Source organism: Roseateles aquae, assembly GCF_032337115.1.
Lineage (GTDB): Bacteria > Pseudomonadota > Gammaproteobacteria > Burkholderiales > Burkholderiaceae_C > Roseateles_C > Roseateles_C aquae.
The window spans coordinates 382855-439127 of the sequence record NZ_JAVXZY010000002.1; the positions used below are offsets into that span (position 1 = coordinate 382855).

The 56273-nt window shown below is 65.4% G+C and carries 51 protein-coding genes, 3 tRNA genes and 2 pseudogenes (1 of these 56 running past the window's edge); 30 read left to right on the top strand and 26 right to left on the bottom strand.

Annotated elements, in window-relative coordinates:
- From RQP53_RS07000 to RQP53_RS07015, 4 genes and pseudogenes are all read right to left on the bottom strand, one after another.
- A pseudogene (locus RQP53_RS07000) lies at positions 1-576 on the bottom strand (hypothetical protein); the annotation flags it as partial.
- 39 nt (positions 577-615) lie between these two features.
- Positions 616-2853, bottom strand: a complete 2238-nt coding sequence (locus RQP53_RS07005; RefSeq protein WP_315649505.1) for a S9 family peptidase — start codon at positions 2851-2853, stop codon at positions 616-618.
- 123 nt (positions 2854-2976) lie between these two features.
- Positions 2977-3558: a DUF3501 family protein gene (locus RQP53_RS07010; RefSeq protein ID WP_315649506.1), complete on the bottom strand. Its 582-nt coding sequence runs from the start codon at positions 3556-3558 to the stop codon at positions 2977-2979.
- A 54-nt stretch (positions 3559-3612) separates the two neighbouring features.
- Positions 3613-4482, bottom strand: a complete 870-nt coding sequence (locus tag RQP53_RS07015; RefSeq protein ID WP_315649507.1) for an alpha/beta hydrolase — start codon at positions 4480-4482, stop codon at positions 3613-3615.
- Positions 4483-4680: 198 nt separating this feature from the next.
- On the opposite strand from RQP53_RS07015, the gene RQP53_RS07020 reads away from it, so the two are divergent.
- From RQP53_RS07020 to RQP53_RS07075, 12 genes are all read left to right on the top strand, one after another.
- Positions 4681-4756: transfer RNA gene (locus RQP53_RS07020), tRNA-Ala, on the top strand.
- Positions 4757-4913: 157 nt separating this feature from the next.
- Positions 4914-5600 (top strand): lectin, encoded by a 687-nt coding sequence (locus tag RQP53_RS07025; protein WP_315649508.1) that lies wholly within the window; start codon positions 4914-4916, stop codon positions 5598-5600.
- 10 nt (positions 5601-5610) lie between these two features.
- On the top strand, positions 5611-6060 hold the full coding sequence (locus RQP53_RS07030; protein ID WP_315649509.1) for an EF-hand domain-containing protein: 450 nt from the start codon (positions 5611-5613) through the stop codon (positions 6058-6060).
- 139 nt (positions 6061-6199) lie between these two features.
- Entirely contained in the window at positions 6200-6625 is a 426-nt protein-coding gene (locus RQP53_RS07035; protein WP_315649510.1) for an MbcA/ParS/Xre antitoxin family protein, read from the top strand.
- Positions 6625-7332: an RES family NAD+ phosphorylase gene (locus RQP53_RS07040; RefSeq protein ID WP_315649511.1), complete on the top strand. Its 708-nt coding sequence runs from the start codon at positions 6625-6627 to the stop codon at positions 7330-7332. Before RQP53_RS07035 ends, RQP53_RS07040 begins: the two co-directional genes overlap by 1 nt.
- Before the next feature lie 279 nt (positions 7333-7611).
- Entirely contained in the window at positions 7612-8418 is an 807-nt protein-coding gene (locus RQP53_RS07045; RefSeq protein WP_315649512.1) for a PEP-CTERM sorting domain-containing protein, read from the top strand.
- Positions 8419-8437: 19 nt separating this feature from the next.
- Positions 8438-10204, top strand: coding sequence for a metallophosphoesterase (locus RQP53_RS07050; protein ID WP_315649513.1), 1767 nt, complete (start codon positions 8438-8440; stop codon positions 10202-10204).
- Positions 10205-10229: 25 nt separating this feature from the next.
- Positions 10230-10808 carry a cohesin domain-containing protein gene (locus RQP53_RS07055; RefSeq protein ID WP_315649514.1) on the top strand — a complete coding sequence of 193 codons (579 nt, stop codon included), beginning with the start codon at positions 10230-10232 and terminating at the stop codon, positions 10806-10808.
- A gap of 4 nt (positions 10809-10812) precedes the next feature.
- The gene (locus RQP53_RS07060; RefSeq protein ID WP_315649515.1) at positions 10813-11904 is read left to right on the top strand and encodes a Kelch repeat-containing protein; all 1092 of its coding nucleotides are present in this window, start codon (positions 10813-10815) and stop codon (positions 11902-11904) included.
- A 119-nt stretch (positions 11905-12023) separates the two neighbouring features.
- Positions 12024-12350 carry a DnaJ family domain-containing protein gene (locus tag RQP53_RS07065; protein WP_315649516.1) on the top strand — a complete coding sequence of 109 codons (327 nt, stop codon included), beginning with the start codon at positions 12024-12026 and terminating at the stop codon, positions 12348-12350.
- 115 nt (positions 12351-12465) lie between these two features.
- The gene (locus RQP53_RS07070; protein ID WP_315649517.1) at positions 12466-12756 is read left to right on the top strand and encodes a hypothetical protein; all 291 of its coding nucleotides are present in this window, start codon (positions 12466-12468) and stop codon (positions 12754-12756) included.
- A 191-nt stretch (positions 12757-12947) separates the two neighbouring features.
- Positions 12948-14561: a methyl-accepting chemotaxis protein gene (locus tag RQP53_RS07075; protein WP_315649518.1), complete on the top strand. Its 1614-nt coding sequence runs from the start codon at positions 12948-12950 to the stop codon at positions 14559-14561.
- A 33-nt stretch (positions 14562-14594) separates the two neighbouring features.
- Here the strand turns inward: RQP53_RS07075 and RQP53_RS07080 are convergent, their stop codons facing one another.
- Both RQP53_RS07080 and RQP53_RS07085 read right to left on the bottom strand, forming a co-directional pair.
- Complete coding sequence (locus tag RQP53_RS07080; protein WP_315649519.1) at positions 14595-15593, bottom strand: Gfo/Idh/MocA family protein; 999 nt, start codon at positions 15591-15593, stop codon at positions 14595-14597.
- A gap of 27 nt (positions 15594-15620) precedes the next feature.
- On the bottom strand, positions 15621-16823 hold the full coding sequence (locus tag RQP53_RS07085; protein ID WP_315649520.1) for an esterase/lipase family protein: 1203 nt from the start codon (positions 16821-16823) through the stop codon (positions 15621-15623).
- Between the two features lie 161 nt (positions 16824-16984).
- Between RQP53_RS07085 and RQP53_RS07090 the strand changes: the two genes are divergently transcribed.
- Entirely contained in the window at positions 16985-17458 is a 474-nt protein-coding gene (locus tag RQP53_RS07090) for a thioesterase family protein (RefSeq protein WP_315649521.1), read from the top strand.
- Here RQP53_RS07090 and RQP53_RS07095 read toward each other — a convergent pair.
- The 3 genes from RQP53_RS07095 to RQP53_RS07105 all read right to left on the bottom strand — a co-directional run bounded on the left by RQP53_RS07095 (position 17443) and on the right by RQP53_RS07105 (position 21089).
- Positions 17443-18978, bottom strand: a complete 1536-nt coding sequence (locus RQP53_RS07095; RefSeq protein ID WP_315649522.1) for a sensor domain-containing diguanylate cyclase — start codon at positions 18976-18978, stop codon at positions 17443-17445. The two genes, RQP53_RS07090 and RQP53_RS07095, sit on opposite strands and share 16 nt — an antisense overlap.
- Before the next feature lie 231 nt (positions 18979-19209).
- A complete protein-coding gene (locus tag RQP53_RS07100) occupies positions 19210-19836 on the bottom strand; it encodes a helix-turn-helix transcriptional regulator (protein ID WP_315649523.1) in 627 nt (208 codons plus the stop codon).
- Positions 19833-21089: an MFS transporter gene (locus RQP53_RS07105; protein ID WP_315649524.1), complete on the bottom strand. Its 1257-nt coding sequence runs from the start codon at positions 21087-21089 to the stop codon at positions 19833-19835. The genes RQP53_RS07100 and RQP53_RS07105 overlap by 4 nt, the downstream gene beginning before the upstream one ends.
- 206 nt (positions 21090-21295) lie before the next feature.
- Here RQP53_RS07105 and RQP53_RS07110 point away from each other — a divergent pair, with 206 nt between their 5' ends.
- From RQP53_RS07110 to RQP53_RS07120, 3 genes are all read left to right on the top strand, one after another.
- A complete protein-coding gene (locus RQP53_RS07110; protein WP_315649525.1) occupies positions 21296-21772 on the top strand; it encodes a protein-tyrosine phosphatase family protein in 477 nt (158 codons plus the stop codon).
- A gap of 310 nt (positions 21773-22082) precedes the next feature.
- Positions 22083-24128 (top strand): hypothetical protein, encoded by a 2046-nt coding sequence (locus tag RQP53_RS07115; RefSeq protein ID WP_315649526.1) that lies wholly within the window; start codon positions 22083-22085, stop codon positions 24126-24128.
- Positions 24129-24194: 66 nt separating this feature from the next.
- Complete coding sequence (locus RQP53_RS07120; protein WP_315649527.1) at positions 24195-24866, top strand: RluA family pseudouridine synthase; 672 nt, start codon at positions 24195-24197, stop codon at positions 24864-24866.
- Here the strand turns inward: RQP53_RS07120 and RQP53_RS07125 are convergent.
- The gene (locus tag RQP53_RS07125) at positions 24845-25543 is read right to left on the bottom strand and encodes a hypothetical protein (protein ID WP_315649528.1); all 699 of its coding nucleotides are present in this window, start codon (positions 25541-25543) and stop codon (positions 24845-24847) included. The genes RQP53_RS07120 and RQP53_RS07125 overlap by 22 nt on opposite strands.
- Before the next feature lie 75 nt (positions 25544-25618).
- Here RQP53_RS07125 and RQP53_RS07130 point away from each other — a divergent pair, with 75 nt between their 5' ends.
- The 5 genes from RQP53_RS07130 (at position 25619) to RQP53_RS07150 (ending at position 31734) form a co-directional block, all read left to right on the top strand.
- Entirely contained in the window at positions 25619-26407 is a 789-nt protein-coding gene (locus RQP53_RS07130) for an SDR family NAD(P)-dependent oxidoreductase (RefSeq protein ID WP_315649529.1), read from the top strand.
- Positions 26408-26468: 61 nt separating this feature from the next.
- Positions 26469-27323, top strand: coding sequence for a Tim44 domain-containing protein (locus RQP53_RS07135; protein WP_315649530.1), 855 nt, complete (start codon positions 26469-26471; stop codon positions 27321-27323).
- A 145-nt stretch (positions 27324-27468) separates the two neighbouring features.
- Positions 27469-29487 (top strand): S9 family peptidase, encoded by a 2019-nt coding sequence (locus RQP53_RS07140; RefSeq protein ID WP_315649531.1) that lies wholly within the window; start codon positions 27469-27471, stop codon positions 29485-29487.
- 199 nt (positions 29488-29686) lie between these two features.
- The gene (locus RQP53_RS07145) at positions 29687-30595 is read left to right on the top strand and encodes a TIGR02466 family protein (RefSeq protein ID WP_315649532.1); all 909 of its coding nucleotides are present in this window, start codon (positions 29687-29689) and stop codon (positions 30593-30595) included.
- A gap of 32 nt (positions 30596-30627) precedes the next feature.
- On the top strand, positions 30628-31734 hold the full coding sequence (locus RQP53_RS07150; RefSeq protein WP_315649533.1) for an acyltransferase family protein: 1107 nt from the start codon (positions 30628-30630) through the stop codon (positions 31732-31734).
- A gap of 9 nt (positions 31735-31743) precedes the next feature.
- Here RQP53_RS07150 and RQP53_RS07155 read toward each other — a convergent pair whose 3' ends face one another.
- From RQP53_RS07155 to rpsP, 6 genes are all read right to left on the bottom strand, one after another.
- The gene (locus tag RQP53_RS07155; RefSeq protein ID WP_315649534.1) at positions 31744-32733 is read right to left on the bottom strand and encodes a CobD/CbiB family protein; all 990 of its coding nucleotides are present in this window, start codon (positions 32731-32733) and stop codon (positions 31744-31746) included.
- Positions 32734-32772: 39 nt separating this feature from the next.
- Positions 32773-33474, bottom strand: a complete 702-nt coding sequence (locus RQP53_RS07160; protein ID WP_315649535.1) for a CoA pyrophosphatase — start codon at positions 33472-33474, stop codon at positions 32773-32775.
- A gap of 154 nt (positions 33475-33628) precedes the next feature.
- A complete protein-coding gene (gene rplS, locus RQP53_RS07165) occupies positions 33629-33982 on the bottom strand; it encodes a 50S ribosomal protein L19 (RefSeq protein ID WP_089417256.1) in 354 nt (117 codons plus the stop codon).
- Positions 33983-34164: 182 nt separating this feature from the next.
- On the bottom strand, positions 34165-34956 hold the full coding sequence (trmD, locus tag RQP53_RS07170; RefSeq protein ID WP_315649536.1) for a tRNA (guanosine(37)-N1)-methyltransferase TrmD: 792 nt from the start codon (positions 34954-34956) through the stop codon (positions 34165-34167).
- Positions 34957-34998: 42 nt separating this feature from the next.
- Complete coding sequence (rimM, locus tag RQP53_RS07175; RefSeq protein ID WP_315649537.1) at positions 34999-35601, bottom strand: ribosome maturation factor RimM; 603 nt, start codon at positions 35599-35601, stop codon at positions 34999-35001.
- Positions 35602-35624: 23 nt separating this feature from the next.
- Positions 35625-35876, bottom strand: a complete 252-nt coding sequence (gene rpsP / locus RQP53_RS07180) for a 30S ribosomal protein S16 (RefSeq protein ID WP_315649538.1) — start codon at positions 35874-35876, stop codon at positions 35625-35627.
- A 223-nt stretch (positions 35877-36099) separates the two neighbouring features.
- On the opposite strand from rpsP, the gene RQP53_RS07185 reads away from it, so the two are divergent.
- The 3 genes from RQP53_RS07185 (at position 36100) to RQP53_RS07195 (ending at position 39746) form a co-directional block, all read left to right on the top strand.
- Entirely contained in the window at positions 36100-36654 is a 555-nt protein-coding gene (locus RQP53_RS07185; RefSeq protein WP_315649539.1) for a GNAT family N-acetyltransferase, read from the top strand.
- Between the two features lie 9 nt (positions 36655-36663).
- Positions 36664-37113 carry a hypothetical protein gene (locus RQP53_RS07190; RefSeq protein WP_315649540.1) on the top strand — a complete coding sequence of 150 codons (450 nt, stop codon included), beginning with the start codon at positions 36664-36666 and terminating at the stop codon, positions 37111-37113.
- A 161-nt stretch (positions 37114-37274) separates the two neighbouring features.
- A complete protein-coding gene (locus RQP53_RS07195; RefSeq protein ID WP_315649541.1) occupies positions 37275-39746 on the top strand; it encodes a tetratricopeptide repeat protein in 2472 nt (823 codons plus the stop codon).
- A gap of 279 nt (positions 39747-40025) precedes the next feature.
- On the opposite strand, the gene RQP53_RS07200 is transcribed toward RQP53_RS07195, so the two are convergent.
- The 7 genes and pseudogenes from RQP53_RS07200 to RQP53_RS07230 all read right to left on the bottom strand — a co-directional run.
- A tRNA-Val gene (locus tag RQP53_RS07200) sits at positions 40026-40100 on the bottom strand.
- An 80-nt stretch (positions 40101-40180) separates the two neighbouring features.
- Positions 40181-40255, bottom strand: a tRNA-Val gene (locus tag RQP53_RS07205).
- A gap of 109 nt (positions 40256-40364) precedes the next feature.
- A complete protein-coding gene (gene dnaQ, locus RQP53_RS07210) occupies positions 40365-41087 on the bottom strand; it encodes a DNA polymerase III subunit epsilon (RefSeq protein WP_315649542.1) in 723 nt (240 codons plus the stop codon).
- 12 nt (positions 41088-41099) lie between these two features.
- Positions 41100-41903, bottom strand: a complete 804-nt coding sequence (gene lgt / locus RQP53_RS07215) for a prolipoprotein diacylglyceryl transferase (RefSeq protein WP_315649543.1) — start codon at positions 41901-41903, stop codon at positions 41100-41102.
- Between the two features lie 30 nt (positions 41904-41933).
- The gene (locus tag RQP53_RS07220; protein WP_315649544.1) at positions 41934-42935 is read right to left on the bottom strand and encodes a tetratricopeptide repeat protein; all 1002 of its coding nucleotides are present in this window, start codon (positions 42933-42935) and stop codon (positions 41934-41936) included.
- A 50-nt stretch (positions 42936-42985) separates the two neighbouring features.
- A complete protein-coding gene (locus RQP53_RS07225) occupies positions 42986-43981 on the bottom strand; it encodes a tetratricopeptide repeat protein (protein WP_315649545.1) in 996 nt (331 codons plus the stop codon).
- 233 nt (positions 43982-44214) lie between these two features.
- Positions 44215-45138, bottom strand: a pseudogene (locus tag RQP53_RS07230) (LysR family transcriptional regulator); the annotation flags it as partial.
- Positions 45139-45246: 108 nt separating this feature from the next.
- On the opposite strand from RQP53_RS07230, the gene ilvD reads away from it, so the two are divergent.
- Together ilvD and RQP53_RS07240 are read left to right on the top strand one after the other, a co-directional pair.
- On the top strand, positions 45247-46926 hold the full coding sequence (gene ilvD / locus RQP53_RS07235; protein WP_315649547.1) for a dihydroxy-acid dehydratase: 1680 nt from the start codon (positions 45247-45249) through the stop codon (positions 46924-46926).
- A gap of 150 nt (positions 46927-47076) precedes the next feature.
- Positions 47077-47442: a hypothetical protein gene (locus RQP53_RS07240; protein WP_315649548.1), complete on the top strand. Its 366-nt coding sequence runs from the start codon at positions 47077-47079 to the stop codon at positions 47440-47442.
- 46 nt (positions 47443-47488) lie between these two features.
- Here the strand turns inward: RQP53_RS07240 and RQP53_RS07245 are convergent, their stop codons facing one another.
- Positions 47489-47734, bottom strand: a complete 246-nt coding sequence (locus RQP53_RS07245) for a TIGR04438 family Trp-rich protein (protein ID WP_315649549.1) — start codon at positions 47732-47734, stop codon at positions 47489-47491.
- A 170-nt stretch (positions 47735-47904) separates the two neighbouring features.
- Between RQP53_RS07245 and RQP53_RS07250 the strand changes: the two genes are divergently transcribed.
- Positions 47905-48213 (top strand): c-type cytochrome, encoded by a 309-nt coding sequence (locus RQP53_RS07250; RefSeq protein WP_315649550.1) that lies wholly within the window; start codon positions 47905-47907, stop codon positions 48211-48213.
- 453 nt (positions 48214-48666) lie between these two features.
- Here RQP53_RS07250 and acs read toward each other — a convergent pair whose 3' ends face one another.
- Positions 48667-50637 (bottom strand): acetate--CoA ligase, encoded by a 1971-nt coding sequence (gene acs / locus RQP53_RS07255; protein WP_315649551.1) that lies wholly within the window; start codon positions 50635-50637, stop codon positions 48667-48669.
- Positions 50638-50912: 275 nt separating this feature from the next.
- Between acs and RQP53_RS07260 the strand changes: the two genes are divergently transcribed.
- The 3 genes from RQP53_RS07260 (at position 50913) to RQP53_RS07270 (ending at position 54943) form a co-directional block, all read left to right on the top strand.
- The gene (locus RQP53_RS07260) at positions 50913-51548 is read left to right on the top strand and encodes a TIGR00645 family protein (protein WP_315649552.1); all 636 of its coding nucleotides are present in this window, start codon (positions 50913-50915) and stop codon (positions 51546-51548) included.
- A 354-nt stretch (positions 51549-51902) separates the two neighbouring features.
- Positions 51903-53444, top strand: coding sequence for a fumarate hydratase (locus RQP53_RS07265; protein ID WP_315649553.1), 1542 nt, complete (start codon positions 51903-51905; stop codon positions 53442-53444).
- Positions 53445-53809: 365 nt separating this feature from the next.
- Positions 53810-54943: a branched-chain amino acid ABC transporter substrate-binding protein gene (locus RQP53_RS07270; RefSeq protein ID WP_315649554.1), complete on the top strand. Its 1134-nt coding sequence runs from the start codon at positions 53810-53812 to the stop codon at positions 54941-54943.
- Between the two features lie 6 nt (positions 54944-54949).
- Here the strand turns inward: RQP53_RS07270 and RQP53_RS07275 are convergent, their stop codons facing one another.
- A protein-coding gene (locus RQP53_RS07275) for a 2-oxoglutarate dehydrogenase E1 component (protein WP_315649555.1) crosses the window boundary here: on the bottom strand, positions 54950-56273 show its 3' end. It continues 1352 nt past the right edge of the window; 1324 of the gene's 2676 nt are visible here — the last part of the coding sequence; the start codon falls outside the window, past its right edge; the stop codon is at positions 54950-54952.

Consider the following 56273-nt stretch of genomic DNA (forward strand, 5'->3'; position numbering starts at 1 on the left):
GCGATGGACATCGGACTGAAGTCGGGCTGCGGCGGCGCGTTCCTGAGCCAACGCAGCGGCCTTCAGCTCGGCGCGCAGCTGCGCCGTTTGGCGTTTCAGCCGCTGCTGTTCAAGGCGGCGCGCATCGGCGGCCTGGCGTGCGGCCAGTCGTTCGGCGCGAGCGGCCTCACGACGCTGTTGCGCGGCCAGCGACTTGGCCTGTTGGGCGGCCAGCTCTGCCCTGCGACGCGCCGCCTGCTGCGCTTGCAGCCAGTCCGAGGCCGGCGCCTTGGTGGTCGGCGGCACCGCTGCAGTGCTTGGCTGGGGCTCGGCGATTGATTCGCCCGGCGCATGCACACCGCTGACCACGGTCGCTCGCGGCCGGTCGCTGATGTCTTCGACGTCGGTGACATCGTCCATATTCCAGCGCCGCGCCGCACGCTCGCGGTCAGCAACACGGGCCGGCCGGGGCGCCGCCCGGGCTTGCAGCGCGGACAGCGAGATCGTCAGGTCTGGCGGCTGATCCAGCTCGCGCAGCCGCTCGCTGAAGCTTTGCAGCACTGCATTCGGATCGAAGTCGTCACCCGGCTCGCTCATGGCGACATTGTGCCGCCATGGCGACCGCCCCGACACTTGCTACTGCTGCGCCTGGGCGCGCGGCAGCCCCCACTGATTGAGCATGAAGGCGTAGACCTTGGCACGCTCCCTCAACGCATCGAAGCGTCCCGAGGCGCCACCATGGCCGGCATCCATATTGATGTCGAACAGCAACGGCGTCTCGTTGGTTTTCAGTGTGCGCAACTTGGCCACGTATTTGGCGGGTTCCCAGTACGGCACCTGGCTGTCGTTCAGGCCGGTGCGTACCAGGATCGCCGGGTAGGCGCCGCGCTTGAGATTGTCATACGGGCTGTAGGTCCGCATCCAGCGGTATTGCTCGATGATCTTGGGATTTCCCCACTCGATGAACTCTTCGGTGGTCAACGGCAGGCTCTCATCGAGCATCGTATTGATCACGTCGACAAAGGGCACATCAGCCACCACAGCCTTGAACAGATCGGGGCGCATATTCGTCACCGCCCCCATCAGCAGGCCGCCCGCACTGCCGCCGTTGATGATGAGCTGCTCCGGCAGGGTGTAGCCCTTGGCAATGAGGGTCTCGGCCGCCGCGATGAAGTCGGTGAACGTGTTCATCTTCTTGGCCAGCTTGCCCTCTGTGTACCAGCGCCGGCCCAGGTCACCACCGCCGCGCACATGAGCGATGGCAACGATGACACCACGATCCAGCAGCGAGATGTCGCTGGCAGAGAAGCGCGGGTCCGAGGGAATGCCGTAGCTGCCATAGCCGCGCAGCAGAAGTGGCTGCGGCCCAAGCAGTCTGAGCCCGCGGTCGTAAACGAGGCTGACGGGAATCTCGGTGCCGTCAGCAGCTGTGGCCATGATTCGCTTGCTCACGTAGCGTGCCGAGTCAAATCCCCCCAGCACCGGCTGGCGCTTTTTCAAGGTCAATCGGCCCGCCTCCATGTCGAAGTCATAAACCGTCAAGGGTGTCGTCATCGACTGATAGTTGATCCTCAATTGAGCGGTGTCATATTCCCGGTTCTGCAGGCGTCCGCCACTCGTCGCGATATATGCCTGTTCCGAGAATTCGACCTCCTGAGCGCTGAAGTCCTGATGCCGATAAACGCGAAGCTTCACCGAGCCGCCCTGCCTGTACTGCAGCGCCAGATGGCTTCTGAACATCGTCACCGACTCGATCTGTGCCTCTTCGCTTTGCGCCAGCAGTTCCTTCGCCTGCAGAAGGTCTGCCTCCATCAGGGGCAGTCGTCTCAAGGGCAGGCTGACGAGACGGAAATTTGGACCGGTATCGTTGATCGTCAGATAGAGATTGCCTTGGTGATGCTCAACCTGATACTCCAATCCGCGCCGTCGAGGAATAACTGTCTGCCAATCTGCCAAGGGCTTGCTTGAATCAAGCAGGCGCTGCTCGCGGCTGTCCTTGGCTTCGCTGCTCAAAACGAGGAAGCGACCATCGGCGGTCGAACCCAGACTCAGGTTAAATAATTCGTCTTTCTCCTCGAACACCAAGGCATCGGCCGCCTCTGAGTCAAGGCTGTGTCGCCATAACTGGTTGCTGCGCTTGGCCTTATTCGTGCGAACGTAGAAGATTGATCGGCCATCAGCCGACCAAGCGATCGAGCTCACGCCGGTTGCGCGCCACTCCAAATCGGTGGCTGTGCTGATGCGTCGAATTCGCAACTCGAAGTCACGCGCACCACTGAAATCAACCGTGTATGCAAACAAGGCTGCGTCCGGGCTTACGCTCATCGTTCCGAGAGAAAGGTACTTCTTCCCCTTCGAAAGCAAGTTCAAGTCCAGCACAAACTCCTGTGCAGCCAAAGGATCGTAGCGTCGGTCAGGTCCATCGGCCTTGCGTCGAACCAGCAGCGGATACTGTGCGCCCTTCTCGGTCCGATTCAGGTACCAGTACTCGCCTTCACGGACTGGTGCACTCTCATCATCTTGCTGAATACGGCCGACCATCTCCGCGTAGAGCTCGTTGCTCAACGCTTGCAGTGGACGAAACCACTCGCTGGTGTAGTGCGCCTCAGCGCGCAGGTAGGCGAGTCCAGAGTCGCTTTCCCGCTCACGCAGCCAAGCAAAATCGTCGATGCGCCGGTCACCGTGAATGCTCACATCCTTGGGCTTTCGCGTTGCAGTTGGCGCAGCGCGAATTATCGAACCATCTGCTGCGAGCGAATGCGAGGCAGTAGTGTTGGCAGCCACGGCAGACGTAGCGATGCTCGCCATGCCTATCAACAAGAACCCTTGATAAAACAACGAACGCAGCGACCAAATGGGCGTATTGCAGCTCATGCCGTAAATCTCCGAGAGGTAGGTTCAAAGGCTTCGCCCACTAGCCCGGCATCCGCTCGGGATTGGCGAAGCTCAAAAAATGCGCGCAAATTCTGCCGCAGGCCTGCGATATAGCGACTCGAATCAGAACTTCAAGTCCGCAATCAAAGACTCGAGCAGCGCCGCTGAAACCGGCACCGCATGGACTGCGCCTTGAAAGTCGCAGCCGAGCCGCAGTGTAGCCTCCGTACGTAAGACCCCGCGAAACTCAGACGGCAGTTCGAAACGCAAGAAATGCACTGCCGAGCCTTTCATCGAGCTGCCGCGGGACAGATCCTCATCGGCTATCGCGTAAATGCGTTGACTTCCGTCAATCTCGACAAAGACTCTGTCTTCAATGCCCAGCAGCCGTTCGAGCCCACAGCGGCGCTCAGCCGGGTCGGCGTACTCCAGCATCAAGGTCGCCTTCCAGTTGCTGCCATCGGGCACCAGCGGGGCAAAAGCGTCAAGCTCGCTGTTGATGCCGTCCTCCTCGAAGATGCGTTGCAGGCGCAGCATCTCCTGGATCTGATAACGCACCGTTTCCTCGTCCTCGAACTGCAGGCTCAGGTGCTCGCCCAGTTGCACCCGGCGCAGCTGGCGGTGCGCCAGCAACTCTTCCTGATGCAGTTTGCGGTACTTGGCATAGGCCTCCAGCGTCATCAGGCTGTCACGGGTGATCGTCATTGCCACAACTCCTCAAAGACTGATTCGCAAGAAGCCTGCGTCCGCATCAAGCCTTCATAGCAGAGCGCTGTACCAACGCAGGTCCAGCAGCTTGCGCGCCAGGGCATGTACACGCCCCTGCGGGTCGACCAGTTCGTGCAGGATATCGAAATGGTTGTGGCCGGCCAGTTCCTCGCAGATCGGCACGCTGCGCGCGCCCCAGGCCTGACGGATCAGCCGGTTCTGGCGCCGGAACTCCTCGCTCTCGGCACCACCCACCAATGCGTAGACCGGGGCCTCCGGCGCCGGAAACAGCGCCGGGCTGAGCCGCCGCACCGATTCGGCGCTCAGCTGCAAATCGCCCTGCAGAAACGGCGTGCGCCGCAGCGGCGCCAGGTCGTAGAAGCCAGAAATCGCCAGCACGCCCTTGACCAGATGGCGCGGCAGATCGGGGGCCACGCTCTTCCAGTCGCAGCAGGCCAGCATGGCGGCCAGATGTGCACCTGCCGAATGCCCCACCAGCACGATGCGGTTGGGATCGCCGCCGTGGTCGGCGATATGCCGCCAGGCCCAGGCCAGCAGCCGCACCAGCTGCATGGGGATGTGCTCCATGCTGACCTGCGGGCACAGGCCGTAATTGGGCACCAGCACCAGCGCGCCTTCATCGGTGAAGGCCGGGGCGACGAATGAATGATCGGATTTGTCCAGCGCGCGCCAGTAGCCGCCATGAATGAAGATCAGCACCGGGGCACTGGCCACATCGGTGCTGAACAGATCGAGACGCTCGGCCGGCTCGCTGCCGTAGGCAATATCCAACTGGCAGACGCTCTTCTGCCGCGACAGAGCCGAAGCCTCGGCCCAGCGCGCCAGGATGTCGGCACTGGCCGGCACCCGGGCACGGTTGTTGTACTGCTCGTCATGCCACTGCGGTGATCGTTCGGCCATCGGCGACTCCTGTGCCAGCGCGAGGATTGAGAAAGATGGCCCTGAGTTTCTTCGATTCCGCGCCCCTGCCATGCCCGGCATGACCCGCATGCAACAACTCCGGCGCAGTGGCTTGACATCCAGCCAAACCCTGAGCGCTACTGTCCCAGGCTTGGCTACACTTTTCCGCACGAGTCGCGATCAGCGAGGCGCTCGAGTGGGGGGGTAGCTCAGCTGGGAGAGCGCCGCGTTCGCAATGCGGAGGTCGCGAGTTCGATCCTCGTCCTCTCCACCACCAAGCGCCCATGCCTGCACCATGGCAAGCATGCACCACGCAAGACCTGACCCCAGCGGGGAGTACAACATTGAAAGCAAGCAAGAGATTCTTGGCCTCGCTGACCGCCGCCAGTCTGTGCTGCCATGCCCTACCAGCGTGGGCGGCCGAACAAGTGGTGGAACTGCGCTCAAACGGCGACTACCAGTCGATGCGCTTGCCCGACGGCAGCACCGAGGTCGAGCTGGACCAGCAGCTTGCCGGCGCCTGCCGCTTCAACCGCAGCTGGGGCTATGACCTCAGCAATATGGAGCTGTGGGTCAATGGCGGCTGTGGCGGCCGTTTCAAGATCACCACAACGGGCGATACAGGCGACGGCAAATCGGCCAACGTTGGCCTCGCCATCGCCGCAGTAGCCGCCATCGCCGGTGTCGCCATACTGGCCGGCAAGCATGGTGACGATGGCCGCGGCGACGATAGTGGCGGCGGCGGGTGGGGCTCGGCGATACGCGGCCAGGGTGGGCTCTGCCTGGACATCGAAGGCGGTGCCCGACCCGGACGGCGCCTGATCGTCTTCAATTGCAGCGGCGGCGCCAATCAGCGCTTTGAATGGACGCGCCGTGGCGAATTGCGTGTTGCTGGCCTGTGCCTGGACGTTGCCGACGGCAACCAGGGCGAAGGCGCACGGGTCATTGCCTGGGACTGCAAGGGCCAAGCCAATCAGCGCTGGCGCGCCAGCGGACGCCAGATCCGCAGCGCCCAGACCGGCCTGTGCCTGGATATCGAGGGCGGCCGGGCACGCCCCGGCCAGCCGGTGATCATGTGGTTCTGCTCCGGTGGGCCCAATCAGCGTTGGTCTTGGTGAGGAGGGTCACATGAACTTCAAAGCTTTCGTCTGGGGCCTGACGTTCCTGGCTGCGGGCACAAGCGCTTGGGCGCAGGCGGCGCCGAGCCGGAGTCGCGCGATCTTTGACGCGCTGGACCGCAATCACGACGGTTTCGTCAGCATCGACGAATTCCACAAAGACATTGTTGCCAGTTGGCAGGCGCTGGATCTGAACCACGACGGCTTTATCAGCGACGACGAGTTGCAGACACTGCCCAGCCGGGCGCGCAGCCTGCTGCTGAGCTCGCTGAAGCATGCCGATGCCAATGGCGACCATCGCATCACCTTCAAGGAGGTGGTGCAGGCGCGGATGCAGGCGTTCGATGCCGCCGACAGCAACCATGACGACAGGCTGTCGCTGAACGAGCTGCTGGCCTATGAAGCCAGGCTTGAGGCCAAGCCGGCCGCAAAGCCTGCTGTGAAAGCGGCACGCCACTGAGAGCCCCTCAGACACAGCAAGGCGACGGCCGCCGCAAGCGGGCCACAACAAGTTCAATATTGAATTTATTTATTGAATTTGTACTATTTCGGACTTACCATCACGGCATCGGGCTTCGCTTCCGCCTTGAAAGACCTTGATGAATGCGCTTCCCCAGCACTTCGCGCCGCCGTCCAGCCCGGCGCCTGATCTGCACTCGCCGGTCGCCGCGGCGGCCGCGCTGCGGACGTTTTTCAATATTGCCCAGGCCTGGCAGCTCAGCAACGACGAACAGCAGCGCCTGCTCGGCTGCGGCCGCACCATGTTCTTCGAGTGGAAGGCTGGGCGGGTCAAGCGCGGCCTGGATGCCGCCACGCTGGAGCGGCTGTCGCATCTGTTCGCCATTTACGCCGGGCTGCAGATCCTGCTGCCCATTCCCGAACGCGCCAATGCCTGGATCCGCCGCCCCAACACGGCACCGCTGTTCGGCGGCCGTTCGGCGTTGGACAGGCTCTTGGCCGGTCAGGTGGCTGATCTCTTCGTTGTGCGCCAGTACCTGGACGCGCAACGTGGAGGTTGGGCCTGATGGCGTTGCCGATCGAAACACTGGATCGAGTCCAACTGCGCTGGGGCGACTCCTGCCGCCTGGTGCCCAGCCGCTTCCCGCCGGTTTCGCTGTTTGAAGCGGTGGCCGATCCGGCCGACCTGGACATCGTCTTTGCCATCGAGGCCTTGGGCAACCCGCGGCTGCGCGATGCCGTCGGCGAGCTGAGCCTGGTGCCGCAGCAGGAGCGCATCAGCGGCCCGGGCTGTAGCGCCATCATGGCGGCATTCACCCACCTGAACCCCGAGGGCAGCCGCTTCAGTGACGGCAGCTTTGGCGTCTATTACGCGGCGGCCGCGCTGGAAACGGCGGTGGCCGAAGTCAGTCACCACCGGGCCCGCTTTCTGGCCCGTACCCAGGAACCGGCCATCGAGATCGACATGCGCTGCTACCGGGTCACCGTCGCCGCCGATCTGATCGAACTGCGCGGCCGGCATGACGGCGACTTCGCGCCGCTCTACGCCCCCGACAGCTACGCCGCTTCGCAGGCGCTGGCCGTGCAGCTGCGCGCCACTGCCTGCATGGGCATCGCCTTCGACAGCGTGCGCCATGCCGGAGGCCAATGCGTCGCCCTGTTCACCCCCCGCGCCACCGAGCCGCCGGCGCGGCAGGCCGAGCACGTCAGCCTGCACTGGAATGGCGAACGAATGACGGACTGGTACCTGAAGTCGGACCTGCACCGCCTCTGAGCGCCAGCCCCGCTGCAACCCTGCTGCCGCACTAGCGGCCGACGTGCCTCATCCGTGGCGCGTCCCTGCGCTATCGCTGCGTCAGCTGAAGCGCCAGCCCCGGTGCCTGCCAGCGCCCCACAGCCCGCTCCGGGTGCGCTGCAGCGCCGCAGCGCCGCAACTTCACTTCGACACGCTGCCGTCATCAAGCCCCGCTCCAATGCGCGGGCTGAACAAGCCGACCACAGTGGTTTCGGGGTCGTCACGCTCAGCCTCAACACAACAGCAATCCGAGGGACCATGACAGCCATTCTCAACGGCAGCCTGCTGGCTGCACTGCTCGCCGCCAGCGTCGGCGCCCAAGCCAACGTCGGCCACCTGATCAACGCGGACTACTTCGAGAGCTTCGATGGCATGGGCCTCGCCGGCACGACCGCCCCGACCGGATGGAGCGTCTGGAACGGCAATAGCGGCACCAGCAATGCCAGCTGGAGCAGCCTGATCCCGGCCAATGGCTCCAACAGCGTTGCCAGCATGGTGAGGTCCAGCGCGGCACTGGCAGCAAGCAGCGCGCCAACAGCAACCCGCAACGGCGGCTACAACGCGGCCTTTTCGAGCAGCTTGCTGACTGACCGCCTGCTGGCCAGCTCGCCAACCAATGTCAGCGGCATGGCCTTCCAGCTGGAACTTCACAACGACGGCAACAGCACCGTCGACCAACTGCTGATCAGCTACGACACGCGCCGTTTCACCAAGACATCGTCAAGCAACGAGCTGCCCGGCTATTGGCTGTTCGTCAGCCTTGACGGCAGCAACTGGCGCAATGTGTCCGCTCTCAACCCGACAGCGAGCCAGCTGCCCAACACGGTCGGCGTGAGCAGCATCAGCGACTACCGCCTGGCGCTGGACGGACGCTGGGCACCGAGCCAGTCGCTGTTCCTGCGCTGGGTCGATGACAACGCGGTGCAGACATCGCCCGATCAGATCCTCGGTCTGAACAACGTTCATGTGCAGGCCATCACTGCGGTACCCGAGCCCGCCAGCCAAGCCCTGTTGCTTGTCGGACTCGGCTTGTTTGGCGCTGTCGCCCAGCGCCGTCGTCGTTGAACGCCAGCAGGACCAAGCAATGAAAAAGACCTTCAAGATCAGCCTGCTGGCTGCCTCCCTGCTGGCCGGCGGCGTACGCGCCGAGCCGTTCAGCTTCGGCTTCATGGCCGATACCCAATGGACCAGTAACGACGCTGCCAACAACCCCAGCACAGTGGCGTTGGGCATCATGAACCAGATCCTCCCCAAGTTCGTGGAGCACAAGGTCAAGTTCGTGTTGCAGTTCGGCGATCTGACCGACAACGGCAGCAATGCCGGCCTCGACGTCTGGAAAAACGCCGCTCAGCAGCTCTACAGCAACGGCATCGGCTTCTACCCGGTGCGCGGCAATCACGAGCCCTCGAGCGCCGCGGCCAACCGCTTTGTCGCCAACTTCCCGCAGACTCAGGGCCTGGGCCCGAATGTCGCCGGTGCCACAGGCCATCGCAGCCCGAGCAGCCCCACTGGCTTGACCGGTCTGAGCTACGCCTTCGAGTACGGCAACGCCACCTTCATCGCCATCGACCAGTTTGTGCGCAGCAATGGCAGCAGCAGCAGCGCCAACAGCGCAACGCTCGACCAAGTCAATTGGATCGAGCAGACCTTGATCAACAAGCCAGCCGGCAATCACGCCTTCCTGTTTGCCCACAAGCCACTGATCGGCCAGAACCATGTCGACAACCTGTTGGGCGCCAATCCTTCGTCCAACCCGACGCAGCGCAACCAGCTGATCAAGGCCATGGCGGGCAACGGCGCGCGCTACTTCCTCAGCGGCCACGACCACCTGTACAACCGCGCCATCGTCAAGAGCCCGGATGGCACGGCCTTCGTGCACAACATCATCCACTCGTCCGACAGCTACAAGTTCTACATCCCGACCATCCCATCCAACGACCAGGCCTACAACGCCACCAATCGTCAGGAGATACCCATCTCCCAGGAGCTGTTCACGGTCGGCTACTACATTGCCAAGATCGACGGGCCCAATCTGACGGTGACCCACTATGCCTCCGACAACGGCTGCGGCGGCTCGCTGGGCGCCGGCAAGGACTGTGATCTGAAGGCCACGCCGACGCTGAACTTCGTCAAGCGCGAGAGCTATGGCTACAGCCTGATCGGCAAGGAATTCATCATTCCGCATGGCGGCAGCTTCACCGGCATTCAGGACCAGTCTCCGCGCGGTAGCGGCTGGGCCGGTACCAGCATGGCGCTGCTGGACGGCGTCAACACCGTGTCGGCCAAGTTCTATGACGGGCGCCTGCCCGTCCAGGACGTCAATACCGGCTGGCAAAGTCGGGCCGATGCCAAAACCGCCAATCTGAAGAGTGACGTGCTGACCCTCTGGGGCATGCACAACAACATCGGTAGCGAACAGGCCGACGTCTACACCCTGTCGCTGCGCTACGAGGACGCCGCCCGCGGTGCCCTGGCCCTGATGAGCAAGGACGAGGATGGCCGCTGGGTCAAGGCGGCGACGCGCAATTTCGGCGGTAGCCTGAAGTTCGTCGCCGGCCCCTACAAGCCAGGCACGGCGCTGGGCACGTTTGGCGTCGACCATGCCAGCAAGACGGTCTGGGCGGTACTCAATCGTGGTGGTGAATTTGCCGTCATGCCGAGCCTGGATGGCGACCTGAACGGCGACGGCGTGGTTGACAGCCGCGACATCGAGCTGCTGCAGCAGATGCTGGCCAACGCGAGCACGCCCAGCACCGATGCCGACCTCGACAACGACGGCAAGCTCAGCCCGCTTGATCTGCGCAAGCTGGCCCTGCTGTGCACCCTGCCCAACTGCGCCATTGCGCGCTAAGCCCCACGCCTGAACAGGAACCATGATGAACGCTTTCCCCCAACTGCTGGGCGCCCTGCTGCTCGGCGCCAGCCTCGGCGCGCCGGCTGCCACGCTGACCCTGATTCCTACGTCGACCGAACTCAAGCCCGGTTCGGCGCTGCTGATCGACCTGATGGTTGCCGATCTGAATGGCAAGGACAGTGTCGGCGTGTTCGACCTGCAGATCGGATACGACGCCACGCTGTTCAGCTTCAGCGGCTATCAGCTGGGCCTGGGTCTGGGCGATGCCGCCCTTGGCCAGGCACTGGACATCAGCCAGGGCGGACAGGGTACCGGGCGCGTTCACCTGGGTGAGCTCAGCCTGCTGGACACGCTCCCTGTGCAGGGGCAGGCTTTCAAGCTGGCCAGCCTGAGCTTCACCGCCAAGCAAGCCGGCGTGGCCGGCTTCGCGCTCAGCCAGGCGCAACTCGGCGACGCCTTTGGCACGGCCCTGCCCGTGACCCAGCTCAATGGTGTGGACGTCACGGTATCAGCCGTTCCCGAGCCAAGCAGCTATGCGCTGCTGCTCGCCGGTCTGGGCCTTGTGGGCCTGTGGAGCGGTACGCGCCGTCGCCGGGACTGAGGGCATGGGCGTGCGGATTCTGCTGGTTGCCTTGTTGCTGCTGTGCCCGCCAGTTTGGGCCCAGCACTTCATCGACATGCCGGCACTGCGCGTGCCCCGCGAGGGCCACACGGCGACGTTGCTGCGTGACGGCACGGTGATGGTCGCCGGCGGCACCGGCAGCCAGGGCGTGGCCATCAAGAGCGTGGAAATCTACGACCCTGTCACGCGCAGCTGGAGCGTCGCAGAGTCGATGAACACGGCCCGCGCGCAGCACAGTGCCACCTTGCTACGCGATGGCCGGGTGCTGGTTGCTGGCGGCATTGACGGCACCCAGTACCTGGAAAGCGTCGAGATTTTCGACCCCAGTGCCAACACCTGGTTTGCCACCCCGGGGCTGCCGACGGTGCGACGCGCCTTCCACAGCGCCAGCCTGCTCCCCAACGGCCAGGTGCTGATCGCCGGAGGCATAGGCTTTCCTATTGACGAGGACCTTGAGGACACGATCACATTCGCCAGCTGCGAACTCTTCGATCCCATCGAGGGCGAGTGGCGTGCCGGGCCACCGATGGCCAGTGGTCGCCAGATGCACAGCGCGACCTCACTGCCTGGTGGCCGGGTGCTCGTTGTCGGTGGACTCAGCGACGCCGGCGGCAACAGCAGCGCCGAGTTGTATGACGCGGCACGCCAGCAATGGCGGCCAGCCGGCGAGCTGTCGACGGTGCGTTGGTCCCACACGGCCAGCCTGCTGACCGACGGGCAGGTGCTGGTGGCGGGCGGCTTCGATGCCAACCAGCCCCTGTCCAGCACCGAGTTGCTGGATCTGAAGACAATGCGCTGGCGCCAGGGCCCGCCCATGCGGCAAGCCCGCCAGCTGCACAGCGCCAACCTGCTCTCCGGCGGCCAGTTGCTCGTCGTCGGCGGCATCGGCGGCAGCCAGGCCAGCATGGGTGCCGAGCTGTATGACCCGGTGGCCGGTCGTTGGCAGGAAAGTGTCGCGCTGCGCTGGCCGCGCTACAAGCACTCCGCGACGCTGCTGCCGGGCGGCGCCGTCCTGATGGTCGGTGGCCTGAATACCGAGCGCACACTCAAGGAAGTGGAGCAACTGCAACGCTGAGCAAGCTAAGGCTTTGCCACACAGGCTGGGCCGGTCTGCTGCGCGGGCGTGGATGGCCGTTGCGCGACAATCAGGGTCTGACATGCCCCGACGGCGCGGGCATCTGACCACGTTTCCCCATGCAAGACGAAGAAATCGCGCTCCATCTCCAGCAGGCTCTGCAGAACGGTGAGTTGAAACAGGCCGAGAGCTTTGGCAAACCGCTGGCCGAAGACGCTGGCTGGGAAGCCACACCGGAGGGCTTGCGCATGCCCTTCAAGATCCTGAAGAACTCAGGCTACGCACCGCCCGAGGTCGATCTGTTCAAGCAGCGCGCCGCGCTGGCTGCCGAGCTGCAGCTGTGTGCCGACGAGGCGCAACGGCAGGCGCTGCGCCTGCAGCTCAGCGAGCTGGAACAAAAGCTGGCGCTGCGCATGGAATCGCTGCGGGCCCATGCACGGCTCTGAGCGGCTCTGATCCGCTCCGAGCGGCCCGTCATCACCGCGTCACCGCGGCTGTTCATCATCGCCAGAGCGGCTGGAGCGTCCAGCCACCATGACATGGACTGATGGAGAGTTTTGAATGTGGCGCGGGAGTTCCGTCGAGGGTGACCAAGGCAAGCTGTGGAGCACGCTCTCCGGCACCCTCAAGCTGGCCGGTTTTGAGCCCAATGATTTTGAGATGTCGGTCGGCGCACCGGCCGAAATGAGCGGCCTGCTGTCCTCGCCGGACCGCCTGCTGACACTGCGCCGCCGCTCGACCGGGCACAAGCAGCTCTACGCCGTGGCGCCCGGCTGCCCCTGGTTGTTCACGGCGTTTGCTGATCTGACCGCGGGGCGCTTTGGCAGCCCCGAACGTCGGCGCCTGAGCTGACGCACGGTGGCCGACAGGCCTGAACAGGGCCGAATGTGCACAAGGCCACGCCATCTGCCGCCCAACCAGCAGCTCCATACCTCGTTTTGACGGGGGTCAAGTCCACAGCAGCCCACGCCGCCAATACTCAGCAAGATGGCCAGCAAGAGGCCCATTTCAATGCAGAAGACCGCAATGAAAGGACTCGCATCATGCGTGACAACGGCCCCGTTTCCGGGCGACGCTACGACTTTCCAGACGGCAAGACCCTGGTCTCCACGACCGATCTCAAGGGTCGCATCGTCTACTGCAACACGGCTTTTGTCGAAGTCAGCGGCTATGAGCGCCAGGAATTGCTGGGGCAGCCTCACAACCTGATACGCCACCCGGACATGCCCGAAGAGGCCTTCCGCGATATGTGGGCCACCATCGCCGCCGGCCTGCCCTGGAGTGGCGTCGTCGTCAACCGCCGCAAGGATGGCGGCCACTACTGGGTGCGTGCCAATGTGACGCCGCTGATGGAGGGCTCACGCCCGGTCGGCTATATGTCGGTGCGCAACAAGCCCGATGAACGCGAGGTGGCCGCCGCTAGCGCGCTGTATCAGCGCATCCGCGAGCAGGAGCTTGCAGGACGGCCCTTGGCTCTACAGCTTCATCGCGGGCAATTGATGCAACGCGGCTGGCGCGGGCGCGTGCAGCGCCAGTTGCAGACGCTGCGCAGCCATGCGATGGCCGCCCTGCCGATCTTGAGCACCGTGCTGGCTTTCGGCCTGGGGGCTTGGCTGGGTGAAGGCTGGTTGGGCAATGCGCTGGCCGTGGCCGTGGCGCTGGTCAGCTATGCGCTGACTCAGCGTGTGGTGATGCAGCCGGTGCGCAGCATGGTTGACTTCGCCAACCGCATGGCCGCGGGCGACCTGACACAGCAGATCAGCATTCGCCGTCAGGACAGCATCGGCCATCTGGCTCAGGCCTTGAACCAGCTGAATGTGAATCTGCAATCCATCGTCGGTGACGCCCGTAGCGAGGTCAGCCAGATCGATGAGGCCATCAGCGAGATCGCCAATGGCAATAGCGATATGTCGACGCGCACCGAAGCGCAGGCCAGCAGCCTGCAGCAAACGGCGGCGTCGATGGAGCAGCTGACCGGCACGGTGCGCAACAACGCCCACGGCGCACAAACCGCTGCCGAGCTGGCCGAGCTGGCTTCGCGCGATACCGCGCACAGCACCCAGGCGGTGCGCGAGATGGGCGAGACCATGCACAGCATCCGCGAAGCGTCGCGCCGCATCGCCGAGATCACCCAGGTCATCGACGCCATCTCGTTCCAGACCAATATCCTGGCCCTGAATGCCGCCGTCGAGGCCGCTCGTGCCGGCGACGCCGGACGCGGATTCGCCGTCGTCGCCTCGGAAGTTCGTGCCCTGGCCCAGCGCACCACGGCGGCAGCGAAAGAGATTCGTGGCTTGATCGACAACTCAGAGCGCACCATCGAGATTGGCGTCAAGCAGTCCAGCCAGGTGTCCGACATCATCTCCGGCACGGCCAACAATGTGGCGCGTGTCTCGCAGCTGATTGCGCAGATCAGCCAGGCCTCCGACGAGCAGTTGGGCGGCCTGTCGCAGATCAATGCGGCCGTCACCCAGCTCGACGGGCTGACTCAGCAAAACGCTGCCATGGTCGAGGAACTCGCCGCTTCGGCCAGCAGCCTGCACCAGCGCGCCCGCATGCTGGACGACTCGGTGCAGGTCTTCCGGCTCGACAAGCAGGAGGACAAGCGCCTTCCCGACGCCGTTCAGCTGCGCGCCGCCGCCAAGCTGACGGCCTGATGCCGCCGGCACCGCCAGCGCTCAGCAAGCCGCTCACTCAAAGGGATAGTGCAGGCCGATCTGGCGGCGCAGCTGGTCCATCCAGGCCAGCAGCGCCAGGCTCTCGCTGTGCGGCATCAGCGGGCTCTCCAGCAGGCCAGCGCGGATGCAGCGCATGCACTCGGCCACCTCGCCCTCGAAGCCATTGATAGCCCAGGGCGCCAGCAGCCGCTGAGGCTCGGCGGACTCTTGATACAGCAGGGCTTCCTGAGCCTGCCAGAACTCCGGCAGCACGATGCGCCCGCTGCTGCCTTCGATGTGCAGGCTGTTCTCGGCCATGCCGTCGACGGCACAGACCAACTGGGCCGCCAACCCGTTCTCGAAAGCGATGGTCGCGGTCAAGCGCTGATCCACCCCGCTGGGCGCGAACACCGCCTCGGCCTGGAACTCGCGCACAGCCGGGCAGCCGCCCTGGGCCTCGGCCATCACCCAGCGCGTCATCGCCAGGCAGTAGATGCCGATGTCCAGCAGCGCGCCGCCGGCCTGGGCTGGATCGTAGAGACGGCTGTTCGGATCAAAGCGTGAGGGGAAGCAAAAGCTCGAACGTATCGACCGCAGCTCGCCGACAGCGCCCCCACGCAGCCGGGGGGCCAGTTGCTGATAGACCGGCAGAAACCGGGTCCACAGCGCTTCCATCAGGAACACGCCCTGCTGCGCTGCCAAGTCCAGCACGGCCTGGCCTTGCGCCAGGTTGGCGACCAAGGGTTTTTCGCACAGCACCGGTCGCCGGGCACGCAGGCAGGCCATCAGGAACTCGGCGTGCTGCGCATGCGGCGTGGCGATGTAGATCGCGTCCAGCGGCAGCGCCAGCAATTCGTCAACTTGCCGGGCCACCGTGGGGATCTGCCAGCGCGCCGCAAAGGCCTGCGCACGCTGCGCATCTCGGCCCAGCACCGCTTCCAGCCGGCAGTCCGGCAGCCCGGCCACCGCCTCGGCAAAACGATTTGCAATCGCGCCGGGCCCGATCAGTCCCCAGCGAAAGCTCTCGGTCATGTGTTCCCTTTCATTTCCACAACGCGATCAGGCCAGCCAGTCGCGCAGCCTTGCATAGACCTGCGGACTGCTCAGCAGCTGCAGATGATTGATGCCGCGCCCACACCATTGGCGCTGCGCCTCGAAGTGCAAGGCACGCGCGGGATCGCGGTGCTTGCCCAGCGCGCTGGCCACCGGAACCAGCCCATCGCCCAGCCAGCGCGGCCGTTCGCCCTCACTGCGCAGGCTGCCGGCCACGGCGTAGCAGCGCATGCCTGTGGGCAGCGGCACAGGCTGACGCTGATCGGCGCGCCGCGCAAAGCGATCCTGGCCCACCCAGTCTTCATCGAGCAGATTGCCATGACGCAGATCGGTGATGCCGGCACTGCGCAACTGGCCCAGCCGCGCCAGCGGCGCCGCATAGGGGCTGGCGCCCAGCAGCAGATCGATCCAGTTGCCGGCCCGCTCCAACGGCGCCCCATGGTGAGGTGATCCGAGGCAGACCAGATCGGTGACCCGATCAGGCCCGTCCAGGCCCAGCACGTCGGCCTGATGCAAGGCACTGCGCGCCAGCAGGCCGCCCATGCTGTGGCCCAGCAGCACCACCCGACTCAAAGGCTGGGGCCAGCCCTCGAGCAGCTGCTGCAGCTGCAGCACCAGCGCACGGCCATTCAGCGAAATGTGTTGGCCGCTGTTGTAGTTCAGATAGACAGGCGTGTAGCCCAGCTCGGCGGCCAGGGCGGCACCGTGGTCGTGCCCGTCGCGCCGCCATTGACCGGCGTTCATGCACAGGCCGTGCAGCAACAGCAGCAAGCGATCGCCGGCCGCCGGCAGCTGGGCGCGCAAGGCATCAGGCGCCAAGCTCAAGACCTGACCCTCGGCGCTGCGCCACTGCATCGGCAGCGCGAGCGGATTGCCGGTCTGCGCGAGATAGTCGCCCAGCACGCCGTTGAGCACCGCCAGCAGCGCTTCACGCTCGGCGCTGGCCGCACTGCTGCCCAGCGCCGGGCCCAGCAGGCCCAGCAGCCCGTCCAGCCCGCCGCCCACCAGGCGGTTGACACCGCGAACGCTGCGGTACACCAGGCCGGTGATGCCCTTGGTGCGAGCGGCAGCCGGGGGCGGCACGCCCGGCAGCCGGGTGATGCGCTCGTGCATCGCCTCGACCAGGTCGGTCAAGGCCGCCGTGGCCTCGGTCGCAAGGCGGGCGGCACCGCGCAGATCAGCGGCTCGCGGTCGATGGCTGGCGTTCATCAGGGCTTTCTGAGCCACCGCAGGAGCACGGCGAGGCCAGTGTGCCAGTGTTTGCCATGCGCCATATAGAGCGCCGGCTCAAGGCTGTCCCCGATGCGGCAGCCTTTGCGGCTGCGCTAGGCTAGTCTGTGGGAGACACAGCTAACGACACCCCTGCCCTCATGAGCGCGATCATCAGCGTCTTTGACGACGAATTCACCGCCGCCCTGTGCAAGATTTTTGAGGAGCAGATCGTCTTCAACCAGGTGCTGGGCCTGCGCGTCGAGCAGCTGGCGGCGGAATCGGCCCGCGCGGCCATCACGATGAAGCCTGAGCTGATCGGCCACTTCACCCATCAACGTCTGCATGGCGGCGTGATCAGCGCCACGCTGGACGCGATGGGCGGCCTGGCGGTGATGGCGGCCATAGGCACCCGGCATCTCGATGAAAGTGCGGCAGCGCGGCTGCACCGCTTCGGCAAGCTGGGCACCATCGACCTGCGCATCGACTATCTGCGTCCGGCCACCGGCCCCAGCTTCCACGCCCATGCCGAGGTCTTGCGCCTGGGCAGCCGCGTGGCCAGCACCCGGATGGAGTTTCGCGACGCCGCCGACCGCCTGCTGGCGACCGGCGCGGCGGCCTATATCGTCTCCTGAGACGAGGCGGGCATCGCGTCGCCGGCTCGCAGCCCTCTGCGACGTTCGTGCTCGCGATTGGCGTAGAAGCTGCGCTTCAATGCATACATGGCCTCGTCGGCACGCTGCACGGTGAGTTCCATGCGTTCACCGGCTTGCCAGATCGCCAGCCCGGTAGCAAAGCTCAGCGCAAAGCCGCCATGGAACTGATTGTTCATCTCCAACAGTTCCTGCAGTTCAGCCACCAGCCGCTCGCCGCGCGCCTGATCAGCATCAGGCAGCAGCAACACAAACTCATCGCCGCCGATCCGCGAGGCCGACATCGGCGGCTCAATCACCGCCATCAGCACTTCACCAGCCCGGCGCAGCAGCGCGTCGCCTGCGGCGTGTCCGCTCTCGTCGTTGACCTGCTTGAGCCCGTTGACATCGATCACCAGCACCGCCACCGGCCCCTGCGCCCGCCGTTCCAGCCGCGCCACTTCTTCGCTAAAGAAGCTGCGGTTACCCAGCTTCGTCAATGGATCATGCTTGCCGAGGTATTCAAGATAGGCCTCGGCCTTTTTGCGCGCGCTGATATCCGTCAGCGAGATCTGCACATGCGACCAGTCGCTCTCGTGGCCGGGCAGCACAGCGAACTGCATTTGCATATGCATGAGTTCGCCATCCATCGTGTAGTTGATGGTCTCGCGCTGCTGCACCAGCTGCCCGTTCCAGAGCTCGACCAGCTGCTCGGCAAAGGGCACCAGCACCTCGTCCCGAAGCAAGCGGGGCAGGTTCGAAACCAGACTGGCCTGATCAGCGGCACGAAACAGGCGCAGCGTGTGCCGATTGACCTGCAGCACACGGACCTGAGCCAGGCAGTGCCGGATGAATTCTGGATGACCGGCAAGATGAGCGCCAAGATCATGCACACCGCTGGCAGACAGGAGATCCAGCTCGCGCTTGACCGCGCTGAAGTCCTCCACCCACAGCGAGACCGGCGAATGCTCGAACAAGGCGGCCGCATACTGCTCGGCGCGCTGCAGCGCCAGCCGCGCTCGTTCACGCTCGCTGATGTCTTCAAGCGCCAGCAAGACCCGACCCCAGTTCTGCTCATGACCGGGCAGCACACGGATCTGCAGCATCACATCGAGCCGTCGCCCATCCAGCGTGTAGTTGACAGCCGAACAGCTGAAGCTCAAACGCCCTTCCCAGAGGTGCACCAGCTCCGGCACCAGGTGCTCAAGCAGATCGCCGCGAAAGACTTCGTCGAGTCGGGCCAGCAGCGTGGCTGCGTCCGGCGCGCCGAGCAGTTGCACGCTGCGCTCATTGACACGTAGCACCCTGAGCTTGCGGATGCAGGCCTGCACATGGGCCGGGTCCTGCCCCAGGTGCGCATGGAGGTCGACCACGCCCATCGAGCGCCATGCCGCGAACAAGCGAGCCAGGCCGGAGAAGTCCTCCAGCCACAAGGAGACCGGCGCCAGCTCAAACAAGGTTGCCCAGGCAGCGTCGGCGGGATCGTCCAGCGACGCAACAGCTGGGATATCGGTGTCATTCATCGGCATCGCCTGTGTGAGAGCATCAAATGCTGCCACGCCCACGTCTGCCAGCGCCACAGGGATTACAAGCAGAGTCCGCGTCCGGGTCTACGTCTTCGTTTAAGCGGCGCTTCGTCGCCACACCGACGCAGCGCAGCCGCCGAGCCGGCGCCAAAAGAATGGCGAAACCGTGCCTTCATCGCCGTGGCGACTGAGGCCTGCGGGCCCAGGCGGCACAACGCCCGGCCGGGCTCAGGCATGCACGACCTTGACCCGGTAGGCACAGCGCCGCGCACCGGCCAGCAGGTGCTCATCGCGCCGCACCGCGACGCCCTTCCCCAGGCAGTACTGAAACAGCGCCAGCTCCGAACGACAGAAGCCTTGGCAGGCGCTGGCCGCCGCACAGATCGGGCAATGGTCCTCGACCAGCAGCCAGTCCGGCCCGTCGCGTTCCAGTCGCGCCATATAGCCCTCTTCGGCGCGCAGCGCACAGAGCCGGCGCAGGCGTTCTGCCAGGCCGCGCGCAGTGGCCAGCCGCGCCAGATAGCGATCGCGGACGCTGGCCTCGCGGGCAGCGATCAAGCGCTCCAGCCCCTCCGGGCCGAACAGGGCCGCCGTTTGCTCGATCAGCTGCAGCGCCAGCTCGCCATGCCGATCCGGAAAGCGGCCATGGCCGGTGGCCGTCAGCCGCCACAGCCGCTTGGGTCGGCCGGGACCGTCAACATGATCGCTGCTGCTGACCAGGCCTTGCTCCAGCAGCTGCTGCAGCTGCTTGTGCGCCCCCATCGGCGTGATGGCCAGGGCCGCGGCCAGCGTTGCCGCCGATTGCTCGCCGCGGCTCTTCAGCTGAAACAGCAGGGCGTCGGCGGCGGACTTCATTGCTTCGCCTCACTGGCGGCCAGGCGCAGCAAGAGGCCGGCCGCCAGCAGACACATCAGGCCGCCCAGGCCCATGATCCAGCGGGTCGACAGCAAGGCCAGCAGGCCGCCGCCCAAGGCGGTGATCACATTGCCCAGGCAGAAGATGGTCGACAGCAGGCCCATCACCCGCCCCTGCCCATGGGCAGCAAAGCGCTCGGACATCCAGGCCGGCAGCACCGCGTTGTACAGCGCCAGCGGTGCGCCCAGTGCCATGATCACCAGCAGACCGGCCCGCCCGGGCAATGCTGCCAGCAGCAGCAGGCCGACGGCGGCCAATAGCGCCATCTTGGCGGCGCGTCCGAGCGGATGAGCAGCCTGACCGCCAAAGCGACCGGCTGCCACGCTGGCCAGCGTCATCAGCGCGCATTGGCCGGCCGTGACCAGGGCAATGCCGCGGCTGTCCAGGCCGGCGTTTTCCAGCATCCACAGCGGTGCGAATTCATAGAGGCCGTTCAGGCCCACGGTATAGACCAGCTGCAGCACAAAGAGCCGTGCCAGCACGGCGTCCTGCTTCAAGAGGCCGAAGGCCTGCTGCTCGCGCATCGCCTGCCACAAGGCCGGGCTCGCACCCTGATGCTTAGCCGCCGGCACACCCAGTCCCAGAACAAGCAGGCAAGGCAGCATCGCCAGCCCAGCCAGGACAAATGGGACGGGTTCGCCCAAGGGCAGCGTCAGCCCGCCTACCAAGGGTCCAAGCAACCAGCCGGCATACAGGCAGGCATTCAGCCAGGCAAAGGCGCGCGTGCGATCCACCTGGGCATGCATATCGGCCAGCAGCGCCCTTGCCACCGCCACATTGCCCTCGGTCACGCCAGTCAGGAAGCGCGCCAGCACAAACAGCAGGTACTGGCGCTGCGCCAGCGCCAGCGCACTGAGCAGATAGCCGATCAGCGTGGCCAGCAGGGTGACGCTGAGCACCGCACGGCGACCATAACGATCCGACAGCGGCGCAATGAACAGGCTGCCCAGCAGAATGCCCAGCGGATTGGCCGCCAGCGCGATGCCCATCAGCAGCTTGGGATCCTGGCCTGCAAAGTGGGTGAAGCCATCAACCGCGCCACTGACGAAAATCGGCGCCAGGATGGGATAAGGCATGGCAACGCCGGCCGTGCTCATCAGTGCCAGGGCGCACACGGCGGCTACCACCCACATCGGATGGCGCAGCGGGGTCAGGTCTTGCGCGGGCTCAGCACCCGGGGAGATTGCGCTCATGCTCGGCCTGCGCAAGAGGAGTGCTGCAATCGCTTGCGGCAACGGGGACTGGTGCGTGAATTCATGGCCGGCATCATGCATGGATCTTCGGCATAAATAAACCAATAGTTTATTTATCCATGATGTCGGCAGGCCTACGCGAGCCGTGGGCGAATGTCGCCCAAACAGGGCCTTGCTGGCACCACGCCGTGCAGCAAAATCCGTCCATGGCTTTTCGTGCGATCGCTCTCCCTCCGTCGATCAAGGGTCGGCTCTGGCTGCATTCAATGCCGGGGCGGCTGGAGTCGTTCGGCGCCTTTCTTGACGAAGCGCGGCTGCGCCAGCTGAACCTAGTGGTCTGCCTGAACCCACTGGAAGAAGTCGCCCAGCTCTCGCCGGCGTATCACAAGGCCATCGCTGAAGGGCGCCTGCCATTTCGTTGGCAGCATCTGCCGATGCGCGATTTCGGGCTCGGCGCCGATCCGGCCGCCTTCCGCCTGGGCGTCCAGCAGTTGGCCCATTCGATGGAGCTGGGCGAACAGGCCTTGCTGCACTGCGCTGCCGGCATGGGCCGCACCGGCACGGTGGCGGCCTGCACCTTGAAAGTCCTGGGACTGAGCAGCGCAGAGGCGCTGCATGCGGTGCGCCAGGCAGGCTCCAATCCGCAGTCGGCCATGCAAAGTGGCTGGATCGAGCAGTTCTAACTCCTGTCGACAGGCCCTGCCGCCACGGACGGACGGTGCAATAGCAGGGCCGATATCGCCCTGATCGGCCTGACAGACGCTTGGCCTGTGCCTAAGCTTGGCTGTTGAAGTGCGTGCCGCCAATCCATGGGTGAGCCGCCTGCCCCCAGCGGAGATTCCTATGAGCCGGCGCCAGCGCCCCGTCCAAGCCCTACTCAGCGGTACCTTGCTGCCGCTGGCCCTCGTCCTCAGCGCCTGTGGTGGCGGGGGGGGCAGCAGCCCAGCGCCCAGCCCTGTTCCAACCCCAACGCCAACGCCGATTCCTGTACCGGTGCCTAGCCCGGCCCCCGCGCCCCTACCCACGCCCACGCCCACGCCCACGCCCACGCCCACGCCCACGCCAACGCCAACGCCAACGCCAACGCCCACACCCACACCCACACCCACACCCACACCCACACCCACACCCACACCCACACCCACGCCAACGCCAACGCCCACACCCACACCCACACCCACACCCACACCCACACCCACACCCACACCCACGCCAACGCCAACGCCCACACCCACACCCACGCCAGCCAGCGGCGTGGTGGCTGCCGGCATCCCTTTGTTTGGCGCGAAGTTGCGGGTCGTCGACGGCAGCGGCGCGACCATCGCCAGCGGCCTCTCGGTAGCCGCAGACGGCAGCTACGGTCCGATTCCACTGATTGGCAAAAGCCCGTTTCGCCTGGAGGCTTGCGGCATGGTCGGTGAGCGTTTTCGCTGCGTGCACGGACTGACCCAAACCGGTGGCGCGACTCAGCTCACGCCATTGGGTACGGCGGTGATGGTTTTGGCCAGCAGCCAGCTGCCCGAGGACCTTCTAACCGGCACAGTTGGCGGCCTAGACAGCATCAACATCGCCAAGGCACAAACGCAGTTGCGCAACGCCATCGCTCCAGCACTGCTGGATGCGGGAATGAGTAGCAATGCAGACCTGCTGAGCGATGCGCTGATTCCCGCCTCCCGCCAAGGCTACGACAGGCTGCTCGATGGCTTGGCCATCACTATCGCCAAGGATGTGAAGCCCTACGTCCAGATCAGCCCCAGGCTCGGCAGCGGAAATGTCTACCTTGAGCCTGGCACTACACAAGGGCAGATCGCAGTACCTGCCCAGCTGGCCAGCACAGACTTAAGCGGCATCGACACCTTTGCTCGTGCCATGACCGCGGCGCTGAAAAGCAGCGGCGATTGCAGCGGCGGCATTGCTGATCTGATGGCCAGCGATGCCCGTTTCACGCCCGAGGGCAGCGTCGCCTTGGTCGGCGGCCCTCAGGTCGCCTCTGGCATGTGCGCCTTCTTCAACGGCTTCTTCAGCAACGGCCCGGCGCTGTGGGGCTACACCATGCCCAGCCCCGATCTGCTGAGCTGCGATTTAGGCGGCAGCATGCCCTTGTGCCGCATAAAACTGCTGTTGCGAGCCGAATCGGGCCAAGCCAAGAATCTCGGCGAAGTGCTGTTGCGCAAGGAAGGAGACAGTTGGCGTTTCGTCGGAGAGCCCACGACCTTGAATGTGCGCACTGATACTGCCGTGCTGCTGCAAAGGCGCGTCGATGGGGCGACGGTCGTCGACAGTTACAGCCGCTCACTGGGTCTGTTCATTCCGGTGCAGATTGGTTTGAACTGCGTTCGCGTGACCCAGCTGGACCAGTCCGGCCTCAACCAGACCTTGGCATTTTTCAAGCCCCTGCCTGCTGCGACCTGGATGTCTCTGCTCCGCATGGATGCGGATGATGGCCCGGCAGCGGTAGTGCTTGGTCAAGGTACGGCACGCGTCAATGACGACGTGTGGATTCCACTGGCGACCGGCAGCAGCGGCGACGACATTGCGCGCAATGTCATGCGCGCTGGCCCGACGCTGACTTTGCTCTTCTACTCGAACGCCGGCTGCACAACGCCCTACATCCCAAGCGGCTTTACGCTCCCGGGCATGCGCATCAACTTGCCCGCCACGCCGCCCTTGGATGTGCAACTGCCGACGCTGCCGTGGCCCAGCCTCAGCACCGCCAGCCGAATCGTCCTGAGTGCCTTGACCAGTGCTGCCAATGCTCCCATCAAGCTGAACCTGACCTGGACACAAGCGGCCGCAAGCCTTGGTCTTGAGAGCTTGTCTCTCTGTGGGCCGGCGGGTTGCGCTGCCGCCAAGCTGGGCAGTGTCGCCCTCAGCGGCGCTGCGACCAGCGCCAGTCTGGCTGCGACGGCCGGCAGCAGCGGCCTGGTCGCCAACCAAATGAAAACCTTGCGCCTGAGTGGCAGAAGCGGCGATGGCCTGCTGATGACCGTCGACTTCCAGAGCTGCACCCAACAGACCGCCGGGCAAAGCTGCCACTGAGTCAGGGCCGACAATGGCACCATGACCACAGCGCCCAGATCTGCCGGCATGGCCAGCTGTTCAGCAATGTCCAGTTGGCCATCAACCACAAGCAGCAGCCCTCTGCCACTCACTATTGAGGTGCTGCACGCCGACGAAAAGTTGGTGCTGGTCAACAAACCCAGCGGCCTGCTCTCGGTGCCTGGCCGTGGCGAGGACAAGCAGGACTGCGCCAGCGCCCGCGTCCAGGCCCGCTTCGCCGATGCGCTGATCGTCCATCGGCTGGACATGGCCACCTCGGGCCTGTTGCTCCTGGCGCGTGGACCCGAGATGCAGCGCCAACTCAGTGCCGCATTCGCCGGACGCGAGGTGCACAAGCGCTACGAAGCGCTGGTCAGCGGCCTGCCCGAGCGCGACGAGTTTGAAATCGCGCTACCGCTGCGCACCGACTGGCCGAACCGGCCGCGGCAGATGGTCTGCCTCACCGAGGGCAAGCCTTCGCTGACGCGGGTGCGGGTGCTGTCGCGCGACGCGGTGGCACAGTGCAGCCGCCTGGCGCTGGAACCGGTCACCGGCCGCTCGCACCAGTTGCGCGTGCATCTGCAAGCCGCCGGCCATGCCATCCTGGGCGATGCGCTCTACGCCAGCCCGGCCGACCAGGCCCGGGCGCCCCGGCTGATGCTGCATGCCTGCGCGCTCAGCCTGCCGGCGCTCGGCGACTGTCCGGCCCGGCAGTTCTACTGCCCGCCGCCGTTCTGACGCAGCGGCGCCGTCAGGCGGGTGAACTCGCGCGGCGCCACATACTGCAGCAGCGGTCGCGCCGCTTTGCCTTCTGTGCCCAGGGTGATGTCCAGGCCCTTGTCCGGGTACAGCAGATGGAGCTGCCCCTGCACCAGCACACGCTCGTTCGGGGGGCCAAATCGCTGCAGAAGTGTGGTCTCGTCCAGGCTCAGGCTGGGCAGCAGGCTGATGGTGCTCAGCCTTTGCGACAGCGCCAGCGGCTGGTCGGCGGCCGCCAGCGTGTAGCGCCGCGCCCCACTGGCCAGCACCTCGGTCTTGCTGGCGCGCGCCTGCATCTCCTGCGCCTGCGCCGCCGGCAGATCAGCCACCAGGACCAGCTTGCCGCTGACAAAGCCCAAGGTCGCCCCATCGACAAAGGCTTCCAGCTGACCACCTTCGCCGGGCGCGGCCAGCAAGGCCAGCTGCAAGGCATCACCCCAGCGCGACACGGCATCGGCCAGGGTGCTGCGACCGGGCTCCAGGCCAAAGACACGCGAGCGCCCCTCCCCCAGGGTCTCGACCTGCCAGGGCAAGTCACGCTCAGCCGTCGCGGCAACACCTGGCCCTTGCACCATCTGCCACAGCACCGGCGCAAAGGCCAGCACGAAGATCGCCAGCACGACGCCGGCCAGGGCCATCCAGATCTGCTTTTTCATCGGCGCGACTATAGGGTGCTGGAGTCGACGCCCGCTTGACCTATGACAGGTCGCAAGCTGACCGACAATGGGCCGATGAACACCGCCATCAAACACCTGAGCATCATTACCGGCGCCTCGCGAGGCATGGGCGAGGCCATCGCGCTGCAGCTGCTCGCGCCAGACCGCCTGGTGCTGGGCATTTCGCGCGGCCAAAGCCAGGCCCTGCAACAGCGTGCCGCCGAGCTGGGCGCGCCCGAGCAGTTCCTGCTGCAGTGGCAGGCCGACCTGAGCGAGCCCTTGCCGGTGGCCGAGCGCCTGCGCGACTGGCTGATCGCACAGGCGCCAGCGGGCATCGCCTCGCTGGAGTTGATCAACAACGCCGCCCTGCTCAGCCCGCCAGGCCCGGTCGACGCGCGACCGCTGGCCGAGTTGTCAGCGGCCCTGCGGGTCAGCCTCGAGGCCACGCTGCTGCTCAGCGCCGCGGTGCTCGAAGCGACGGCGGACTGGAGCTGCCCACGCCGGGTGCTGAACATCTCTTCCGGCCTGGGCCGCCGCGCCATGGCCGGCAGCGCTGGCTACTGTGCCGCCAAGGCCGGCATGGACAATCTGTCACGCGCGATGGCGCTGGACGAAGCGCACAAGCAGGCCCAGGGGCGGCCGGCCGCCCAGGTGGTGTCGCTGGCCCCTGGCATCATCGACACCGATATGCAGGTCCAGCTGCGCAGCGCCGATGCCGCCCAGTTCCCCGATCAGGCCGTCTTCGCCGGCTTCAAGCAAGCCGGCCAGCTGAGCAGTCCCGCCGAGGCCGCCGCCCGTGTGCTGGCCGTGCTGCGCCGCCCAGACTTCGGCAGCCAGGTGCTGGCGGATGTGCGTGAGGCTTGAAGTCTCCCGCTCCAACCTCATTTAACGCTGCTCGGGCGTCATGCCCGCATGGAGACCCCAATTGAAACGACTGCTTGTGACCTTGCTGAGCCTGACGCTGACCCTGGGCCTGCTCGGCCCCGTCGAGGCCAAGCGCCTGGGCGGTGGTGGCTCATCCGGCATGAAGCGCACGCCGCCGCCGGCAACCGCACCGCATGAGACGCCCAAGCCGGCGCCCCAGCCTAGCGCCGCGCCCCAGCAGGCCGCCACGCCGCCGGCAGCGGCGGCAGCACCTGCGCCCAAGCGCAACTGGCTGGGGCCGATCGCCGGCATCGCCGCCGGCCTCGGGATTGCCGCGCTGGCCAGCCATTTCGGCCTGGGCGGTGCGCTGGCCAATGTGATGACCATCGCCCTGATCGGCTTCGCCCTGATGGCGCTGATCGGCTGGCTGATGCGCCGCCGTGCCGCGGCCTCGGGCGCGCCCGCCGGCCTGCAGTTCGCCGGCATGCCAGCCGCCCCCCAAACCGGCACAGCGGCCTGGCAGCCAGCCGCTGCCCCAGCGGCCACCGATGGCTTCGATACCGCCGGCTTCGAGCAGTTGGCCAAGCGCGTCTTCATCCGCTTGCAGGCGGCCAACGATACCGGTGATCAGAACGATTTGCGCAAGTTCACCACGCCGGAGATGTATGCGGCCATTCAGCAGGATCTGCTCGAGCGCCGCGGTGCCGCACAGAGCACCGAAGTGCTGCAACTCGATGCCCGCGTGATCGAACGTGCCCAGGAACAGGGCCAGCAAATCGTCAGCGTGCGTTTCTGGGGCCAACTGCGCGAACAGCAAGGCGCCGCGCCGGAAAGCTTTGACGAGATCTGGCATCTGCTGCGCCCGCTGGACGGCAGCCGCGACTGGGCAATTGCCGGCATCCAGCAGAGCCAATAGCGCAGCGTCAGTGAGCCCGCGGGCTCAGGGCTGGGCCTGAGGCAGTCCGCGCCACAACTGGGCACAATCAAGAGCCGCCGCCTGCCGACGCAGGTGGCGGCTTTTTTCTTTTCCTGGCCCACAAGGCCTGCCACGACGCCTTCCCATGCCCAAGCTCCCCCTGCCCCGCCTGCATCAAGCCGCCTGGCTGGCTGTTGCGCTGTTGATCACCGCGCCCAGCGCGACCCTGGCCGAGGATGGTGCTGCCACCGTCTATGCGCCTAACCCGCGCCTGCTGGTCCAGGGCATCCCGGACGTGCCCCAAAGCCTGGCCGATCGCGTTGGCGCCTACAACGATTTCCGTGGCCATGCTTTTGTCGACTGGCATCCCAGCCGGCGCGAGATGCTGATCTCGCATCGCAAGCTGGGCGCCAACACCGCGCAGCTCTACCGGCTCAGCAGCCCGCTCGGCGAGCCCGAGCAGCTGACCGAGGGGGCCGACCCGGTCACCCGCGCCAGCTACGAGCCCCGCCAGGGCCGCTACATCGTGTTCGAGCGCAGCGCCGGCGGCTCCGAGGAGGGGCAGCTCTACCGCCTGGACGGCAGCGGACAGCCAGCGCAACAACTGACGCCGTCTGAGCAGCGGCATGAGCTGCAGACCTGGCTGCATCGCAGCTCTGAACTGATCTACAGCGCCCTCCCGCTGGACCGCACCGCCAAAGGCGGCAGCCGCGCCGAGGTCAATACCAGCTTCTGGCTGCTCGATCCGATGAAGCCCGAGGGCCGGCGCAAGCTGGCCGAATTGCCTGGCGGCGGCTGGAGCCTGCGCAGCGTCTCGCCCGACGACAAGCAGGCGGCCCTGATCCGCTATGTGTCGGCCACCGAAGCAGAGCTCTGGCTGCTCGACCTGCGCAGCGGTGCCAGCCGCCAGCTGCTGCCCCGCCCTGGCAGCCAGGACGGCCCGGCCTTCTATGCACCGGCCGAGTTCAGCCGTGATGGCAAGCAGCTCTGGCTGACCAGTGACCGCTTTGGCGAGTTCCTTGAACTGGCCCGGCTGACGCTCGCCAACGGTGACTTGCGCCGCGTCAGCAGCCAGATTCCCTGGGACATCAGCGACGTGGCACTGAGCGCCGATGGCCGACGCCTGGCTGCCATTGCCAATGTCGATGGCCGGCGCGAGCTGCGCCTTTTTGATGCCCTCAGTCTGAAGGAGCTGCCCCGGCCCGCGCTGCCGGCCGGCAGCGTGACGGCCGCACATTTCGACGCCAAGGGCCAGCAATTGGCTCTGGCGCTGAACAATGCGCGAGGCCCGAGCCAGATCGTCAGCCTTGACCCCAAGGGCACGCTGCAAACCTGGACACGCCCGCAGGTGCCGGCCGGCATCGACGTGAGCCAGTTCGGCGAGCAGCAGATCGTGCGCTGGAGAAGCTTTGACGGTGAAACCATCTCCGGCCTGTTGAGCCTGCCGCCGGCGCGTTTTGCCGGCAAGCGGCCGGTCATCATCAGCATCCACGGCGGCCCGGAATCGCAGGCCAGCGTCGGCTTTCTGGGCCGCAACAACTACTTCCTGCAGGAGCTGGGCATCGCCATCATCCAGCCCAATGTGCGCGGCTCGGCCGGCTACGGCAAACGCTTCCTGGCGCTGGACAACGGCTTCAAGCGCGAGGATTCGGTCAAGGACATCGACGCCCTGCTCGATTGGATCGCCACCCAGCCGCAGCTCGATGCCTCGCGGGTGCTGGTCACCGGCGGCAGCTACGGCGGCTATATGACGCTGGCGGTCTCCACCCATTATGCCGACCGGATCGCCGGCGCCATCGATGTGGTTGGCATCTCGCACTTCGTCACCTTTCTGCAAAACACCGAGAGCTACCGCCGCGACCTGCGCCGGGTCGAGTATGGCGATGAGCGCGAGCCGGCGATGCGCGAATTCCTCGAGCGCATCTCGCCGCTGAGCAATGCCGAGCGGATCAAGAAGCCCCTGTTCGTCATCCAGGGCAAGAACGACCCGCGCGTGCCCTATACCGAGGCCGAGCAGATCGTCGCCAAGGTGCGGGCGGGCGGCACGCCGGTCTGGTATCTGCGCGCCGAGAACGAGGGCCATGGCTTCCAGCGCAAGGAGAACCAGGACTACCAGTTCTACGCGACCCTGCTCTTCCTGCAGCAAACACTGCTGCAGCCCTGAGCCTGCAGAGCGCAAATCAACGGTATCGAATTTGAGCCAGGTCAAACTGCGGCGCATCTGTGCCGCAGCGGTGACAATCCCCCCTGCTCAATGGGGTGACTTGGCTGCGCTCCTGCAGTCCAATCGGCCCCGCCCTCGCTGACGCGCAAGGGCCGCCCCAGACTCGCTGAACGGCCCCTCAAGACGGGCCTTACACACCATGGACATGACGACCAATCCGCAACTCAGCGCCGATACCAGCCAGGCCAAGATGGAGCTGCTGTTCCCCTCGCCGGTGATGCATTTCGACTGGCCGGACAGCGAAGCGTTGAACGAGGCGCTGATCCAGGCGGTGCTGAACCGCCGCGAGACGCATACCGGCGTCGTCAAGACCAACCGTGGCGGCTGGCAATCGGACACCGATCTGCAAAGCTGGGACGACCCGGCCACCCGCGCGCTGGTGCAACGCATCGAGACACTGGCCCGCGAGTACACGGCCCGCCAGATCGGCCGTCGTGATCCGGTGTTCGACAGCGGTTGGAAGATCCGCGCCTGGGCCAACGTCAATGAGAAGGGGCACTTCAACCGCACCCACGATCATCTGGGCCGCTACTCCTTCTTCTCCGGTGTCTACTACGTCAAGGTCGGCGATATCCAGCGCGGTGCGGCCGGCGGTGGCCGCACCCGCTTCGAGGACTGGACCCGTGTCGCCATCGACGTCAACCAGAACGCCGACACCCTGCGCCGCGATTTCGTCATGACGCCGGCCAATGGCCGAATGGTGATGTTCCCGGCCAGCCTGATGCATTCTGTCGAGGTCTATGGCGGCGACACCCAGCGCATCACCATCGCCTTCAACCTCTACCACCCGGCGCTGGGCATCCCGCGCCTGGAGCCCTTCCTGCAGGCCTCGGACTGGTGGTGGACGAATTTCCGCGGCCTGGTGATTGCACGGCGCAAGCTGCCTGAAAAGCTCTATGCGCTGACCCTGCTGCCCCGCCATCTGTTCAGCCGCCGCGGCGAGAACCTGTCCTCGCCCTCGGCCTTGCTGCGCCATTTCAAGACCGCCATGGGCCATGCCACCGCCCAGGCCTCCGAAGAGTTCGAAGCCCGCCGCAACAAGGCCTGAGTCGGCAGCGCCGCCCATTGCCGACCGCCCGCATGACGCCTCAGTTCTCTGCCTATCTCGACCTGCTGCGCCTGCTGGCGGCCCTGGCCGTGCTGCTCTCGCATGCCAACTCGCGGGCGCTGATCGATCACAGCATCCTGCCCCAGTCCTTCGGCCACAACGCGGTGGTCGTGTTCTTTCTGCTCTCGGGTTATGTGATCGCCTATGTGGCCGATGTGAAGGAAAAAACGGCCAGCAGCTACTGGGTCAGCCGTTTCGCGCGCATCTACTCGGTGGCCCTGCCGGCACTGGCGCTGACGCTGCTGTGCGATCTCGTCGGTGCGGCGCTGAACCCCGGCTTTTATGCCGGCAACCTGACCACCCACGATCACTGGCTGCTGCGCCTGGCGGCCAGCCTCAGCTTCAGCAATGAGCTGTGGTTCGTTTCCATCATGCCCTTCTCGAACTCGCCCTACTGGTCGCTGTGTTACGAGATGAGCTACTACCTGCTGTTCTCGATCTGGGCCTATGCGCCGGCGGCGCGGCGCGGCCTCTACCTCATGCTGGCCGCGCTGCTGATCGGCCCCAAGATCCTGATCCTGGCGCCGATCTGGGCCTTGGGCGTGGTGCTCTATCGCTGGCGTGCAGCGCAGGCACTGGCGAGCGCGCCGGGCGCCCTGCTCTGGCTGGCTTCGGTGGCCGGCATCGTCGCCTTCCAGACGCTGGATCTGAGCAAGAGCCTGTCAGCCTGGACCGCCGCGCAGCTCAGCCCCTGGCTTTACCTGAATCTGAATTTCTCCAAGCACTTCCTGGGGGACTACCTGCTGGCGCTGCTGATTGCCGCCAACTTCATCGGCTTTCGCGCGCTGGTGCGCGACGGTGCCTCAGGCCTGGGTGCGCTGATGCAGCGCCTGCACAAGCCGATCGCGCTGGCCGCCGGCTTCACCTTTTCGATCTATCTGTTCCACCTGCCCCTCCTGCACTTCTTCACCGCCGTGCTGGAGGGATCAACCGCCGGCTATGGCCGCTACCTGACGGTGGTCGGGCTGGCGCTGGCCGCCAGCGTGCTGCTGGGCAGCGTGACCGAGACACAGAAGACGCCGCTGAAGCGCTGGCTGGAACGTCAGCTGCTGCCACGCCTGCAACGCTGGCGCGGCTGAAGCGCGGGATCAGCCGACCAGATTGGCCAGCGTCATCAGCGCCAGCAGCAGCATCCACAGCACCACCGAGCGCCAGACCAGGCCGACCACGCTCTGCAAATGACCCAGCGCCGGCAGATCGCCGGGGGTCGAGCCTTCGGCGCGGGTGGCATCCATATCGCCACCGGCTTCAAAGGTCTTGCTGCGATCGGGCGTCACGCCCGGCGCGGCCGAACCGCCAAGCTGCACGCCCAGCGCACCGGCGGCCGAGGCCAGGATGATGCCTTCATTGGGATGCATCCACAGCGTTGCATCGCGGCGCCAGACATTCACCGCTTCCTCGAAATTGCCGACGATGGCAAAGCCGGTGGCCGTCAGCCGCGCTGGCACATAGTCAACCCAGCCAAAGCAGCGGCGCGACAGGTGCATCAGCCGCTCGTTGGTCGGCGCATCGATGGTGCGGCTCTTGAACGCCCAGTAGCGGCTGGCGAACTCGGCCATCCGGTACAGGATGGCTCCGGCCGGACCCAGGCCCAGCGTCGACAGCAGCACGAACCAGAAGAACACGCCAAACATATGGCGGTGGGCGGCCAGCAGCGAATGCTCGATCACATGGCGCAGCAGCTCGGTGCGCGGCAGCTCGCTGGCATCCAGATGGCGCCATTCGGCCAGCAGGCGCCGGGCTTCCAGCTCGTCGCCGCGCTCCAGCGCATCGCGGATGTCGGTGAAGTAATGGCTGAACTGGCGAAATCCCAGGGTCAGATAGAGCACCAGCACATCCAGGCCCAGCGCCAGCAAGACGCTGAAATGCCGCACCGTCAGATAGATGATGGCGGCCAGCAGCGCCGGGCCCAGGGCGGTGATGGCCCAGACCACGCCGGCATGGTGCTCACGGCCGGCATCGAAATTGCGCCCCGTCCAGCGCACCCAGGAAATGACGCCCTGGTGCACGGCATTACCGTGGGGCAAGGGCTTGAGCTGCTCGCAGATCAAGGCGAGCAAAACCGCGAAGAAGTTCATGGCTCCGGATGATAGCGGCGCTACCCGCCGCCCCAGGGCTCAGCGCGACAGAAAGCTGTAGAAGTTGCGCAGCATGGCGGCCGTCGCCCCCCAGATGAAGAACTCGCGCTCGACGCCGGCAAGACCTGACCCCGTCCACGGCATCGACAGGAACTGCCGCTCGCCGCCTTCCCAGTGAAAGACGTGGCGCCGGTGATGGGCCGGCGTCATCAGGAATTGCAGTGGTACCTCAAACGCATCGGCCACCTCGAATTCATCGAGGCGCAGCGCGAAGCCGGGCCGCACCAGCGCCACCACCGGCGTCACCCGAAAGGCCGTCACCGTTGTGTAAATCGGCAACTGGCCGAGCACCTCGACATGGCTGCGCGGCAGGCCGATTTCCTCCTCGGCCTCGCGCAAGGCGGTCTCGACCGCCGTGCCGTCCTCGGGCTCGCTGCGGCCGCCAGGAAAGCTGATCTGCCCGGCGTGATCGCGAAGGTGCGCGGTGCGCTGGGTCAGCAGCACCTGCAGACCGTCCTCGCGCTCGACCAAGGGCAGCAGCACGGCGGCCGCAGCCGGCTCGCGCGTCGTGTGGCGGCCGCCATCGCCGCTGAGTTCCGGTTGCCAGTCTGCGTTCGCCACGGTGGCGAAATGCTGGCGCAAGCCGGCCGGCAGCAATCGCTCCGCACTGATGGGCTTGAGCTGGGCATCGGTGCCAACGACGGGTATCGCTTGCGGATTCAGGATGGGGGGACGCGACATCGTTCAAGCATAAAGCGCTTTGACAATAACAGCTGCAACCCTCCACACCCCGGCATGAGCACGGCCATGAAAAAAGCCACCTGGCTTGCACCGGGTGGCTTTGATCGGGCCTTCGAGGCCCAACGCTCTTGGAAAGCGCTTGATCGTGAAACGATCAGGCCAGCTTTTCCTTGATACGTGCCGACTTGCCGCTGCGCTGACGCAGGTAGTACAGCTTGGCGCGACGGACATCGCCGCGACGCTTGACTTCGATCGAGGCGATCAGCGGGCTGTACAGCTGGAACGTACGCTCCACGCCTTCACCGCTGGAGATCTTGCGCACGATGAAGCTGCTGTTCAGGCCGCGGTTGCGCTTGGCAATCACGACGCCTTCGTAAGCCTGCACACGCTTGCGGGTGCCTTCAACGACGTTGACGCTGACGATCACCGTGTCGCCGGGGGCGAAAGCGGGGATGGTCTTGTTCAGGCGAGCAATTTCTTCTTGCTCAAGGGTTTGGATCAAGTCCATGGTTTCTCCAAATGATCTTGCCGGCGCTCTTGCGGAATGCGAGAAATAGGCTCAGGTGTCAGCACTGCATCTTGTGTGGCCGTCATCGCTGGCAAACCACTCTTGAAATCCGTGCTCGCCCCTGGCTGTTGGCCCGGTAGAGGATCGAAAAGCCGATCATTATAGCCCGTGGGCCGAATTCGTCAAAGCGCCTGCAAAGCCTTGAGGAAAGCCTCGTCCTGCTTGCTGAGCTTGCCCGCCGCGCGTGCCGCGGCAATCAGCTCGGGCCGGCGGCGCAGCGTCAGCTCCAGCGAGCGCTCGCGGCGCCAGCGTGCGATCTGCGCGTGGTGGCCCGAGAGCAGCACCGGCGGCACCGGCAAGTCCTCGCTCTGCCCCGGCAGATCGCGCAAGACCTCGGGGCGGCTGTAGTGCGGGCAATCGAGCAGGCCATCGGAGAAGCTGTCCTGCTCGTGCGAGGCGGCATCGTTGAGCACACCAGGCTGCAAGCGGGCAATCGCATCGAGCAGGGCAATCGCCGGCAGCTCACCGCCGGAGAGGATGAAATCGCCCAGGCTCAGCTCCAGCGTCACATGGCGATCCAGAAAGCGCTGGTCCATGCCTTCGTAGCGGCCGCACAGCAGCACCGCGCCGGGCCCCTGCGCCAGTTCCTGCACCAAGGCCTGATCAATGCGCCGGCCGGTTGGCGTGAAATGAATGATGGCCGGCACGCCGCCGCTGGCGGCATCCGCACCCGCAGCCAACCGCGCCGCCTTGGCCGCCGCCAGCGCCCGCTCCAGCGGCTCCACCAGCATCACCATGCCGGGGCCGCCACCATAGGGACGGTCGTCGACACGGCGGTAGTTGTCGTCGGCGAAATCGCGCAGCTGCCAGGGCTGGACCTCGATCTGCCCGCTGTCAAAGGCGCGCCGCGCCACACCCACGCTCAGGAAAGGCGTGAAGAGCTCGGGAAACAGGGTGATCAGATCAAAGCGCATCGCGGCGGGGCCTGCGCGCTTGCAGCAGCGCCAGTGCTGGGCTCAGTAGTCCAGGCCCCAGTCGACCGTGATGCGGCGTTCGGCCAGGCTCACATCATCGACAAAGGCGGAAACAAACGGCACCAGGCGTTCCTGGTCTGGCTTGACCGGCGCCACGGCACCCGGCGGCGCAATGCGCAGCACCGCGTGCGGGCCGGTGTCCATCAGACCGACCACCTCACCCAGGGTCTCACCCTGGCGGTTGACGACGGTCAGGCCGATCAGGTCAACCCAGTAGAACTCGTCGGGATCGGCACTGGGGAAATGGGCACGTGAAATGAAGATGCGGGCACCTCGCAGGGCCTCGGCGCCATTGCGGTCGCTGACACCTTCGATCTGGGCAACGATGCCGTCGCCATGATCACGCACCGAAAGAATCTTCAGCACGGCCGGCAAGGTCTTGGCCTTGGCGGCAGGGGCTTCGTCGCTGGCTTTCAAGAACCAGCGGCGCGAGCCAAACAGGGCCTGGGGATCGGTGGAATAGGCCTGGACGCGAATCCAGCCCTTGATGCCCCAGGCGTCCAGAATGCGCCCGACCTCGATCGCGTCATCCGGCCAGGCTGCCTCAGCGGCAGCGGCGGCGTTCAGGCGATCAACGGGCGTCATTCAGGCAGTCTCAGACCAACAGCTCAGGCTGCAGCCTTCTTGGCTTGATCGACCAGACGGGTCACCGTCGGCGACAGCTGGGCGCCAACGCCAACCCAGTAGGCGACGCGGTCTTGGGCCACGCGCAGCGACTCGGCAGCGCCGGAAGCCACGGGGTTGTAGAAGCCGACCTTCTCGATGAAGCGGCCGTCACGGCGTTGCTGGCTGTTGGCCACAACGATGTTGTAGAAGGGGCGCTTCTTGGAGCCGCCGCGTGCGAGTCGAATCACGACCATGATGAATCCTTAGTTCTTAAGCGTTCCACCGCACCAGGAGACACTCAGGGCGAGCAGATCGAAAAAACACCTCGCTTTGCTCAGACTTCATCAATTGAAGGCCTGGCGCCGCACAAGTGTCGTGGCTTTTGTTTTTTGGCCGCTGTAGATACGCCAACTCTCGCGAGCCGACCAGCACCAAAACCCGACATTATAGACGTGTTACGGCACAATGAGCAGGATCATGACGACACAAATCAAGAGCGGCACCCTTGTGCTGCGCCCCAGCCAAGACGGCGACCTGCCGGCCATCCAGCAAATCTATGGCCTGGCCGTGCAAAACGGCACCGGCACCTTTGAAACCGAGGTGCCAGACCAGGCCGAAATGGCCCGTCGCCGTGCCGAGGTGCTGGGCCGTGGGCTGCCCTGGCTGGTGGCCGAACGTGACGGCCAGCTGCTGGGCTATGCCTACGCCAACTATTTCCGCCCCCGGCTGGCCTACCGTTTCTGCGTCGAGGATTCGATCTATCTGCACCCGTCTGCCCAGGGCCAGGGCGTGGGACGACTGCTGCTGGCCGAGCTGATCGCCCGCTGCGAAGCGGCTGGCGCCCGGCAGATGCTGGCCGTGATCGGTGACGCCGAGAACCACGGCTCGGTTGGCCTACACCGCAGCCTGGGCTTTGCCCACACCGGCGTGCTGAAGTCCGCCGGTTGGAAATTCGGCCGCTGGCTGGATGTGGTGATGATGCAGCGCACCTTGGGCCAGGGCGATCAAAGCCAGCCCGAACAAGACTCCTGAGACCCCGCGATGAACGAAAACAATTACAAATCGAAAACCATCGCCACCTGGTTGGCCCTCGGCCTGGGCAGCCTGGGACTGCACCGACTCTATGTATATGGTTTCAAGGACAAGCTGGCCTGGCTGCACCCCTGGCCGACGCTGGCGGGCCTCTATGGCGTACAGCGCATGAACGAACTGGGCCAAGACGACCGTCTGGCCTGGGTGCTGATGCCGCTGCTGGGCTTGATGCTGAGCATCGCCATGCTCAACGGCATCGTCTGGGGCCTGTGCAGCGATGAGCAATGGGACCAGCGCCACAACCCCGGCCAGCCCGGCCGCAAGAGCGGCTGGGCCGTCATCATTGCGGTGATTGCCTGCCTGTTTCTTGGCGGCACCAGCCTGATGTCGACGATCTCGTTCAGCGCCCAGCGCTATTTCGAGACCCAGGCCGAGGCGGCGCAGGCGCTCAGCCAGTAGTTCGTCGGCCGGCGATTCGCCCTTTGGCGCAGCCGCCCAGCATGACCAACGGATTTGTGCGGCGGCCGTAGACAATCCGCCGCTTCAACAAGCTCCGTTTCGCCAATCCGTGCCCTGGCATCCCGTGCAATCCTGCCGGCAAGTGCGGATTGGTCCGCCCCATGCGCAAATCAATCCATCGCCCTACCCTGCTCGGCCTCGGCCTGGCTCTACAACTGAGCCTGGGCCTGTTGGGCCTGAGCAGCCAGGTCTCTGCCGCAACGGCGCAAAGCATCCCCTCCGCCCTGGCTGTCCTCGAAGGCCAGCTACAGCGACAGGACTTCGCAGCCGCGGAACCGGCACTACAGACCCTGCTGAAGAAGCGTCAGCCCAGCGCCGCCGAGCGCACGCTGATCTACCAGTGGCTGCAACTGCGCGACGACCAGGCCGCGATCGAGCGGCGCAGCCAGGCCATGCTGCGAAGCGGCCAGGCAGCCGCCACCGACTGGCTGGCCGCGGGCCGGCAGGCACTCGATCTGCGCCGTTTTGACGAGGCGGAACGCTGCTTCAAGCTGGCCGGCCAGGCCGCAAAAAACCGCCGCGACCTGGCCTCTCAGGCCAACGCCCTGCGAGGACTGGGCCTGCTGGCCTACCAGCGCCGCCAGTACGACGAGTCGCTGCAGCTGTTGCAACAGTCGGTGGCCAAGCACGACACCGCCGACAACCAGCTCGCGCTGGCCGAGACTTTGATACGCCTAGGGAAGACCGATGCGGCGATCAGCGCCATCGAACACGCCATCGTGCTGAATCCCGATCATGAGATGGCCCACTATTACCTGGGCAATGGCTATGCGAGGCTGAACTACACGCAGCTGGCCGCACAGAATCGCACGGCATTCGAGCAAGCTAACAACCTGGTTCTCCAGGCCTCGGAAGCCTTCAATCAAGGCGACTTTGCCCGCGCTCGAGTGCTCGCCGTGCAGGCCCTGGCTCGCTGCCCGGCGCACGGACGCGCCCATGCGGTGCTGGCCAAGGCGCTGGAATCGCAGCGGCTGCTGATCGAGGTTCATCGTGCCGACGCCGAGCGCCGCTTTGCCGCCACCCCCATGCCCGCCGTGCCTGGCATTGAGCGCTATGTGCTGAACTGGGCCGAGCTGTCGCCACGTCACCAGAAGCGGGTCGCGCTGTCGATCGCGCCCTGGAAGGCCTTCATCCCGGTGCTGGTGGCTGGCGGCGCCACGCACTACATCAAGCCGCTGGCCATGCGGCTGTCGGAGACACCGGAGGCCCAGGCGCTGAAGGACCAGCGCATCGACTACGACTCGCGCCTCTGGGACGATGTGCGCGGCATGGGCGGCCACAACACGGTGACCGGCATCGAGGATGTCGAACGCTCGATCTTCGATCGCTACAACACCGTGCTGCATGAGCTGAGCCACCAGGTCCACGGCGTCCTGACCGCCGATCAGTGGCGACAGATCCAGGAGCTCTACAGCCAGGCCAAGCAGCGCGATGCACGCACCCAGCAGGGCTTTCTGTCCCGCTATGCCGGTGGCTCGGTGTGGGAGTACTTCGCCGAAGGCGCAAACGCACTGGATTCACCGCGACGCGACGCCTATGACTCGCGCGAAATAGTTCGCGAACGGCTGACCGAACTCGACCCCGCCCTGCAGGCCTATGTGGCCAGCCTGTTTGCCATGCAAGACGCCAGTGCCAGCCTGCCCATCGCCCTGGTCAATGCAGGACACCATCTGCTGAGCCAGGGCAAGCTGGACGAGGCCGTGGCCAAGTTCGAGCAGGCCAGTGCCGCAGCCCCGTCCGACGAATCGGTGCTGGCAGCCCGCCTGCATGCGCTGGCGCTGCGCCGCGATGCGACAGCCGTCAAGCAATTGGCCCATCAGGCGCAGCAGTTGCGCCCGAACAGCGGCAAGGTGCGCAGCGCCATCGCCGAGGCCCTCTGGCACAGCGGCGTTTCGCTGGATACCGTCGTTGCCGGCCTGGCGCAGAACCGCGAAGCCTTGCAAGGCGATGACCAACGCCGCAACACGCTGGAGCTGGCCGACTACGAGCTGCGCCTGGGTCGGGCTGACGCTGCCTTGAAGCACTTTGAAGAGCTGCTCGGCCAACAAGCCGATCACCCGGAAGGCCTGTGGGGCAAGGCCGCCAGCCTGGCGATGCTCAAGCGCTGGGACGAAGCCTTTGCGAGCTACGACCAGGCCCTGCGCCTGCGCACCGGCCTGGTCGCGCTGCGCGCCGATCTGCTCAGCCAGCTGCTGCTGGCCGGCCGGCTGGACGCCGCACGCAGCCAGCTGAAGGAGGCCCTGCTGCTTGACGCCACCGATGCCACGCTGCTGGCCGAACAGGCCTGGCTCAGCCTGGCCGGTGGTCAAGCCGAAGAAGCACTGAACCAGGCGACAGCCACGCTGCAGGCGAATCCCTGGTCCGACCTGGCACTGATCGTCAAGGCCGCTGCCGAACGCAGCCTGAAGCGCGACGCCGAAGCCACGCTGGCGCCGCTGCGTCAACGCATCGCTGACGGCACCGGGCCCAGCTACCGCTATGACGCCGCCAACCTGCGCTGGAAATCCATCCAGGGCTGGACCGCGGCCGATCAGCGCGTGTTCGATGCACTGCTGAGCGAACCGGCACGCTGAAGCTTCCTTGAAGGCCTGACAAAGGCAAGAGGCAGCCGCTCGAGCCGTTACCTCTCCAGGCCGCAGAGTGAAAAAGGCTTATTTCGCGTTGAGTAGTGATCCGTCAGAACAAACCACGGAGACACAGGGAAGCAAAGGAGCAGGTTCTGCACGACCTGAATTTCTCTGTGTCTCCGTGGCTCTGTGGTCTGCGTTCGGGTTGATTTCGACGCATCAGTAATTGGCGCGCAAACAGCCAAGAAAAAACCCCTCGAGGCGTGAAGCCTGGAGGGGTTGTTCTGGTGGGCGGTGCAGGGTTCGAACCTGCGACCCCTGCCGTGTGAAGGCAGTGCTCTACCGCTGAGCTAACCGCCCGGTATTTAGCGGCCGGGACCGTTGCGACGTCTGATGAATCTTGCCAGGGTGAGGCCGATACGATTGCCGGCTTCATGATCTGGTGGGCGGTGCAGGGTTCGAACCTGCGACCCCTGCCGTGTGAAGGCAGTGCTCTACCGCTGAGCTAACCGCCCGGTCATCTTGGTCGCTGCGCCTGACTGTCGCTCTTGGGAAGCTGCAGCCATTCGCTAACCGGGAAGCCCACGATTATGCCATGAGATTTCTTGCGGCAGCAAGAATTTTTCAGGCCGGTGCGCTGTCTTCCTGCCAGATGCGCTTGCCGCCGCTGGCCTTGTCGATATCGGCCAGCACGGCCTGATGGGCCTGCAGCTCAGCCTCGTCGCACCGCAGCACCGGCAGTTCGAAGCGGCTGAAATCGACCGCCTCGATGCGGATTTCGCCGCCTGACTGGCCCGACTGCGCCGAACTGTCGTCGATCAGCAGGGCATCCTGACCACGTGTCAGGCGGATATAGACCTCGGCCAGCAGCTCGGCATCGAGCAAGGCGCCGTGCAGCGTGCGGCTGGAGTTGTCGACCTCCAGGCGCCGGCACAGCGCGTCCAGCGAGTTGGCCTTGCCCGGGAACATGTCGCGGGCCATCAGCAGGGTGTCGCGCACACCGCCCACCAGCTCGGTCAGCGGCGGCTTGCCCAGGCGGCGCAGCTCCGCGTTCATGAAGCCAACGTCGAAGCCGGCGTTGTGAATCACCAGCTCGGCACCGGCGAGGAAACCCAGCAGCTGCTCGGCGATCTCGGCAAACTTGGGCTTGTCGGCCAGGAATTCGTCGGTCAGGCCGTGGATGCGCACCGCCTCTTCGTCGCTGGGCCGCTCTGGGTTGATGTAGAGATGCAGGTTGTTGCCGGTCAGCTGCCGGTTCACCATCTCCACGCAGCCGACTTCAATGATGCGGTCGCCGGCTTCGGCGCGCAGGCCGGTGGTTTCGGTGTCGAAAAAGATTTGACGCATGGGATTCTGGCTTCAGGCTTGCCGGTTGCGCCGCGAGGCCCAGATCCAGATCAGCAATCCGGCGGCAATCATCGGCAGGCACAACCATTGTCCCCGACTCAGGCCCAGGGCCTGCAAGCCGAGATAGGCATCAGGCTCGCGGAAGAACTCGATGACGAAGCGCTGCAGACCGTAGAGGAACAGGAACAGGCCGGAAATCTGCCCGGTGAGGCGTGGCCTGCGGGCATAGAGCCAAAGCAGGCCGAACAGCACCATGCCCTCGCCGATGGCTTGATAGATTTGCGAGGGGTGGCGTGGCACTTGCGTCGGCGCCTGCGGGAACACCATGGCCCAGGGCAGAGAAGCGTCGGCTTCCCGGCCCCACAACTCGCCGTTGACGAAGTTGGCGATGCGCACCAGTCCGAAGCTCAGGCCCACACAGGGCGCAACCAGATCAGTCACGTCAAAAAAGCTGCGCCTACGCTTCCAGCCATAGACGGCCAGCGCCACGATGACGCCAAGCAGTCCGCCGTGGAAGGCCATGCCGCCGGTCCAGACCTTGATGATCTCGGCCGGGTTGGCGAGAAAGTACTCGGGCTTGTAGAACAGCACAAAGCCAAGCCGACCGCCCAGCACCACGCCAAGCACCCCGTAAAACAGCAGGTCATCGAGATCCTGGGCCACCCATGCCTGCGGCACGAGCGATGGCTGGCGGATGCGCCAGCGCGCCAGCAGCAGGAAAGCAGCAAAACCGGCCAGGTAGGCCAGGCCATACCAATGGATGGACACCGGCCCCAGATGCAAGGCAACCGGGTCAAACTGTGGATGCACAAGCATCGTCGAGATCCTCTAGAAACAAGCCGCGCATCATAGTGCCGGGCCCAGCTCGGCCAGGCGACGGCGGCAGTCCTCGACATTGTTCGGGCTGGCGCGGCGGTTCTGCAGATAGCGCTCAAAGGCGGCGCGCGCCAGCGCCTTCTCGCCCTTGGCCTGCAGTGCCACGCCGATGCGGTGGTCCAGCGGCAGTTGCTCGGCGCCATCGAGTGCGCGGGCGCGTTCGAACTGGCGGATCGCCTCGTCAAACTGTTCCATCGCGGTGTACATACGGCCCAGGCCATAGGCAGCCAGCGCATGGTTGGGCTGATCCTTCTGCAACTGCTCCAGCAAGGCCCTGGCCCGCGGGTACTGCTTCTGGTCGATCAGTTCCTTGGCGAGCAGCCCCCAGGCCAGGCGCAGTTCGGCGCGCAAGCCTTCGTCCGCACTCGGGCTGATGCTGCGCAGCTCCTTCTCCATCAGCGCCCAGTTTTTCTCGGTGGCTGCGGCACGGGCGCGCATCAATCGCGCGTAGTCAGGCTGGCTGCTGCGGACCTCGGCTTCGAGCTCGCGGGCCTTGGCGGCACCGCCACCGGCAATCGCCGGCACGATCAGGTAGTACTGCTGCAAGGCGCTGCGCGCCTCGATCATGTCGGGCTTCAGGCTCAGCGCGCGCAGGAAATTCGACTTGATGCGCCCGGCCAGCGACAAGGCCTTCAAGGCGCCACCATTGCTGGCCTGTACCGTCATCAGGCTGGCCAGCACATAGGGGCACAGGGCTTCGTCGGGCTTGTTGTCGACACAGTCCTGCATGCTGCGCAGGCCCTGTTCCTGACGCTTGTGATCGGCCAGATCGATCTGAGCCAGGGCCAGCGCGGCGCTGGCCTGCAAATCGCCAGGTTTTTCTCGCAGGCGCGTCAAGGCCTGGCGTTCCATCTCGTCGGCGCGGCCGGCATCGAGCAAGGCCTGCCAGGGCGGTTCACTGAACAGCGCCGCCTGGGCCGTGGGCAGGGCCAGGCTGAGGCCCAAGACAGCGGTAAGCAAAGACAGGCGCATGGCACTCCGGGATGAAGGCGCGCTGCGCCTGGCTGTGAGGGCCAGCCGACTCAACCGAGGCTGGAGAGGCGCTTGCGGGCGTCCTCCAGATTGCGCGGGTTGGTGCGCTTGCTGGCGATATAGCGTTCGAAGGCTGCCTTGGCCTGGGCCTTGTCCCCCTTGCCCTGCAGCGCAACGCCGAGTCGGTAGTCTATCGGCAGCTGCTCGGCACCTTCCAGACCGCGCGCGCGCTCGATCAGCTTGACGGCCTCGTCAAACTGGCCTTGCTCGGTGGCCACACGGCCCAGGCCGTACGCCCCCCAGGCCGCTTGCGGCTGCAACTGCTGCAACTGCTCGTACCAGCTCTTGGCCTTGGCCCATTGCTTGTCCTGCAGATAGCCGATGCCAAAGCTGCCGCAGGTCTGGCGCCATTCGTTGTTCAGCCAGGCGTTGTCGCCGGGCTTGAAGCTCAGCAGCTCCCGCTCGGCCTCGGCCAGCTTGCCATCTTGCGCCAGCACGCGCGAACGCATCAGCTTGGCGAGTTCGGGCTGTGACTCGCGCACCTCCTGCGCCAATGCGCCGGCCTTGCTGATGCTGCCGCCAGCCACGCTGGGCGCCATCACATAGAACTGCTGCAGCGCCGCGCGGGCCTCGATGAAGCCGGGGTCGATCTCCAGCGCGCGGCTGAAGGCATCGCGGATCTTGCCGGTCAGGCTCATGGCCTTGAACATGCTGGCGCTCATCGCCTGCACGCCCAGCAGCGAGCCCAGCGCGTAGTGGCAGGCCGCCTCCTTGGGCTGCTGGGCCAGGCACTGCTCCATGCTGTGCACACCGGCTTCGACGCGCTTGTCGTCGCCGCTGTCCTTGGCCAATAGCGCCAGCGCGACAGCCGCCTGGGTATCGGCTGGGCTTTGCTTCAGCCGGGTTTGGGCCACGCGTTCCAGCTCTTCGGTCTTGTCCTTGTCCAACAGGGTCTGCAGTTGTGCGTCCTTGAAGACACTGGCCTGGGCGGCGCCCGTGGCGATGAGTACGGCGAGGGTCAGGTACGGCAGCTTCGAATGACGCATGGTGGGCACTGAATCCGATATGGATGGCTGTTGAGGGTGATGCTCTAACGGCCTGAACCTCCTTGGGTTGACCGTCCTGGCTTCGCCTTGCTGGCGCTTGGCGATGAGCGCGCATTGTGCTGATCTGAGCCCGTTTTGCCAGCCCTGCCTTTAGTCATCGCCGCATTCAAGGGGGATGAGGCAGCCAGCGAGGCCTGTCGCCGCTCACGCCCGGCAGGCTTCAGCGCTGAGCGCACATGCTCGATAAAACGTGACACCACGGGTGCGGCCTGTGGTGCCGCGGTGGCCACCGTGCGCTCGCGCCAGATCAGGCTGGTTTCGCTCATGGGCAGACCAGCAGGCAGCTGCCGGGCAGACAAGCGCTGGTACTGCACCCCCTCGCGCTGCAGCGCGCTGACCGCTTCCGGCACCCAGGCCACGCCCATGCCGGCGGAGACCAGATGGATGATGGTCTGCATCTGTATCGCTTCCTGCGCAATCTGCGGCTGCTGGCCCTGGGCCCGGTAGAACGCCATCAGCTCGTCGAACAGCGACGGCGCAATCTCGCGCGGAAAGATCACCAGCGGCTGAGCAAGCATCTGCGCCAGCGCGGCCTTGCCCGCCGCGAACTGCTGGCTCTCCGCATGGGCCAGCACCAGCGGCTCGACGGCGATGCGCAGGCTGGCAAAGCCGGCCGGCACCGCGCCCGGTGCGTGAATCACGAAGCCGGCGTCGAGCTCGTCGCGTTCAAAGGCCTGCAGCTGCACATCCAGTGTGGCCTCGTGCAGGCTCAGTGCAATACCGGGGTAGCGCTCGCGAAAGCCGCGCAACCACTGCGGCATCGCCCCGTAGCCGACGGTGGAAACAAAGCCCAGCCGCAACCGCCCCTGCTCGCCGCCGGCAGCGGCACACACCAGCGCCGGCAGCTGCTCCAGCTCGCTCAGGCACCGCTGTGCGGCCTCGCGCAGGGCCGCGCCCGCTGGCGTCAGCACGACGGTGCGCCGGGTGCGCGTGAACAGCGGCACGCCCAAGCTCTGCTCCAGCTTTTGAATCGCCATGCTGAGTGGCGGCTGCGTCATGTGCAGGCGCTCGGCAGCACGACCGAAGTGCAACTCCTCGGCCAGCACCAGAAACTGCTTCAGGCTGCGTATTTCCATTTGATCGTTCCTGCCGGCCATTGGCCACTGATACACGCGATAGATCAATTCTCCGTCAAACATATATTGGACGCCGCCTGTGACGCGTTCGATACTGCAGGCTTCACCGCTCCCCTGCCCGCAAATACCATGAGCTTCAATCGCCGCTCCAAGAACATCACCGAAGGCGTGGCCCGCGCGCCCAATCGCTCCATGTACTACGGCATGGGCTACCAGCAGGAAGACTTCGGCAAGCCGATGATCGGCGTGGCCAATGGGCATTCGACGATCACGCCCTGCAACTCCGGGCTGCAGAAGCTGGCCGACGCTGCGGTGATCGGCCTGAAGGAAGCCGGTGCCAACCCGCAGATCTTCGGCACGCCGACGATCAGCGACGGCATGGCCATGGGCACCGAGGGCATGAAGTACAGCCTGGTGTCGCGCGAGGTGATTTCCGATTGCGTCGAGACCTGCGTCGGCGGCCAGTGGATGGACGGCGTGATCGTCATCGGCGGCTGCGACAAGAACATGCCCGGCGGCATGATGGGCATGCTGCGCGCCAATGTGCCGGCGCTCTACGTCTATGGCGGCACCATCCTGCCCGGCAAGTACAAGGGCCAGGACCTGAACATCGTCAGCGTGTTCGAGGCCGTCGGCCAGTTCAGTGCCGGCAAGATGAATGAGGAAGACTTCTGCGAGATCGAGCGCCGCGCGATCCCCGGCAGCGGTTCCTGTGGCGGCATGTACACCGCCAACACGATGAGCTCGGCCTTCGAGGCGCTGGGCATGAGCCTGCCCTACTCGTCGACCATGGCCAATGTCGAAGACGAGGTCGTCGCCAATGTGAAGCAGGCGGCGGCCGTGCTGGTCGAGGCGGTCAAGAAGGACCTGAAGCCGCGCGACATCGTCACCAAGCAGGCGATCGAGAACGCCGTGGCGGTGATCATGGCCACCGGTGGTTCCACGAACGCAGTGCTGCACTTCCTGGCCATCGCCCATGCCGCCGAGGTCGACTGGACCATCGACGATTTCGAGCGCGTGCGCCGCAAGACGCCGGTGCTCTGCGATCTCAAGCCCAGCGGCAAGTACCTGGCCATCGATCTGCACCATGCCGGCGGCATCCCGGCGGTGATGAAGGAGCTGCTCAAGCACGGTCTGCTGCACGGCGACGCGATGACCATCACCGGCAAGACGGTGGCCGAGAACCTCGCCGAGGTGCCGGACCTGCGTGCCGATCAGGACGTCATCCGCCCGGTCACGCAGCCGATCTATGCCGAAGGCCATCTGGCCATCCTCAAGGGCAATCTGAGCCCCGAGGGCTGCGTGGCCAAGATCACCGGCCTGAAGAACCCTGTCATCACCGGCCCGGCCCGCGTGTTCGATGACGAACAATCGGCGCTGGCCGCCATCATGGGCGGCAAGATCGTCGCCGGCGATGTGATGGTGCTGCGCTATCTGGGGCCCAAGGGCGGGCCCGGCATGCCGGAAATGCTGGCCCCCACCGGCGCGCTGATCGGCCAGGGCCTGGGCGAGAGCGTCGGGCTGATCACCGATGGTCGCTTCTCCGGTGGCACCTGGGGCATGGTCGTCGGCCACGTGGCACCCGAAGCCTATGAGGGCGGGGTGATCGCCCTGGTCAAGGAAGGTGACTCCATCACCATCGACGCCCACAAGCTGCAGTTGGAGCTGCATGTGGACGCCGCCGAGCTGGCCGCGCGCAAGGCCGCCTGGGTGAAGCCGGCGCCGCGCTACACCCGGGGCGTGCTGGCCAAGTTCGCCAAGAACGCCTCCAGCGCCAGCTCGGGCGCGGTGCTGGACCGCTTCGAGTAAGGGGCAGCACAGGGGCCTGTCGCCGGCTGGGCGCGCCCATGCCGGCGATTCTGCAGTTCGTCGGCCGCACGAAGACAGGCCACGCATGGCTTTGCAGAATTCGCGGCATTCGAGCCATCCCGGCTTCGACCCAGCGACTAAGAACCCGCCATGCGCCCTACCCGCCTGTTTGCCAGCACCTTGAGCCTGGCCCTGATTTCCGCCCTGATCAGCGGCTGCGCCATTTCCGTGACGACCACCGGCGAGACCGGCAGCGTCAAGACCAAGACCGTCGGCGGCGCCACCCGTTTCCAATGCGTGCAAAGTCCGAGCGGCGACTGCAATTACGCGCTGTTCACCAGCCGCTGCCAAAGCGTTGATGGCGACAGCGGCAAGCCGACGACCAGCTGCACCTACCAGGTCTTTGAAGAGTTCAGCGTCGCCGTTGGCGATACCCGCGAGGTGAAGAATCTGCCGTCCAACTACAAGCAATGCATGAAGGGCGGCGGCCGCCCACAGATTCCGAACTGCGATTGAGCGCCGGCTTTGACTGGCTCAGTACATAAGCCAGCCAGAGCAAGCTTCAGGAGCGGCGTTGCCTGTCGCTCTGACCCAGGTTCTCAACCGCACGCTGCCGGCGCGCGGCCTTCTTGGCGTCCATCGCTTCCATGGCCTTGCGCTGGGTGTAACCCGAGCTGTCCGCCCAGGCCCACCACAGGGCGGCCAGTCCAAAGGGCAGCAGGATGACGATCCAGCTCCAGTGCGCCACCGGCACCACGCCCAGCAGCTTCAACAGCAGCAGCACGACACCCAATCCGACCATCCACATACACGCAATCCTTGTCGCTTTCCGGGTACGCGCGTCGCAGCAGCTTGGTCTGCAGCGAGCTGGCCCACCCGTACAATCCCTGAGAAGGGTTCCTGCTTGAAACTGTAGTGCAGTTCCGCTCATGGGCCCGCGGTGTTTTCCCCCCACAGCCGAAGACAAGGAAACAAAGCATGAAGTCGATCCTGATTGCCGTGGCCGCCCTGGCCGCCACGCTGAGCGCCCCGGCCTTTGCCAACGCCGATCTGGCCAAGGCCAAGAACTGCATGACCTGCCACGCCGTTGACAAGAAGATCGTCGGCCCGGCCTACAAGGACGTGGCCGCCAAGTACGCCAAGGACAAGGACGCCACCGCCAAGCTGGCCGAAAAAATCATCAAGGGTGGCTCCGGCGCCTGGGGCCCGGTGCCCATGCCCCCGAACACGCAAGTGACGCCCGATGAAGCCAAGAAGCTGGCGGCCTGGGTGCTCACGGTGAAGTAAAGACCACCCCCTACCGGCTTCGCCGGCCCCCTCAAGGGGGCGCGCCCGTAGGACCGGCAGAGCCGGATCCTCGGGCGCCGCTGGATGAGTCAAGGCCCGCCGTTTGGCGGGCCTTTCCTTTTGGCTCTTTGCGCGCTAGCTGTTGATCAGCCAAAACAAACCACAGAGCCACAGAGTCGCAGAGGAATTCACAGAGGGAACAAAGGTTCGCTGCGTTTTTCTCTGTGTCTCAGTGCCTCTGTGGTTGCCTTTGTTTGTTTCCAGAGCAGCCACACTTAACGCCAAAAGAGCCTTCCTTCTTGATCGCGCGCTTGCGTCAGCACTGCGACGGTACAAGCGGAAAGGCCCGCCAAAGGCGGGCCTTGACACATCCAGCGAGGCTCGCAGATCCGGCTTTGCCGGTCTGCCGAGCCTGCCCCCTTGAGGGGGCGCGCGCCAGCGCGTAGGGGGTGGTCAATAGGCTTGTCCGAGTTGCTCGAGGATGGCCGGGTTTTCGAGCGTGCTGGTGTCCTGCGTGACCGACTCGCCCTTGGCGACTGAGCGCAGCAGGCGGCGCATGATCTTGCCGGAGCGGGTCTTGGGCAGGTTGTCGCCGAAACGGATGTCCTTGGGCTTGGCGATCGGGCCGATTTCCTTGGCCACGTGGTCGCGCAGCTGCTTGGCAATCGCCTTGGCTTCGTCGCCGCTGGGACGGGGGCGCTTCAGCACGACGAAGGCGCAGATGGCCTCGCCGGTGGTGTCGTCGGGGCGGCCCACGACCGCCGCTTCGGCCACCAGCTCGGTGCAGCTGACCAGGGCCGATTCGATCTCCATCGTGCCCATCCGGTGGCCGGACACATTCAGCACATCGTCGATGCGGCCAGTGATCGTGAAATAGCCGGTTTCGGCATCTCGGATGGCGCCATCGCCAGCGAGGTAGTAACCCTTCAGCTCGCTCGGGTAGTAGCTCTTCTTGAAGCGCTCCGGATCGCCCCAGATGGTGCGGATCATCGACGGCCAAGGCTTCTTGACGACCAGGATGCCGCCCTGCCCGTTGGGCACATCGTTGCCGGTCTCGTCGACGATGGCGGTGGTGATGCCGGGGAAAGGCAGCGTGCAGGAGCCCGGCACCAGCGGCGTCGCGCCCGGCAGCGGGGTGATCATGTGGCCGCCGGTCTCGGTCTGCCAGAATGTGTCGACGATGGGGCAACGGCCACCGCCGACATGCTTGTGATACCACTCCCAGGCAGCCGGATTGATCGGCTCGCCGACCGAACCGAGCAGGCGCAGGCTGCTCAGGTCGTAACGATCCGGGTGCACGGCCTCATTGCTCTCGGCGGCCTTGATCAGCGAGCGGATCGCCGTCGGTGCGGTGTAGAAGATCGAGACCTTGTGTTTCTCGATCATCTGCCAGAAGCGGCCGGCATCCGGATAAGTGGGCACGCCTTCGAAGACGATCTCGGTGCCGCCCAGCGCCAGCGGGCCATAGGTGATGTATGTGTGACCGGTGACCCAGCCGATATCGGCCGTGCACCAGAACACGTCGTCAGGCTTCAGGTCGAAGGTCCATTTGGTCGTCAGCGCCGCGTGCAGCAGATAGCCGCCGGTGCTGTGCTGCACGCCCTTGGGTTTGCCTGTGGAGCCCGAGGTGTAGAGCAGGAACAGCGGATGCTCGGCCTCGACCCACTCGGGCTCGCAGACGGTCGGCTGGCCAGCCAGCACCTCGTGCAGCCACAAATCACGGCCTTCAACCCAGCCGATGGCGCCACCGGTGCGTTTGTAGACGATCACGTCCTTCAGCGTCGGGCAGGCGTTGTCGGCCAGCGCTTCGTCGACGATGGCCTTCAGCGGCAGGTGCTTGCCGCCACGCGCCTGTTCATCGGCGGTGATGATCATCACCGCGCCAGCATCCTGAACGCGGTCGCGCAGCGACTGCGCCGAGAAGCCGCCGAACACCACCGAGTGCGTCGCGCCGATGCGGGCGCAGGCCTGCATCGCTGCCACGCCTTCAATCGACATCGACATATAGATGACAACCCGGTCGCCCTTCTTGACGCCGCGCGCCTTCAGCGCATTGGCCAACTGGGCCGTGCGAGCCAGCAACTCGCTGTAGCTGACCTTGGTGACCGTGCCATCGTCGGCTTCGAAGATCAGGGCCGTCTTGTCGCCCAGGCCGCGCTCGACATTGCGATCCAGGCAGTTGTAGGACACGTTCAGCGTGCCGTCCTCGAACCACTTGAAGAACGGCGCCTCGCTGCTGTTGAGCACCTGGGTGAAGGGCTTCTTCCAGCTGACCAGCTCCCGCGCCAGACGCGCCCAATAGCCTTCGTAATCGGTCTCGGCTTCCTTGACCAGGGCCTCGTAGGCGGCCATGCCCGACACATGGGCCGCAGCCGTCGTCGCAGCCGAGGGGTGGTACAGCGTCTCCAGGGAACTATTGCTCATCGCGTCTCTCTCCTAAGCGGGGTGCGCCAGATTTGGAATCATCTTGGCGCTACTGTGCGGTTTGTCACTGACGAACCGCTTACTCTTGTACAAGACCATTGTGTCGCCCGCGCCGAGACTGCTGTGCGCTGGACGAGCACCGTGGCCGCATAGCGGCCTTTGCCTGTTCGCGCGGTCGACTCGGGACATCGCCTTTGCTGCGCCACATGAACCGCCACACGAACTGCCGCATCGTCTCACTAGAATCGGCCCGCCACGCTTCCAGAGAGTTACCAATGAGTTCCGAAAAGAATCTGAATCCCCGCCTCGGCCTGCTGCCCCAGCTGATTTTTGGCAGCCGCTGGCTGCAACTGCCGCTGTATCTGGGGCTGATCCTGGCGCAGGCGGTGTACGTCTACCAGTTCTGGACCGAGCTAGTGCACCTGATTGAGGCCGCCTTTGGCCACCAGGAGGCGCTGGTGACCCTGGTCAAGAGCATTGGCTACAAGGCCGCGGCCATCAAGGATGCCAGCGGGGCGGTGATCGGTTATGAGCCCATCGCCAAGCTGAACGAAACCATCATCATGCTGGTCGTGCTGGGCCTGATCGATGTGGTGATGATCTCCAATCTGCTGATCATGGTCATCGTCGGCGGCTACGAGACCTTTGTCTCGCGGATGAATCTTGATGGCCACCCGGACCAACCGGAGTGGCTCAGCCACGTCAACGCCTCGGTGCTGAAGGTCAAGCTGGCCACCGCCATCATTGGCATCTCGTCGATCCACCTGCTCAAGACCTTCATCAACGCCGACAACTACAGCGAAAAGACGCTGATGTGGCAGACCCTGATCCACATCGCCTTCCTGCTCTCGGCCATGGCCATCGCGATGACCGACCGCCTGCTCGGCCACGCCAAGGACGCCCAGCACTGAGCGTCTGCTCGCGCCACCTCCAGGCCCACGGCAAGCCGGCCAGCATCGAGCCCCCGGGCACGGCAAGCTTGGGCAGGGCCTCGTAGCAGGCGCCCGGGCCGGCAAAAGCTCAGCCACCGGCCGTTACACCGGCGAAGCAGCACCGCCTGCCTGGCCCCGCCACCGCCGCGCCCCTTGATCGCGCTTTGCTGCACCCAAGATCGGCCCAGCCGGCTTCGCTACACTGACAGGCATCACAGCCTGCGCCAGGCCCTCAGGCCCGGCTTTCAGCGCGCTGCAAGCCAAAGCTGGCATCGTGCCGTAGTTTTCAGCCTGCCCAAGCACTTCCCGCCCCACTCACGTTGGACTCACACCATGAGCACACAGATTCGATACGCTGATCTGGTCGACAGCGTCGCCGCCGCCCTGCAGTACATCAGCTACTACCACCCGGCCGACTACATCGCCCACCTGGCCCGCGCCTATGAGCGCGAGCAAAGCCCGGCGGCCAAGGACGCGATCGCGCAGATCCTGACCAACAGCCGCATGTGCGCCGAAGGCCGTCGCCCGATCTGCCAGGACACCGGCATCGTCAATGTGTTCCTGAAGATCGGCATGGATGTGCGCTGGCTCGACTTCCCGGACTCGATCCAGGACGCCATCAACGAAGGCGTGCGCCGCGCCTACAACCATCCGGACAACAAGCTGCGCGCCTCGGTCTTGAGCGACCCAATCTTCGAGCGCAAGAACACCAAGGACAACACACCGGCCGTGATCTTCATGGAGGTCGTACCCGGCAACACCGTGGACGTGATCGTCGCGGCCAAGGGCGGCGGCTCGGAGAACAAGAGCAAGGTGTATATGCTCAACCCGAGCGACAACATCGTCGACTGGGTGTTGAAGACGGTGCCGACCATGGGCGCCGGCTGGTGCCCGCCGGGCATGCTGGGCATCGGCGTCGGCGGCACGGCCGAAAAGGCGGCGCTGCTGGCCAAGGAAGCGCTGATGGACGATATCGATATGTACGAGCTGCTCGAACGCGGCCCGCAGAACAAGCTCGAGGAGCTACGTATCGAGTTGTACGAGAAGGTCAACGCCCTGGGCATTGGCGCGCAGGGCCTGGGCGGCCTGACCACGGTGCTGGACGTCAAGATCAAGACCTACCCGACCCACGCCGCGTCCAAGCCGATCGCGATGATCCCCAACTGCGCGGCCACCCGCCATGCGCATTTCGTGCTCGACGGCAGCGGCCCCAGCTACCTGACCCCGCCTAGCCTGGACCTGTGGCCCGATGTGCACTGGGCGCCGGACTACAACAAGAGCAAGCGCGTCGACCTGAACACGCTGACCAAGGCCGAAGTGGCCAGCTGGAAGCCGGGCGACACTCTGCTCTTGAACGGCAAGATGCTGACCGGCCGCGACGCTGCCCACAAGCGCATCCAGGACATGCTGGCCCGCGGCGAGAAGCTGCCGGTGGACTTCACCAACCGGGTCATCTACTACGTCGGCCCGGTGGATCCGGTGCGCGACGAGGTCGTCGGCCCGGCCGGCCCGACCACGGCCACGCGGATGGACAAATTCACCCGCATGATGCTGGAACAGACCGGCCTGATCGCCATGGTCGGCAAGGCCGAACGCGGCCAGATCGCCATCGATGCGATCAAGGACAACCAGAGCGCCTACCTGATGGCCGTCGGCGGCGCCGCCTACCTGGTCAGCAAGGCGATCAAGGCCGCCCCGGTGGTCGGCTTTGCCGACCTGGGCATGGAAGCAATCTACGAGTTCGACGTGGTCGACATGCCGGTGACGGTGGCGGTGGATGCCGGCGGCACCAGCGCCCATGTGACCGGCCCGGCCGACTGGCAGCAACGCATCGCCAGCGGCAAGACCGTCAGCATCCCGGTCAACGCCGCCTGATCACCGGGCAGCGGGTCAACCAAGAAGCCACCTGCGGGTGGCTTCTTCATGTAGTGCGTTTGGCGCCAATTGCTGAATCCCTGAAAGCAGCCAAAGGCAAGCACAGCGGCATTGAGTCACAGAGAAAAACTAGTCGAACCCTGGTGTCCCCTGTGAATTCCTCTGTGCCTCAGTGCCTCTGTGGTTGGGTTTCGTGTGCCGGTGGCCGAGCATCAAATAGGGTCCAAAGAGCCTTTTCATGTGCCATGGCGTCGTGGCGCCTGTATTCCGCCATCCGTGAACAAAGCACAACAAATTCCCGCCCGCCAGATGGGTGGGAGCGCCCGGCCCTTTCTAGAATGCGCCATCACTTCTGAAGCCTGACCATGCAAAGACGTTCCCTCCTCCTCGCCGGCAGCCTCGCCCCCCTGTTCAGCGCCTGCTCGCGCCTGCCCGACACCGTGCGTATCGGCGTGGCCCAGCCGCTCAGCGGACCGCTGGCACGCCTGGGCAAGGACATGCTGGCCGGCGTGGAAATGGCGGTCAAGGACATCAATGCCGCCGGCTTCTCGGTCAAGGGCCAGCGCATCACGCTGGAAGTGGTGGCGCGTGACGACAAGTCCGATGCAGAGACGGGCAAGAAGATCGCTCAGGAGCTGGTCGAGGCCGGCGTGATCGCCGTGGTCGGCAACCTGAATTCCGGTGTCAGCATTGCATCGGCACCGATCTACGGCGCCGCCGGCATCGCCCAGCTGGCAATCTCGACCAACCCCAAGTTCACCCAGCTTGATCTGCCGACCACGCTGCGCCTGGTCGCCAACGACGATCTGCAGGCCAAGGCCATGGCCGGCTATGCGGTGCAACAGATGGGCGCACAGACCTTCTGTTTGATTGACGACAACACGCCCTATGGCAAGGGCCTGCTGGTCGGCGTCGAGGCGCATATGAAGAAGCTGGGCAAGACGCCGGCGCTGAAGGCCTCGCTGGACGACAAAACCACCACTTTCGACGAGCTGCTGCCCAAGATGGCCGCCGCCAAGATCGACTGCGTGATCACCACGCTGGCCGATTTCCAGGTCGAGGCGCTGATGAAGGGCATGGCCCGCGTCGGCCTGAAGGATGCCCAGCTGCTGGGTGGCGACACCATCAAGACCGACCTGTTGCCCAAGGGCCAGCTGCCGATCCGTCGCGTGATGGCCACCTCGCCCATCATCGAGCCCTATGAGTTCAGTGCCGGCAAGGCCTTCCAGCAGCGTTTCAACAAGGAACAGAAGCAGGATATCGCCTACGGTGCCCACTATGCCTACGACGCCGTCTACTCGATCAGCCAGGGCCTGCTGCGCGCCGGCAGCGCTGATCCCAAGCAGGTGCTGGCGGCGATGAAGTCACTCGACCTGCACGGCCCGGTGACCAGCGGCCTGCGCTATGCCGACAACGGCGAACAGCGCTTCGGCACCATCAGCGTCTACGGCATCGAGCATGGCCGCTGGCAATCGGTGATGCGCTCGGCCGACTGGTAAGCCTCCTCAGCCCCAGCCCAGCGCCTGCTCCACCAGCGCCTGCTGGATGGCGCGCTGGGCTTGCAGCGTCGAGGCGGCGCCGGTGGCCGTGCTGGGCGCAGCCACACAGCGCAGCTCAACGCCGGCCGGGCAGGCCTGCTGCAAGTCGTCACGGACGAAGGGCCAGGCGCCCTGGCGCAGCTGTTCCTCCTGCGCCCACACCAGTTCACCCAGCCAGGGCAGCGCCGCCAGCACGCGGTGCAGACCTTGGACGTCCAGCGGATAAAGCTGCTCCAGGCGCAGCAGCAGCGTGCGGCTGCGCCCACCCAACCTTCGCCGACCACGCACCAGGTCGTAGAACAGCTTGCCACTGCACAGCACCACCCGTTCCACCTGGCGAGCCGCGGGGGCATCGGGATCGGGCAACAGAGGCTGAAAACTGCCTTCAAGCATCGCCTGCAAGGGCGCATGTGAACCCGGCTCCTCGTGCAGCACCGCCTTGGGTGTCATCACGATCAGCGGCCGGCGCTCCGGGTCCAGCGCCTGGCGGCGCAGCAGATGGAACCATTGCGCCGAGGTCGAGGGGCAGGCCACGCGCAGATTCTCTTCGGCACACAGCGCCAGCCAGCGCCCCAGAAAGCCATTGGAATGCTCGGGGCCCACGCCCTCATGGCCATGCGGCAGCAGCACGACCAGGGCCGAGTCCCTGCCCCACTTGGCCGCACCCGAGGCGATGTATTGGTCGGCAAAGACCTGGGCGCCATTGACGAAGTCGCCGAACTGCGCCTCCCAGATCACCAGGCGCCGGCCGGCGCAAAGGCTGTAGCCGTATTCAAAGCCCAGTACGGCCTCCTCGGACAGGGGCGAGTTGTAGACCTCGAAGCGCGCGCCCGGCTGCTCCAGTGCGGCCAGCGGGACATGCCGGACGGGCAGGCCACCGGCCGCCGTCTGCCCCTGCCAGACCGCCAGCCGATGAAAGAAGGTGCCGCGCTGCACATCCATGCCCGAGATGCGTATGCCGACGCCGGCGCGCAAGAGGCTGGCATAGGCCATGTTCTCGGCAAAGCGCCAATCGACCGGCTGCCAGCGGTCTCCCGCCATGCTGCGCCAATCCTCGATCAACGTCCGCACCATCGGGTGCGGCAGAAAACCCGGCGGCAGGGCCACCATGGCCTCGACCATGGCCGCATGATCGCCCTGATCAGGCAGGGGATGTCGTGCATCGCCCTCGAGCGCTCGCGGCAGCGGCGCTGGCTGCTCAGGCGGCACCTGGCCAGCGCCGCTGAACAGGCTGAGTGCCCGCTCCTGCCTCGGCGCCAGCACGGTGGCGATATCGCCGCCGGGCAGCCAG

Excerpts from the sequence above, each read along its gene's own strand:
- RQP53_RS07005 (WP_315649505.1), bottom strand. The coding sequence starts at position 2,853 with ATGAGCTGCAATACGCCCATTTGGTCGCTGCGTTCGTTGTTTTATCAA.
- RQP53_RS07010 (WP_315649506.1), bottom strand. The coding sequence starts at position 3,558 with ATGACGATCACCCGTGACAGCCTGATGACGCTGGAGGCCTATGCCAAG.
- RQP53_RS07015 (WP_315649507.1), bottom strand. The coding sequence starts at position 4,482 with ATGGCCGAACGATCACCGCAGTGGCATGACGAGCAGTACAACAACCGT.
- RQP53_RS07030 (WP_315649509.1), top strand. The coding sequence starts at position 5,611 with ATGAACTTCAAAGCTTTCGTCTGGGGCCTGACGTTCCTGGCTGCGGGC.
- RQP53_RS07035 (WP_315649510.1), top strand. The coding sequence starts at position 6,200 with ATGAATGCGCTTCCCCAGCACTTCGCGCCGCCGTCCAGCCCGGCGCCT.
- RQP53_RS07040 (WP_315649511.1), top strand. The coding sequence starts at position 6,625 with ATGGCGTTGCCGATCGAAACACTGGATCGAGTCCAACTGCGCTGGGGC.
- RQP53_RS07045 (WP_315649512.1), top strand. The coding sequence starts at position 7,612 with ATGACAGCCATTCTCAACGGCAGCCTGCTGGCTGCACTGCTCGCCGCC.
- RQP53_RS07050 (WP_315649513.1), top strand. The coding sequence starts at position 8,438 with ATGAAAAAGACCTTCAAGATCAGCCTGCTGGCTGCCTCCCTGCTGGCC.
- RQP53_RS07055 (WP_315649514.1), top strand. The coding sequence starts at position 10,230 with ATGAACGCTTTCCCCCAACTGCTGGGCGCCCTGCTGCTCGGCGCCAGC.
- RQP53_RS07060 (WP_315649515.1), top strand. The coding sequence starts at position 10,813 with ATGGGCGTGCGGATTCTGCTGGTTGCCTTGTTGCTGCTGTGCCCGCCA.
- RQP53_RS07065 (WP_315649516.1), top strand. The coding sequence starts at position 12,024 with ATGCAAGACGAAGAAATCGCGCTCCATCTCCAGCAGGCTCTGCAGAAC.
- RQP53_RS07070 (WP_315649517.1), top strand. The coding sequence starts at position 12,466 with ATGTGGCGCGGGAGTTCCGTCGAGGGTGACCAAGGCAAGCTGTGGAGC.
- RQP53_RS07075 (WP_315649518.1), top strand. The coding sequence starts at position 12,948 with ATGCGTGACAACGGCCCCGTTTCCGGGCGACGCTACGACTTTCCAGAC.
- RQP53_RS07080 (WP_315649519.1), bottom strand. The coding sequence starts at position 15,593 with ATGACCGAGAGCTTTCGCTGGGGACTGATCGGGCCCGGCGCGATTGCA.
- RQP53_RS07085 (WP_315649520.1), bottom strand. The coding sequence starts at position 16,823 with ATGAACGCCAGCCATCGACCGCGAGCCGCTGATCTGCGCGGTGCCGCC.
- RQP53_RS07090 (WP_315649521.1), top strand. The coding sequence starts at position 16,985 with ATGAGCGCGATCATCAGCGTCTTTGACGACGAATTCACCGCCGCCCTG.
- RQP53_RS07095 (WP_315649522.1), bottom strand. The coding sequence starts at position 18,978 with ATGAATGACACCGATATCCCAGCTGTTGCGTCGCTGGACGATCCCGCC.
- RQP53_RS07100 (WP_315649523.1), bottom strand. The coding sequence starts at position 19,836 with ATGAAGTCCGCCGCCGACGCCCTGCTGTTTCAGCTGAAGAGCCGCGGC.
- RQP53_RS07105 (WP_315649524.1), bottom strand. The coding sequence starts at position 21,089 with ATGAGCGCAATCTCCCCGGGTGCTGAGCCCGCGCAAGACCTGACCCCG.
- RQP53_RS07110 (WP_315649525.1), top strand. The coding sequence starts at position 21,296 with ATGGCTTTTCGTGCGATCGCTCTCCCTCCGTCGATCAAGGGTCGGCTC.
- RQP53_RS07120 (WP_315649527.1), top strand. The coding sequence starts at position 24,195 with ATGTCCAGTTGGCCATCAACCACAAGCAGCAGCCCTCTGCCACTCACT.
- RQP53_RS07125 (WP_315649528.1), bottom strand. The coding sequence starts at position 25,543 with ATGAAAAAGCAGATCTGGATGGCCCTGGCCGGCGTCGTGCTGGCGATC.
- RQP53_RS07130 (WP_315649529.1), top strand. The coding sequence starts at position 25,619 with ATGAACACCGCCATCAAACACCTGAGCATCATTACCGGCGCCTCGCGA.
- RQP53_RS07140 (WP_315649531.1), top strand. The coding sequence starts at position 27,469 with ATGCCCAAGCTCCCCCTGCCCCGCCTGCATCAAGCCGCCTGGCTGGCT.
- RQP53_RS07145 (WP_315649532.1), top strand. The coding sequence starts at position 29,687 with ATGGACATGACGACCAATCCGCAACTCAGCGCCGATACCAGCCAGGCC.
- RQP53_RS07150 (WP_315649533.1), top strand. The coding sequence starts at position 30,628 with ATGACGCCTCAGTTCTCTGCCTATCTCGACCTGCTGCGCCTGCTGGCG.
- RQP53_RS07155 (WP_315649534.1), bottom strand. The coding sequence starts at position 32,733 with ATGAACTTCTTCGCGGTTTTGCTCGCCTTGATCTGCGAGCAGCTCAAG.
- RQP53_RS07160 (WP_315649535.1), bottom strand. The coding sequence starts at position 33,474 with ATGTCGCGTCCCCCCATCCTGAATCCGCAAGCGATACCCGTCGTTGGC.
- rplS (WP_089417256.1), bottom strand. The coding sequence starts at position 33,982 with ATGGACTTGATCCAAACCCTTGAGCAAGAAGAAATTGCTCGCCTGAAC.
- trmD (WP_315649536.1), bottom strand. The coding sequence starts at position 34,956 with ATGCGCTTTGATCTGATCACCCTGTTTCCCGAGCTCTTCACGCCTTTC.
- rimM (WP_315649537.1), bottom strand. The coding sequence starts at position 35,601 with ATGACGCCCGTTGATCGCCTGAACGCCGCCGCTGCCGCTGAGGCAGCC.
- rpsP (WP_315649538.1), bottom strand. The coding sequence starts at position 35,876 with ATGGTCGTGATTCGACTCGCACGCGGCGGCTCCAAGAAGCGCCCCTTC.
- RQP53_RS07185 (WP_315649539.1), top strand. The coding sequence starts at position 36,100 with ATGACGACACAAATCAAGAGCGGCACCCTTGTGCTGCGCCCCAGCCAA.
- RQP53_RS07190 (WP_315649540.1), top strand. The coding sequence starts at position 36,664 with ATGAACGAAAACAATTACAAATCGAAAACCATCGCCACCTGGTTGGCC.
- RQP53_RS07195 (WP_315649541.1), top strand. The coding sequence starts at position 37,275 with ATGCGCAAATCAATCCATCGCCCTACCCTGCTCGGCCTCGGCCTGGCT.
- dnaQ (WP_315649542.1), bottom strand. The coding sequence starts at position 41,087 with ATGCGTCAAATCTTTTTCGACACCGAAACCACCGGCCTGCGCGCCGAA.
- lgt (WP_315649543.1), bottom strand. The coding sequence starts at position 41,903 with ATGCTTGTGCATCCACAGTTTGACCCGGTTGCCTTGCATCTGGGGCCG.
- RQP53_RS07220 (WP_315649544.1), bottom strand. The coding sequence starts at position 42,935 with ATGCGCCTGTCTTTGCTTACCGCTGTCTTGGGCCTCAGCCTGGCCCTG.
- RQP53_RS07225 (WP_315649545.1), bottom strand. The coding sequence starts at position 43,981 with ATGCGTCATTCGAAGCTGCCGTACCTGACCCTCGCCGTACTCATCGCC.
- ilvD (WP_315649547.1), top strand. The coding sequence starts at position 45,247 with ATGAGCTTCAATCGCCGCTCCAAGAACATCACCGAAGGCGTGGCCCGC.
- RQP53_RS07240 (WP_315649548.1), top strand. The coding sequence starts at position 47,077 with ATGCGCCCTACCCGCCTGTTTGCCAGCACCTTGAGCCTGGCCCTGATT.
- RQP53_RS07245 (WP_315649549.1), bottom strand. The coding sequence starts at position 47,734 with ATGTGGATGGTCGGATTGGGTGTCGTGCTGCTGCTGTTGAAGCTGCTG.
- RQP53_RS07250 (WP_315649550.1), top strand. The coding sequence starts at position 47,905 with ATGAAGTCGATCCTGATTGCCGTGGCCGCCCTGGCCGCCACGCTGAGC.
- acs (WP_315649551.1), bottom strand. The coding sequence starts at position 50,637 with ATGAGCAATAGTTCCCTGGAGACGCTGTACCACCCCTCGGCTGCGACG.
- RQP53_RS07260 (WP_315649552.1), top strand. The coding sequence starts at position 50,913 with ATGAGTTCCGAAAAGAATCTGAATCCCCGCCTCGGCCTGCTGCCCCAG.
- RQP53_RS07265 (WP_315649553.1), top strand. The coding sequence starts at position 51,903 with ATGAGCACACAGATTCGATACGCTGATCTGGTCGACAGCGTCGCCGCC.
- RQP53_RS07270 (WP_315649554.1), top strand. The coding sequence starts at position 53,810 with ATGCAAAGACGTTCCCTCCTCCTCGCCGGCAGCCTCGCCCCCCTGTTC.